This window comes from Acinetobacter sp. YH12040, from assembly GCF_013420005.1.
GTDB classification, from domain to species: domain Bacteria; phylum Pseudomonadota; class Gammaproteobacteria; order Pseudomonadales; family Moraxellaceae; genus Acinetobacter; species Acinetobacter amyesii.
Genome location: NZ_VOZB01000013.1, coordinates 57,672 through 104,987 on the forward strand (window position 1 = coordinate 57,672; position 47,316 = coordinate 104,987).

A 47,316-nucleotide genomic window follows, 5' to 3' on the forward strand; every position below is an offset into this window, starting at 1 on the left:
TTTATATGCCTGCAGGGGAAACTCAGCATTGTCGAACCTTTGCTCAGCCTGGAGATGAGGCTTGGCTGATTAAGTTTACCTCGAAAAATCTCGCGCTCGGGCATGAAGAAGGGTTGTGTGAAGCGGTTTATTTGCAAATGGCCGAGCTTGCCAAGTGCCAACCACCAGTCTGGCAACTCATTGAAGCACCAACTACAAGCGGTGCGTCTGCCTGGTTGGCGCTTAAGCGTTTTGATTATGTCACGGAGCAGGCCCGTTTAAGCGGTAATCGCAGTTCAGGTCGCTTGCATATGCACAGCGCTTGCGGGCTGCTGGATGCAGACTTTCGAACGCCAAGTTTAGATTATATTGACTTGATCAAAGCCAGCCGTCAGTTGTGTAAATCTCCTGCTGCTGGGCAGCTGCAATTTCGCCGTGCCGTTTTTAACCTGCTGTCGTCTAACCAAGACGACCACAGTAAAAACTGGGCGTTTTTGCAAGCGGATGACGGTCAATGGAACCCTGCACCTTTTTACGATGTTACCTACAGCCCACATCCATTCAACGAACACGCCACTGCTTTCGGCGGTTATGGCAAAGCGCCATCGCTTAAGGTGATGCAAAAACTTGCTACTAGTGCTGGCTTTGCGAATTGGAATGATGCAAAGCAAGTTATTGAAGAAGTCGCAGAAGCCATCAGCCAATTTACGTATCTTGCCAAGCAACAAGGGATCAGTAAAACAACAATGTCCGTGATTGCTAAGACATTGGAGCAGCGTAAACAAGAAAATGCAGCGCTTTTTCTATAACAATAAGAAGGGACAGTAATGAAGCTCGGCCGAAACGATCCTTGCCATTGTGGCAGTGGTAAAAAATTTAAACGTTGTTGTATGAGCAGCGTTTCCAAGCAACATGCCCAAGTCTTCGATGATGTTGAAACCATGCTGGCAATGAACCCAAATTTGAGTCTTGATGAACTCAATGCCGCTTTGCAGCACAAAGTGCAAGAACGCAATCATCAACCTCATCCCGATTTTTGTGGCGTAACGCCAACGCAAATGGCCAATTGGCTTTATGCGCCTTTTGATGAATTAAAGTGGGTGACAATTTGCACTCCCGACTCTCTTTCTGCCAGCCCAATAATGCGTTATCTAGCCCTCATTCTTGATGAGGCCATGGCGCAAGAAGGCTCCTTCAAAGCCACGAGTAAAGGCAACTTACCGGCTAAGTTGGTTAAACAGGCCAGTGAGTTATTGCCTGAGTTTGCCGTTGCTCAATTAGAACGTAGTATAAGCATCAGCGAGTTTTCGGGCAGCAATGAAGACAAATTTAATGCCTTGCACTACACCCGAGTGCTTGCCGAAATTAGCGGTATTATTTATCGGCGCAGTGGCCGCTACCATGTAAAAAAATCAGCGCAAAAGCAGTATCAAGCGCTAGGCATACAGGCCTTTTTCAAACCTATGTTAGAGGCCGCTATCAGCAAATATAACTGGGGTTATTTGGACAGTTTCGAATACGATGTCGACTTGCGCACTTTTTGGTTGTTTATGCTGTGGCGTATTCAAAGCCACAACAGTGTGGAGCAGCTTGTGAAAGAGGTGATGACAGCTTTCCCTAATCTATTGCTGGTATTCCCTACGGATGATTACTTCTCGCCAGAAAGAAACTTAAGTATGCTCATCGAATCACGATTTATTGAGCGATTTTTGCAGTTTTGGGGATTTGTAACGATTGACCCAAGACGTTATATAAACGCTGAACAAGTCGCCAGAGTGATTCAGGTACAGCCTTTGTTAAAACAAACTTTTCAATTCACAATAAATAAATAGCAAGGTCACCGTGAGCGAATTTCAATACTATAAATTTGAGCGTCTGGATGGGTATTTAGATGCTAAAGCACGTCAAGCACTCAGAGCCATTTCAAGCCGTGCCGAGATCAGCGCTACGGCCTTTCAGGTGTATTACACCTACAGTGATCTAAAGGCCGAGCCTTTTGAGCTGATGTTAAAATACTTTGATATCGGTTTTTACTATGCCGATTGGGGCTCAATCGATGTATACATCAAGCTACCAGCAGGAACGCTTCCAGATGCGTTACTTGGCTTTTCAAGTGATGGACTTCATGTTCACGAAAACGATGAGTGGCAGTTGCTGATTTTTTCCCTTGAGGAGTGTGATGAGTATTTTGACGATGAGCATGCTGACGACTTTTTCCAGCATTTAGCCGCTTTACGCGGCGGGTTAATGCAAGGGGATTGGCGCCTTGTGTACTTAATGTGGCTCAAAGCGTTTGATTTTAATGATGGCGTTGAGCGAGTGCCGTTAATTCAATTCGATTTTGAGCACCTCAGGGAAGAGGAGCAGGCGTTTGCTGCGCTGTATGATATTCCCTTAGCATTGGTTAAGGCGCTCGCCATGGTGCTGAGCGAACAACCCAGTCACCAAGCCAAACAAACTCAGCTTACGCTTGATGCGTGGATCCATAATCTCTCGCAAGCAGAGAAAGACACGCTATTACGCACGTTGTTTGAGCAAGGCCAGCTAACCCGTCACCAAGCCTTAGCGCTGACGCGAAAAGAACCTGTCAACACAGACGAGATCTATCAATACTGGTTAACTTCCGCCGTCATTTCTCCTTTCATTGAGCAAGCGCAAAGTCAATTACAGCAAGAGCAAGCCGCAGCACTCGCAAAAAAATTAGCTATCGAAAAAGCGGAAAAAGAAAAAGCGTTGACGTATATCTACAATCAACGTGAGCACTACTGGCAGCAATCACAAGAGCAAGCGGATCGAACTTGCGCCAGTGGTTACGATGCGGCATCACGCTATCTGCATCAGCTGTTTGAGGCCTATCAGTTCAAAGCTGATGAAGCGGCGTTTGAACAACGTTTTAAGCGCTTTGTTGTGGCGAATAATAGCCGTAAAGCACTGTTAAATCGCTTGAGTGATTTGCTTTAAACGATGAGGCGATAGGCTGGCCAAATGACGTTAGCAAAAAACCGATTGAGGGTTGGTTGAAAGGTTGTAAGCCCACCAAAGGTCTACAAATTGTTACCTATGAAGTCACTTTGTGTAGACCTCGGGGTCTAAGTAACGCGCTTTTACCATCTCTGTGGTAAATACTGCGTGAAATACAAAGGCATCACGATATTGGTTTGCTCTAATGCGGATGAGCCTTGTGTACCCGTTAACTTAAAGGTTTTACTTGGAGTACATTTTTCAACGTAGGATGCCAACGATTTTGCTCTTGTACGTTTACCACTTTTGACCTCCACAGGGACGATATCGCCTTCATCGGTCGCCAAAATAAATTCGATTTCGGCACGGGCGTCATTCCATGAATAGCTTGGGTCAACGCCAATGGCAGTGAGCTCTTGTTGCACAAAGTTTTCAGCCACATAACCTTTGTATTCATAGTTTTGTTGCTTAATTTCTTTATAACTGCTGCCGAGCATATGATTAAGCAGACCCACATCAAACAAAAACAGTTTCACCATATTTTCTTTTTTATAGGCCGCTAACGGAGATTTCGGCAATCCTTCAATAGGGTAGTTTGGCAAAGCTAGGCGGCAGCAGTTAAGCCAATGGATCGCGGTTTCAAAATCGCTATAACGAGATTTACGCTCATGCACATGCTTAAATTTAAAGCGTTTAACCGACTCATCGCTGACAAGTGATAGCTGGGCTGGAATGCTATTAAATACCGATTCAATCAGTGTGGTGTCGACCTTGCCCGCGTACTTACCAAAATCGCGGCGATAACCTTCCACTAAATCGGCATGAATTTTTGTGACTTTTTCAACACGCTCTAGAATGCTTGAATCCTTATACTGATACCAAGCAGAAACGGCTTCCGGCATACCACCAGTAAAAAAGTAGTCAGTGAGTTTGTCCATCAATTTGGTGTGTACTGCCGGTGTGCTTGCTTGACTATCAAACGCTTTGATCAGCGCTTGCTCGTTGGATGCGTAAATAAATTCTTGGAAGGTCAGTGGTCGTAAATTGTATTGTTCTACCTTGCCCACAGGGAAGGTGTTGAGCAAACCAATATTCGAGCCGCTGGCAGCGACAAAATAGGACGGTGCTTTTTCAGCAAAGTACTTTAGTGAGGTAACGGCACGTTCACATTCGCCAATTTCATCTAATATCAGCAGATCGGTTTCTGGGTTGAACGCTTGGTTGGTTAACAACTCAATATTCATTACTAGCTCGTCAGGTGACAGAGAGCCATCGAACGCTTCTTTGTAGGCAGGGTTTTCAAGGAAGTCGATACGAAGGATGTTGGCAAAGGTATTCCCAAATAACTCTTGTAGCAGATAGGTTTTACCTGTTTGTCTTGCACCATCGATCAATAATGGCTTGCGCACCGGTTGATTTTTCCATGTTATTAGGGCGTTTAGTAAGTTGCGCTGCATTGTCATTTCCCGCCAATTAAGACTGTTAACTGCCTGTAGTATAACTCAGCCTACACTTTTACGCGCAGAAAAGTGCGGAATTTTACATTTTTATGCGCATAAAAGTGTAATTTGATGACCTTTGGCATTCAGGGATTCACATCATCGCCTTGGCCAACGCGCAAGCTAAACCTAAAAGTAGGATATAAATCCAATTATATTGAGTAAAGTGGGAATATAGTCCCTTTGGTTGGTGATATGGCTAAGCGTGACTTACACAATATATTGTTTCCAAAGCAGCGTAAAATCCTGACGCAGTTTGGTGAAGACTTGCTGTTGGCGATGAAAAGACGTGGTTTTACCAAAAAGCTACTGTGTGAACGTACTGGTTTTGATCATAAAACCGTGAATTAAGTCTTAGCCGGTGATCCGGGCGTTGCCATAGGCACTTACTTAAAGGTGATGGCCGTTCTTGGCATGGAAAGCAACTTTGCAGAAATGGCCGCCCATGATGAAGTGGGTATCAAGCTGCAAAACATAAAATTGCTGGAAGGTTCAAGATGAGCCGTGAAATCGTTGAAGTCTATGCCGACTGGCAGCCAATTGAAGCACCTTTGCTAATAGGGCTGCTTTCTTACAGCGATTCAAGCCGAGGTGGCGTGTTTAGTTTTGCCTACGATAAAGCATTTTTAACCTCAGCCTATCGCTTGCAAATTGATCCCATCCTGACCCTCCACTCCGGTGTACTCTAAAACGATGAAGTCGATAAAAGCTTCCGCGCATTTCTTGATTCATCGCCTGATAGATGGGGGCGTATTTTAATGCAGCGGCGTGCGGCGATTGAGGCGCGCAAAGGCATTCGAGCAACAAGTCGATTAAACGAATTGGATTACCTGCTGGGCGTAAATGACTCTTACCGGATGGGTGGTATTCGATTTAAGCGAACAGGCTCGAATGCTTTTTTGGACGACAATTCTGAATTTGCTGCGCCGCCAATGGCTTCTTTGCGAGAGCTAGAGCATGCAGCAATGCAGATTGAAAAAGACGATAACATCGACAGTGACGAGTATTACCGCTGGTTGAAAATGCTGATTTCTCCAGGCTCATCATTAGGTGGTGCAAGGCCCAAAGCTTGTGTCACAGATGAACAAGACCACTTGTGGATTGCTAAGTTTCCCAATTTAAACGATACCCATGATGTGGGCGCGTGGGAGATGGTCTGTTATGAATTGGCGTTAGCGGCAGGTGTTGACATGTTTCCAAGTGAGATGAGGCAATTTTCGTCACAGCACCATACCTTCTTAACAAAACGGTTTGACCGCGACGGTGACAAGCGGCTGCATTTTTCGTCGGCCATGACACAGCTTCAATACTATGATGGTGAACAATCTCAAGGTGCCAGCTACTTAGAGATTGCTGAATTTATTTCCAATTGTGGAGCACAAACCACAGCTGATTTAGCTCAGTTTTGGCGTATGGGGGTAAAGGCATGGGGAAGTGTTTAATGAAGTGCTGCTGTTTATTTTGGCTTGGTATTTGGTGAAGGGATGTTTTCTAATTTCAATGAAGGTTGCTTGTTACTGTTGTCATCAATGTACTCAAGGGCGTACCTCATAGCCTTGTAGCTTTTCTCGCGTTTTTTAAACATGCGTTGCAGCATAGGGAGAGTGCAGTCCACATAGTCGTGAATAGTGACTTGTGTTTTGCCTTCCGATTCACGATGAATACGACCGGCATATTGAGCCAATGTTCCTTTCCATGAGATGGGCATGGCCAAAAACAACGTATCCAGTCTTGGTAGGTCAAACCCTTCGCCTACATATTTTCCTGTTGCGACGACGACTTGAGCCGATTGCAGATGATTGTCAGCGTTCTTGCGTTCCGCAGCTTTCATGGCGCCTTTAAGTACGACAGTGCTTATACCCATTTCGGTAAGTCGTGAGTGTATGGATTCTGCGTGCTCTCTACGCTCTGTAAGGACTAACGGGTGTCCGCCATTTTGAACACACTCGTAGGCGTCTGAGACGATTTTTGAAGTGCGCTGCTCATTATTGACGAGCCAGCGGTAGGCATCGCTTATTTTGGGGCGCTCATCTGTTTTTATAAGCTCTGCTGCTGGTACATCGTAGAGCTGATGAATCATCACGGTTTGAGTAAATTGCTCATCAGGGCTTTGTTTCACTTTGTAGCGAATAGGCCCTGCCGCCATAAAAATGATCTTTTGATGACCATCTTGTCGCTCTGGTGTTGCTGTAAGGCCCAATACATATTTTGCTCTTACCTCGTTGAGTACCATTTCAAACCTTGGTGCAGATAGGTGGTGGCATTCGTCAACAATAATATGGCCGTAGTCTTGAATGAGAGGAGTGATGGAATTGTCTTTTTTATTAACCAAACTTTGGTAGGTGGCTATGTCGATAATGCCACTCGGCTTTCTTTTACCTCCGCCTATACTGCCAATGGTTACTTCGGGTAGGAACGTGCGTAAGCGCTCTTGCCATTGTTCGAGCAGTTGTCGGCTATGAACCAGTATGAGGGTATTTACTTTGCGTTTTACGATCATAGCAATGGCAGTAACCGTTTTTCCAAATGCAGTTGGCGCATGCAAAATACCGAAGTCATGTTTAGATATTGCGGCCACTGCGTCACGCTGGTTCTTTCGCAAAGTGAACTCAGGGGTAAGCTTTAATAATGGTTTACCAATTTCACGCTTATCGTCAAATAGTGGCGAAATGTTTTGCTCTTGTAGCAAAGCAATCGCATCATCGAGGCAGCCTCGCGGTAGTGCTAGATAACCGTTTTCAATACGAGCACAGGAAATAAACCTCGGAATGCCATGGGTTGAAAAGCGCAACGCTTGTGTTTTAAAAAACACAGGATTAGAAAAACTAGCTAATCGCTTTAGTCCGGCCAGTAATGGCCCAGGTAACTCGCTCATCAAAAAGTAGATATGGTTGGCCAAGGTAATGGTCACGTTTTTCGGCAAAGACTCTAATTTTATTGGTGCGGCTTTGGCTGTGATTTCCCAAGGAGGGCGGTTGTCTGTTAGCCCTTGCTCGGACAGTAATAGGGTGTTGGGTGAAATAGTTGTTATGAGTTGGTCAATACTCGACTGAGTGAGCGTTTTAAGCTCAGCAAGGTACCGCCATTGATCATCGATGGCATTCAGGTCACTGTCAACAAAGCAACTACGACCTGAAAGGCGAGCCTCCTTTTGAAGTGGTAACGCAATGAGATTGCCAAACCCGCCTTCAGGAAGTACATCTTGGTTAGGAAAGAGCCTGTCATAGGAGTCAAACGATAGATTTGGAAATATTTCCATGGCTTTATCAAGCAAAGCGAAACCCAGTGCCCGAGCATGGTTCGCTGGGATATTGGTTTCAAAAAATATCCATAAGTGAGCCCCGTTGCCAGAACGCGAGATTTCTATCGCGTGCGGAATATCAAACGCTTGGCACACTTTAGACATTGCTTTGACTTCTTCTTGCCAACAGCCTTTGTCAAAATCGGCTGCCAACAAATAGCACGAATTATCTTTAAGTAGTGGATACAGACCTACCACTTGATGACCGGCAAGGTGCCTGTAAATAATGTGCTCGTTTAATTCGCTAAACTTTCGGTGTGAACAGTCTTGGCATTTAATGCGGGGTTTGTTGCATAGCCCGCTTACCCACTCATTATCACAGGCTACGGAATAGCCACTGCGCCCCTGTTGATTTTGCCAACGATTGGCAAAGATATCCTCTCTTCCACGAAATCGTTGTCTGAATAAGGCGACCTTTTGTTCTGGCGTGAATGTCTGTACTGAACGCTCGATTTGAGCGCTACGCAAAGCCTCTCTTAATGCGAGAAGCTGCTGCTTTTCATTTTCAAGCTCAGCTAGCCTGTTATCAATAGCAGAAATGTTTGGGTAGCGAGCGTCATTCATAACAAACTAATTTTGATTCGCAGCACTATAAAGCGCGAACTTGCGGTGGCTTGATCAGCGACTCTGCTGGAATACCTAACCCTTCATGAAGTTTCCAAATCATTTTTAGCGTGAGTGATCGCTTATGGTTTAGGATTTCATAAACACGATTGCTTTTACCTATCATGGGTTCAAGATCTTTAACGGTTAAGCCTTTGCGCTCCATCTCAAACTTTATTGCCTCAACAGGGTCTGGCAAATCCATTGGAAAATGCTTTGCTTCGTAGGCCTCGACTAACGTAACCAAAATGTCCAGCTTTTCGCCTTCGACGGTATCAGGCTCCGCCATCATTAGGTTTTCGATGTCGTTTAATGCCGCGCGGTAGTCGGCATCTGTTTTAATAGGTCTGATGTCCATTATATTTACCTCTTGTTACTACCTTTTGGCTTCAAATCGTTTGTACATCAATTTTATCGTATTGCGCATGGCTGCCGATAAACCGTATGTAAACCACTTTGTACGCATAATTGATCCAAGCAACTAACCGGTATTTATTACCGGCAATGTTAAACACGACACGCCCATCTTTGAGGATGCTGGCATTTCTAAAGTCCTGTTTCACATCCGCCGGTGCTCCCCAATCAGCGTTTAATGCATGCCTATACCAAGCTAACGTTGGCTCTTTAGCGTCAATGTATTCTGAGCTGTCTTCCCAAAATGTTTTTAAGGTTGATAGTGCGATAATTCTCATAAATAGATATTAGTCCCAATTTGGGACTTTTGCAAGTTTGGTATTCTTGATGCGGTTAGGAGTTGTTACCGCATCCCCAATTGCCCCATTCCTTGGGGCGGTTCACATCCCTCTTATTCACCCTCTTAAGCTCGGCATATCAAGTGTTGCCCCATTGTCCCAACTGCCACGGTAAGTGATCAAATGGGGGGCTTGCTATTTTCGCCTGATGGGCCTTTTCGACATGCGGCTGCGTTTGCCATCGAAGAAGGCCAATACTCTGAACCAATAGAGTGATTCTTCATACCCCAAGCTGTGCGTTGGACGTGCAGGCGGGATGAGCCCCAGTTTGCGTCCTAAACTGACAATCACGTAGAAGCGAACGGAAAATACCTATACGAGCCTGAAACTGTGGCTGAAGTTGAGCATATTCTAGGTGCTGTTGTTGTTCTATTAAGACAGCCGATTTATTCACTCGGTTTAGGCTGTGTGATTAATGTGTTTAGAACAGCCCAAGCTTTAAATATTGGGCTTGAAATTGGGGCAGAGAAGGATAACTTGTATCTCAAACCTGATCTGACAGTTACCCATTTTTTATTGTTTCTATCAGGTTAAATTTTCTAGATGTGTATGAAGGCTAATTGCAGAAATTTGATTGATATTGGTACACAAACTGAGTCTTTGTTGCTGTCGAAGTTGGTGCATTATATTGGGTTAAACCTTTTAAAGCACTGAAGCTTAAAGCAGCACGATCAACTACTTTTCTTGTGAAATTCGCATTGGGATCTGAATATTTAAACGAAATTTCTGCTAAAACAGGTTTTAGACTACCGTAAGGCAATAGGGTATACCATAAACTTAACTCTAAATCTGCATCGAATTCACCTAAATCAATCGTTGCACCACTATATTTTCGTTCATAGATAGTTAGACCACCAACTTGATTCAGGGCTAGACTATTATTAAAATTATAGTCATTTTTGAAGCCAGTAAATAGAATATTGATATCCTCAAAATCGTTAATGGTTCGCGAGGTTGGTACGGTTGTTGACTTGCTTGCAACTACAAGGAAACTCAAGTTATCTTTACGAGTAATGTCATCTTCTAGCTTAGTTTTTGCGCCTGATACATTGCTAGTCAAATCTTTGAAGTCAGCAATATAATGGTCATATCCACGATACTTTAAAGTTACTTCTTTTGTACCATTTTCATTACGCTCTCTGAAGCTGTATCCCATATTTTTTAAAGTACAGCTTCCTTGAGTATCGTAAAAGCGGATTTCTCTTTGTGTATCAAAGATCATAGCACCAGTTACGTCACGACTGATTTTATTTTCAATCGCATTTTTCACCGCTGAAAAATAGCTATTTATGCTGCTTGCTTCATTTCCATAATTAAAATTTATGGGATCTAATAGTACTTTGTATTCGCGAGATGTGGCTTTGGGAGATGCATAGCTCAGCGATGGTAGCACTGTAATTGCCAAGAAAGTTATCAAAGCCGATTGAGTTATTCTCATTTTTCTCTCTAGACAAAAGTTGAATTTAAAAAGCCCAAAAGTTTTAGCTTTTGGGCTTCATTCATTGTTATGGGTTGAAAAGATTTAACTTATCGGCAATATATAAGGTAGGTGTATCGACACGCATGCCCACATTATCCAAATACTTTTGCTCTAAACCATTGGTTGTCCAAAGACCCATGTCATCATCATTCACAATGCCAAGAGTTTGTCGGTTAATCAACCATAGACCTTCCATTTTGTCATGCGCATAACTTACACGTTTACCCATATCCAATACCAATGTTTTACTTACTGGCTGAATATTTAGTGCTTGTAATGCTTCCCATTTTTTATCGTTATTGATGAAATATTGCTCGAGGGTTTTACCTGCAATCGTTAAACCAAGTTTAGGATCTTGCACTAGATCGCCCTGAGTTGCGATATCCTCCAAATTGGTAGCATCCTTCAGATCAATACGATAAACATGTTTCATGATATTCGGATCGTCTTTAAGGAATTTGCCATCACGTTCCAGTACTAAAAACTCATGATCATTAATCGCAATAATAGCTGAGTTTGAGTTAGCATCAATTTCTTGACGATAGAGATACTGAGCAACTTTTCCTGTTTCAAGATTGATCGTCACAATACGTGTTAAGGTTGATTTATTAACAGCTTTAGTCGGTAAGTCCATTGTCGATTGCATAATCCCAACCAATGTTTTTTGGTCAGGTGTAATAGTTAAACCTTCCATACCACGGTTGGCACGACGATAACTAAATTCTTGCGGTAAAGTGAAGGTATTGCGCACATCATTTACAAAAGGATTAATACGACCAATTTCTTTTCCATTGGCATCATAGTGCACAATGTGAGGACCATATTCATCACTCACCCAGAATGTACCATCATTCAATGCTGCCAAACCTTCAGAATCGAGACCGTAATCATCAAGTTTGATAGGGTTCGTTATTGGGTCATAAGGCTTTGATGGATCTTTAGCGATGACCTTGCCATGAATATCGTAAGGTGTTTCGCCTGTACCACCTAGTGCAGCAGTATTCGGTAATCCACTAATATTATTTCCATCACGATCTTTTAATAAAATCGTTTTGATGAGTTTGATTGAGCCATCATCTTGTACCTCAAACAACCCAATTTTAGGTATATAGTCTGGCATTGGAAAAATCTTACCAGCACCATTCACGCCATCATTATAGTCAGCATTTGGGCCACGATCTGTGATTGCGTAAAATTGTTTATTGTTCGTAGGATGGGCAGCAACATCAGAGCCAAAGCCACCCTGTCGAAGTGTAAATGCACTCGCAATAGTTGTTCCATTCGCCTTAAAGCTTGTTAAGTTTTGGTAAGGCAATGCAACCCCTTGGGCAAATAAGTTTGGACCACACTGGATGGAGCTTTGCTGGATTTCATTCGCATCCAACTCACCATTTTGATTTTTATCCAAACCACTTTCAATACGTGTTCCAGCACTCCAGCAATCATCATTTCCAAGTACTAAAGGCGTCTGTTGAATCAAACTATTCAATCCATTTTGACCATTGTCCCCATCATCAGTACATGCGGTTAATAAAATTGTCGAAGCTAATAAAGCTAAGGTTAGTGGTTTTTTTTTCATTTTTTTGAAGCATCATGTTTAAAAAGCTTCATCATAAGAAGCAAAAATGACAATTACATGAATGAAATATGATCAATGTAAAATTTTAGCAAATTAAAAATATCAGTAGTTTGTGGGGGTTATATCTAGGTTTTCTTCATTATTTATCAAATGTGGTTTGAGGTAAAATTAAAATAAAACTTTAAACTGCCACAGTATTCTAGATATAAGCAGCCTTATTATGAAGCTGTCTCATAGGGCAGGGTTATACCAATGCTAAGTTTGAAGTGATTGAATCATCCTACTTACTAACGACACAATGTGACGTGTCGAAATTTATGTTTATTGAAAATTCCCCCAAATAATTTAAATTACTGTAATATTTTCCAATAGTTAAAACATTGCTAGTAGCATCATCAACTTAAATGTACTGTGTTGCAGGTAATAGAATTAAGACATCAGAAATAGCTTCAGCACCATGACTAAACCACAGGCAATGGTGATGACAGTGGTTCAACAGATTATCAAAAGTTACTTCCAACTGTCGCTTTAGGCTGGGATATATTACCTGAGCTTTATACTTATGCTAGCTATGGCAAAGGCTTCGAAACACCAACCTTTACCGAGATGGCCTATCTTACAGTAGGGACTTCAGGCATTAACTTTAATTTAAAACCTGCGACCAGTGATACCGTAGAACTTGGCTTAAAATCGCAGAATACCTTAGGGTTATTTACTTTTGCTGTATTTCATACTGAAACTAAAAATGACATTGTGCCTGACGATGCCAATGGCGGGCGAAGCACATTTCGTAATGCAGAAAAAACCTTACGTGAAGGCTTAGAGTTATCGTGGCAAAAACAGCTCTGGCAAGCACTCAATATTCGAACCAGTTATAGTTATTTAGATGCGACTTTTGATGCTGATATTCCAGCGACCACAACCAAACCGCTGATACAAAAAGGAACATATATTCCAGGTATTGCCAAGAATCAAGCTTTTGTAGGCTTGGCATGGCAACCTGAGCAGGGATTTCAGGCAGGCTTAGAAGCACGTTATATGGACAAGATTTATGTCGATGATATCAACTCTGATACTGCACCAAGTTATACGGTCGTTGCGGCAAATGTTGGCTATTTGTGGGTCAATAAAGACTGGAAAGTAAATACTTATGCACGACTAGATAATTTATTAGATCGAAACTATGTGGGTTCCGTGATTGTCAATGATAGTAATAATCGTTTCTTTGAGCCCGCAGATAGACGAAATTTTAATGTTGGACTATCGATAAAAAAATATTCTAACATAGGCTTTGTTGCATAAATACATAACCAACTGATTTTGTTCATTAATTTTTAGGTTGAAATTCATACAAACCTATTTAAATCAGAAGCTTACAAAATCTTTATGCAACAAAGCCGTGGAACAGCCACAAATAAACTCAGTAATAAATTTTTAAACATATTAATCCCCCGTTAAGTAACGGATTATAACAGCCGTAACTATCTAATCACATGCAAAAAGTAGCCGTTTCGCCTTTTCCTGTCCTCACATGATGCAAGCGGACCATACATCTTAATCAGATAGAAATCGAGTCGAGGTAAATCAATCCATCACAAATGGAGCAGAAATTATGCTTGATCACACTCTTGGTTAATGCTGAAAAGTCTTTGAGTTTTAATTAATAAATAAGTGTATCCATGTCTACCCTCAACTTTACTTATTTTCAGATAGCAACCAATCGAGAGCACTCATTTTTACAATACCATTATAATTCGCTTCAGTCCCTATCGTGTCTAAGGTAAGCAAATACTTGGGATACGAATCAGAAATTTTCTGTAATGGACGTAACTCTCGGCTGAGTGTCTCCTCATTGAGCGTTTCTAATGCCACCTGATAATAAGTTAAATTCTGTAAAGTATCGACAGCAACAAAATCAATTTCATATTCATCAACCCGCCCTACATAGACCGTATAACCTCGTCTGACAAGCTCAAGATAAATCACATTTTCTAAGATATGACCTTGATCAGCATTAGCATCAGGCAACATAATCCGGCGCAATCCGACATCAACTAAATAGTATTTTTCAGAGGATTGTAATAACTCACGCCCGCGTACTTTAAATTGTGCGGCACTATAAAATAACAAACTGTCCTGTAAGCCCTGAATATAGCGTTTTACTGTTTCAAATGAAATTTTAACCCCACTTGAAACAAAGGTATTTTTAATTTTATTGATGGAAATAGGTGAGCCTGTCACGCTTGCCAAATATCTTGCGACACGCTCGAGAGAGTTAATATCGGCAGTATTCAAACGGGGAATAACATCTTTAAACATTACACTGGCATAGACTGCTTGCAAGTAATCATAAGTTTCCTGCTGGCTAGTCATGGCAAGCGTATAAGGGAAACTACTGCGCGTATACATGGCATACAAATCACGATTTGATAATTGTTGGATGATCGGATTATTTTCAATATGCCACTGTTTAAATTCTTGGAATGACAGAGGTAGAACATGTTGCTCGATATAGCGTCCTGTAAGTAAAGTCGCAAGTTCTCCACTTAGAAAGAATGCATTTGAGCCTGTAATATATAAATCGATATAATCCCGAACATATAAAGAGTCGACTACTTTCTCAAAATTTGTAACATGTTGTATTTCATCTAAGAAAACATAGTTTTTTTTACTTTTATCAACTTTGGACAATACATAATCATGTAGTTTACGGTAATCGGTGAGTTCTTCAAATTCCATAAATTCGAAGTTGATGGCAATGATGTTTTCGGCTTGTACACCCTGTGCTTTTAGGATTTGTTGAAACATTGCCAATAAGGTGGATTTTCCAGAGCGACGCACACCTGAAAGTACTTTAATGACATCACGGTCTTGCCATGTATTCAGAAATTTTAAGTAGCCATCACGTCGAATATTAGCGCTTCTCATTATTTACACTTGGAATCTAAAGTTTTAATAAATTATATCAAATTTTAGAACGTATATGTAAATATATTTAATTTTAAAAAAAGTTTAAGGTTAAGTGAAACATTCAAAGCTGCTGTTGAAGTATACGGATAGTAAATGTAATAAAAATCCAGATTCTATCTTTTTTGACTCTGTACACGACAAAAAACCTAAATATGCCTAATATCGTATCTGGGTCTACTCCTTAGATGAGCAATGGTGATGCCTTGTTTTCGGATTTGTTGAGACTGTAAATAAAACTATGTAAACGCTTAAACTCCCCCAACGTTGTTGGGGTCAAACAAAAGGTGTTTACCATGAAAGATGAAGCAATGTTGGCACTCGCTAAAGAGTTAGCCAAGAACCTAAAAACCGAACTCGATCTCAATAATTTTAGTCGGGCTTTAAAGAAATTGACTGTTGAAACTGCCCTTAATGCGGAACTCACCGACCATTTAGGTTACGAAAAGAATAGTCCACGAACAGGTAAAAATGCTCGCAATGGTTACACAACGAAGCGTCTACTGACTGATGATGGTGAGTTTGAACTAGATACCCCTAGAGATCGTGAGGGTAAATTTGAGCCACAGCTTATCAAGAAAAATCAGACCCGTATCACAAAGCCAATTTCTGCTTTTGAGTGAGGTAAAGCAATTTGAACCGTTAACATATTAGTAGAAATAGGATCTAATGGTGCAGAGCAGGATAAGGCAATAAATGCAGGTTTATTCGGTGGTGGTGAGCGATCATTCTTTGGTTTACCATCAAATAAGCGAATCCATTTGGATACAAGATTTGCATTCAATCCATGTTGCAAAGCGACCGAAGCAATTGAAACGTCAGGTGCTTTACAAGCCTGAACGATCTGCTGTTTAAATTCAGCACTGTATGTTCTTCGTTTTTTCGCTAGAGATGCGATGGATGTCTGATTATTTGTCGTCATAAATTTAAGTCCCCACTTGTTTTTAAGTGGGGACTAAATTAAGGCTTATAGGATGAATTCATAAGGTGTGTTCAGCGGACGCTTACGAAAAAACAGCCAAGTGCTCATATGGTACAGTTATATCAAGAACAATGGTCAGATTGGCTATCAACGACACATGTGGCAAGTGAAGGTGTCCTGCAGAATGAAAGTTAAGTGTCTATTGAGGGGTACAATCTAATGGGAGAAATTGAAAAATAAAATACCATTGAATATTTGGTCATTATTTGTTAATTTCTGCGCAAAATTTAACATGCAATAAATTTATGTTCAAAAAAAATATAGTATTAAAAAGTATTTTGCTTACTTTGGGTGGTTTTGTTGTTACTCCTTTTGCATTTGCAGAAACATTTGATCCAGCGATAGATGGTTTGATTCGAAACCAGCAGCGCCAAGCAGAACTAGAAAAAATTATACAACCAGAACGTGATGTTAATTTAGATGTCATCCAAAAAAAAGAAGCTGTACAACTTACCGACCTTGAAGATCAGAATTGTTTTGAAATCAAGACAGTTGAACTTGATGGCGAAATGAGTAAGCATTTTGATCAATATGTGCAACAAGCGTTAAAAGATTTAAGTTTTACTCCAGGTTTATGCATGGGTGAGCAGCGAATTAATCTGTTGATGACGCAAACGCAGAACATCATCATTGGCCGAGGCTTTACTACGACACGAATATTGGCTGCACCTCAAAACTTAAGTACAGGCGTATTAAAACTCACCGTCATTCCGGGATTAGTTCGAGAAATCAAACTCGATTTAAGTGATGAGGAAAATACCCGAGCAGGCCGAATTCAATATGCCAAAAATATCTTTCCAATGAAGAGTGGCGATATTCTCAATTTACGTGACTTAGAGCAAGGCTTAGAAAACTTAAAAAGACTGCCTACAGCGGAAGCTGATATTCAAATTATTCCTGCAGATGCGCCCAATCAAAGTGATGTTATCGTCAAATGGAAACAGCGAAAAATTCCAATTCGCGTGACCTTAAGTGCTGATGATGCCGGTAGTCGTCAAACCGGTAAATACCAAGGTAACATCACCGTTTCAGTCGATAACCCTTTATTTAGAAGTGACTTATTTTACGTCACCATGGGCCGTAACTTAGCAGATCAGCAAGAGATTACGGATCAAAATGGAACCACTGTGAAGAGCGGAACCCATAACTATGCCCTTCATTATTCAGTCCCTTATAAAAACTGGCTGATCAGCGCCAATGCGAGTCGATACAATTATGACCAAGCTGTTGCAGGCACCAATAATGTCTATAACTATAATGGAGAAAGTCAGACTCAAGACTTAGGCTTGACCCGATTGCTTTATCGGGATGCCAAGCGTAAAACCTCAGCGACCTTGAAAGGCTGGCATCGAGAATCTAAAAGCTATATTGATGATGCCGAACTGACCATACAGCGCAGAGATGTTGCGGGTTGGCAGTTAAACCTTGATCATCGTGAATATATTCAATTTGCAGTGCTGGATTTGAGTCTAGGGTATAAGCGAGGCACAGGTGCATTCGATTCATTACCAGCAGTTGAGGAAGCGCTGAACGAAGGTACATCACGGATGAAGATCTGGACGCTAGATGCCAATCTGAATGTTCCGTTCCAATTTGAGAACCAGCAATATAGCTACTCAAGTGCCTTTAGAGCGCAATACAATGACACCCCGCTGACCATCCAAGACCGGCTTTCCATTGGTGGAAGGTATACAGTACGCGGTTTTGATGGTGACCTAACCCTAGCAGCAGACCGTGGCTTCTACTGGCGCAATGATTTAGCCATGTCTATTTTTCCCGCACATCAATTCTATATGGCCTTGGATGCTGGGCATGTTGATGGTCAATCTGCCCAATGGCTTTTAGGTAAAACCCTTGTGGGTGGTGCGATGGGGCTACGTGGTCAATTTAAGGTGGGTGGCACTTTTTACTACGATATATTTATCGGTAAACCAATCAAGAAGCCTGAATATTTCCAAAATTATGATTTGAATTATGGTTTTAGTGCCAGTTATTCATTCTGATCTAAAGAAAAGTACAAACTAAAAAATGAGCTCGTAGTATTAAAGCGAAAAAATCTCCCAAATAAAGACACATTGGTAATTGAAAAATGAATAAGAACTGCTATAAAACGATTTTTAGTCAAACCCGTGGTGAAATGATTGCTGTTGCAGAAAATGTCGCAGCTGCAGGACAAGCCTCAACACAGAATAATAAAGCGGTTGATCTTGAAACACCAGTCGTTGCTTCTGAAAAAAGTTTAGCTTTAAAAGTTCTTTCATTTTCATTGATGCTGATTACAGGCACTGCCCTGATCAATGCATCTATTGGTGTATCGCACAGCAATGTTGTTGCAGACTCGAATGCGGCAGGCAATCAGCGTCCAACGATATTGAACAGTGCCAATGGCACAACGCAGGTGAATATTCAAACCCCAAGCAAAGCTGGGGTATCGGTGAATCACTACCAGCAATTTGATGTGAATCAGAACGGTGTCATTTTAAATAACAGCCGCCAAAATACTCAAACGCAGCTTGGGGGTTATATCCAAGCCAATCCGTGGCTTGCAGGCGGTGAAGCCAAAGTCATTGTTAATCAGGTGAACGGCAGCAATCCAAGTCACTTAAATGGCTATGTAGAGGTCGGTGGACGTAAAGCAGATGTGATCATTGCCAACCAAGCTGGGATTAATGTCGATGGTGGCGGTTTTATCAATGCAGGTGGGGTGACTTTAAGTACCGCCAATCCGAATATTCAAAATGGACAAGTGACAGGTTATCAAGTCCGTGACGGGGTGATTAACATCACAGGTCAGGGCTTGGATGCCAGTAAAGCCGACTATACCCAGTTACTCAGCCGTGCTGCACAGATCAATGCGGGGATTTGGGCTAAAGAATTGACGGTGGTTGCTGGACAAAATGATATTGAAGTTAATCCGCAGGCTGGTGCGATACAGGCGGCTTCGGGGTTGGCAGGCACTGTGCCACAGTTTGCCATTGATACCAGTCACTTAGGCGGAATGTATGCGGGCAAAATCAGTTTAATCAGTACCGAACAAGGGGTTGGGATTAACAATGCAGGGCAAGTGTTTGCTTCAGCCGGGCATATTAAAATCAGTGCCAATGGCGAGCTGCAAAATAGCGGTGCAGTAGTTGCAGAAAATAAAGTCGATAGCACCCCAGCGAGTTTAAATCTTCAAGCAAAAGATTTAAACAATAATGGCAAGATATTAAGTCTAGGCGATCAACGCATTCAGGCTGAAAACGTCAACAATACCGGCCTCATTAATAGCCAAGGTTTAACTCGTATTGATGCCAGTCAAGGCATCCAAAACGTGGGTACAGGTCAAATCTATGGTGACCATATTGCCCTGCAAGCCGCGCATCTTCTCAATGCAGAACAGCAAACCAATGGCGATGTCAAAGCAGGCACGATTGCGGCACGTCAACGCTTAGATATTGCAGGCGGAAAAATTGAAAACCGAGAACAAGCCTTAATTGCCAGCGAAGGTGCGCTGACTGTTGGTGGACAACTCAATGCAAACCATATGGCAGAAGGCTCTGCCGCATTATTAGACAATGCCAGTGCACGTATTCAATCCGTGGGTGATATGTACTTAGGCGTGGATATTTTGACCAACCGAAATTTGCATTTCAGTTCAAGTGTCAAAGAAATACCAGAAACCCGCAAAGATGTGACCGCTTATCAAGGTGCTGGAAGCGCTGAAATTCTTGATTCATCGCATATTACAGGTCGTGGCAGTTATGACAGCATTTATCTGGATGGTCAAAAATATGAAGACTATACCCGATATATCTACAACCAGTACGAAACCCAACACTATGTGGATTCCAGTGCACCAGCGGAGATTATTTCAGGTGGCACACTGACGCTAAAAGGCCAAAGCCTGACCAATGACAAGAGCCAAATTCTAGCGACGAAAGGCATTAATATTGAACAAAATGAAGTGAATAATATTGATGCTGAGGGTGAGCATCGTGTGATTAAAACGGGGACATCACAGTATCACTATGTAGGTTGGAATACATTAGGTACAAGTAAACGAAGTAAGTGGAACAGTGTTAAACCCTATAATCCAGCTGATATCGTAACGCCAATAAAACTTGATGTGGTGAAATATGATGGTGCTCACCAAGGCACATTAAATGGTGATACCTCAGAACTCAGCTTACCGCTGCAATCCTTATACAGCGTTAATAAAGAAAATAATAACCGCCCTTTGATTGAAAGCAGCGATGCCTTTACCAATTATAAAAATTGGTTAGGCAGTGATTACATGCTGCAAATGTTCGCGACCAACCCACAAAATATGCAAAAACGTTTAGGGGATGGTTATTACGAGCAAAAACTGGTCAATGACCAAATTGCACAACTGACGGGTCAAGTTTATTTAGATGGTTATACGAACTTCGAGGATCAATTCAAAGCCTTGATGGATTCTGGGGTAAGTGCTGCCAAAGATCTTAATTTAAGTGTTGGAGTGAAGCTCTCAGAAGCACAGATTGCTCGATTGACCAGTGATATGGTGTGGCTGGTGACAGAAACCATTACCGTTGATGGCGAAAAAATCCAAGTCTTGGTACCGAAAGTGTATGTTGCGGTACAGTCGGGGGACTTAAACAACAAAGGTGCCTTGATTGCAGGCGAGACGGTCAATTTAAAACTGAGTGGGGATTTAAACAACCAAGGCAGTATTGCTGGACGCCAATTGGTGAGTCTTGAAGCCAATAACATTAATAACGTGGGTGGCTTAATACAAGGTCGAGATGTCTTTGCGACAGCACACACCGATATCAATAATATTGGTGGGACAATGACCGCCAATCAAATCCTTGCCCTTGATGCGGGCCGAGACATTAACAACATCACCACGACGATTAAAACTGAAAATAAGCACGGTTTAAGTGAATTTAGCGCTGAAAACATTGGCCGTGTTGCTGGGCTGTATGTACAAGATGCGGATGGTCAGCTGGTTGCCAATGCCAAGAATAATATCAATCTGACTGCATCAGATCTACAAAGCCAAGGTAGCATTGCGATCCAAGCGGGACAAGACCTGAATCTTTCTACGGTGAATGTCAGTCGCAGTGATTTAAGCTCAGCAGGTGACAAGGATCAGATTCTGAATGCTTCGAGTCGAGATGTAGGGACGCAGATTCAGGCGAAAGGAAATATTTCCCTGCAAAGTGGTGCCAATACTCAGATTAAAGCCAGCACCTTGAACAGTACGTCGGGCAATGTAGTGATTGATGCTGGACAAAATGTCTTGATCGAAAATGGACGAGATGAACGCAGTTCTCAGCTTGCAGCCCAAGAAAAAGGTGGCTTCTCTACAACAGATAAAAAAATCCAATCTTCGACCAGTCAATCGATTGCAACCGACATCCAATCGGGTGGCAATATCCTGATCAATAGCCAAACAGGAGATATTCAAGCCACGCACCTGCAAGCTGGTGCGAAAGACAGCATTCAAATTACGGCAAACCAAGGCAATGTAAAACTTTTGTCAGATATTGATACTGATATAAAGAGCACGGAAACAGCCAAGAAAAATACAATTCAATTTAAAAACCGTCAATCAGGATATATCGACGAAGATGTTGCACAAACACAGCTCAAAGCTGGCAAAAATGTTGATATCAATGCCGGTAAAAATATCGAGCTGCAAGCCAATGATATACAAGCTCAAGACAATATTTATATTGGCAATAAACAATTCGAACGCCAAGCGGATGGCAGTTTAAAATCCAAAGATGGTAATGCCCTGCCCGAAAATGTCAGTCTGACGACATTAGAAACCAATGATCAGCAATGGGATGAAACCCAAAAAGGTTATCGTGGCATTGCCAAAGACTTAATGAAAGTGACTGCTGTTGGCTTAGCGGGTATTGAGGCTTTAGCTCCGGGATTAAAAGCACCGAAGATCACGATCGGAGAATCATCGAGCACACGGACTGAGCAAAGAACACAAACAGGGACCGATCTTGGTGCCAATAATGTCTATGTGGGTTCAGCAGGTCAAACGACACTGACCAGTAGCAACATTGATGCACAGAACACGGTCTTAGCGGGCAAAAAAGTCACGCTCGATGCAGCAGAAGAACAACACAAAACTGTTACGTCAAACAGCAAAGAAACGGTACAAGGTCTTGGGGTTAAGCTGAATAAAGACAGCATTCGAGTGGGCGGCTTTGTACTTGAAGACGCAGAGAATACCGTTAAAACTACAGCCACAACGCATAAGTCAGGCAATATCAATACTGAAAATTTAACAATTCAAGGTGCAGAAGGTGTAGATATCCTCGGCCAAAATATCACAGCGACAGGTGATACGATCATTGATCATGGTCGAGGAAATCTTAACATAGGCGGTTATGAAAATAAAACCACCACAGAAGAAAAGACTCATACTGAAACCATCAGTACAGAAGTCGGCATTCGCAATGCCTATTTAGATGCAATCTTAGCGGTAGAAGCTGTTGCAGATGCAACTAAAGCCTTATCTAAAGCTAAAGATGATTATAGCCAAGCACAACGTGACTATGCAGCGGGTCGAATTACCAAAGGAGCCTTAGATGACAGCAAAGCCAATGTCGCAATGGCAACGGCCAATGTGGCAAGTGCACAGATTGCTGTAGGGGCAGCAGCCGCATCTGCGGCTGCAAGCAGTGCAACCTATGGCTTTACTATTGGTGCCAATGGTGAAAGGATTGAAACTACGACGACCACGAATACAGAACAAAGCCAATGGCAAGGTAGCAACTTAGATTTAAATAACCTTCAGCTTAAATCAGAAGGCCAAGACATCAATATCCAAGGCAGCCGAGTGAATGCAACAGGCACCACGACCTTTGATGGCAGCAAAGACCTCAATGTGACTGCAGGCGTCGAGCATAGTAAACAGGACAGCAATAGTAAAACCAATAGCCAAAGTGTGAGCTATACCTATGGCGGTGGCGGCAGTGCTTCAATAGGCAAGCAAACCAGCCAATCACAAAACGAAAGCCTCACCCACGTAAATAGTGAAGTTGTGCTGAATCGTACTGAAGGTGCAATAGACAAACTGAATATTCAGGGCGGTGAGGTTTCTATCGCTGACCGAGGTAATCTACAAGTAAATCAGATCCATGTAGAAAGCTTGCAGGATACAGAGACTAGCAGTAATAGCAGCAAAGGCGGAAATATTGGCTTAGGTTTTGGTTCTAACGGTAAAGCCAGCAATATCAGCGCTGGCTATAACCAAAGTAAGGGCAGCATTGACAGTGCATGGGTAAATGACACTAGTAAGCTGCTGATTGGCAATGCGCAGAACGATGCTGATCTAGATGCGATGGGTGTTAAAAATATTACCAGTATTGGTGGTGTGATTGCCAATGCGACGAAGAATGAAGACGGCACATTAACGGATCACGGTAAGCTGAACTATTCAGGCGAACTTGCGCTGAAAGACATAGAAGATCATAACTACAACAGTAGCAGTGGTTTTAATGTATCAACGACGATAGGCAAAACCACGAACAACAAAGATGGAGAAAAATCCAAATATCCAAACGGTTCAACCACCATTGGCCTTAACAGCAGTGGACAAGAAACAGAACAATTGACTAAGGCAACGATGGGTCAAGGGACTGTTGCAAATGCCTCAGACAGCACCAATCGGGACATTAATAATACGCAAGAAATTACTCGTGACCAAGTGACGGGCATGCTGGATGGTTCTGTGACGGTTGATCAGCGTTTACTGAGTAAGAGTGGACGGGCGGAGATTATTCAAGAGCAGAAGGAATTACCTGAAAATTTCCGTCAAAGTGCTGAAAATATTGTGAAGCAAATGCCTGAGGGAGAATATAAAGAGAAGGCTTTACAAAGTTTAAATAATATACAAGCAAAACTTTATAGTTTACCAGCAGATTTTGAGGGTTTAGAGGAATATGGGCAGCAAGTTGCAGGGGAGCTATTGAAAAATGGTCTTGAAATTAAAGAGGTCGAAAAGATTATAGATACAGATAATTATTGGTATGCAATTCAAAAATTATCTGCTGTCCAAGAACAATTAGATATTTTGAGTCAGAATGGTAGTGGCATTGAACAGATTCTTAATTCTGAGCTCTCTAAAGAGCAACCAATAGTCAACTCAAACTCCTTAATTAGTATATTAGCTGAAAATACAGATAGTTCTCTTGCTGTAAAAGAAACGGATTTACTAGGTTTTAAATTTTTACATGCGGCAGCAGAAATTAGTAAAAATATAGAAAAAATTTCTGTAGATAGTGGTGTTGACATTGAAAAAATACAACTTGCTGCTAGCGTGTTGTTAGGAGGGCCTGTAAAAGCAACAGCAGGATATATAGTTAATCAATTTAGTGGAGAATATATTGATTATGCTACAAATGCGGTATCAGATCATTTAGTAAAATCACTCTACGGACTTTCAGATGGTCTATATGATGATTGGAGTCGGTCTGAAAAAATTAGTGAGTTGAAACAGCTTGGACTAAGCGATGATGATTTTCAACGAAGTCTTAATTATGCGGAATCACTGCAAAATGCAAAGCTAGGTGCTACTTTTATTGTTGGTATAGCTGCTGAGACACTAATTTCAGGGAAAGGAAAAGCTAAAAATAGTGATGAAATATCAGTAAAACCTACTGTTCCTGATTATGTTACTCGTAATGATCATGATTTTTCTGCTACAGAAAATTATAAAGGTAAACCAAAAGCTTACATAAATGACAAAGGTGATTTGGTTGCTGCAAACCCTGAAGGAACAGGATCTGTTCAATCTCATATTAGAGGTGGTAATTCTGAGAATACACCATACATTTCAACAAGTGATCCAGCAATAGCTATTGATTCTAAAAATTATGGTGGTGAGCAAATTAAGATTGATACGAAGCGATTGCAGGAAGATATTGATGCAGGTAAGATTTCTGGTAGTCAGATTGTGACACATACCGAAGTTAGAAAGGAATTACAATCTAAAGTCGATGCAGCTCAGGCGAAATATGATCGTAATCCTAGTAAAAAAAATCGAGATAAATTAAGAGATGCAAATAAAGATTTGAATCATGCTATTAGAGATGGGGAATGCTTAATCAAAGGTTGTGTTCCATCAGAATACATAAAGAAATAGTTTGTAAGGAGTATAGAGTTGGAACAGAAGATTATAGACTTATTAAATGAGATTCCTGATAGTGTCAATTATACAGATATAGCAGAGGACTTAGATGCTGAAGATATTTCAGTTAGCCGTATAGAACAGTTAAGAGAATTATTAACAAATTCGGATGACTATATTGTATTCCAAGCTGCTAAATTGTTGACATTTTGGGGAGATGATTATGGTTTTAATGCTTTAACTGCATTATTTGAAAACAATAAATTAAATGGTTTTATTGATCATAGGCTAAATGGTTATGATGATACATTGCAACATGTTCTTAGAGCATTTATTCGTTATTGGGCTGATAAATCTGACCATGGTCTAGGTACCTTAACAAGAAAAAAATTGTTTCCATATATTGTCAAAATAATAGAGCTTGCTAATACTCAACCTTTTGGAATAGATTCTTTATTTGGTTTAATAATCGATGAGGACTTCAAAGAATATATTCCATTTTTAAAAGAACATTTAATTTCAATCATTGATCATCCAGAAATACATGGTTGGAAAATTCATGATGTTATTGAGTTATTTTTAAAAATTGAACCTGATTTTGTATATAAATTATTGGATGAAAAAGGAAAGACGTTAAAGGATTTTAATTTTTGAAATTAATGTATCGACCAGTATTGGTATTCCACAAAAGGGAACTAAAGAAGCTTCTACAGCTCCAAAAGGTTCAACGACCATTGGTATCAATAGCAGCGGGCAAGAAACAGAACAACTGACCAAGGCAACCTTAGGTCAAGGTACTGTGACGAATGTGAAAGATACGGTAATCCCCCCTAAAAATAATAGGATCTAAAAGTAGAATTTTCTCTTAAGATACGAGCAGGAGATTCTGCATGAAAACATCTAAATTTACTGATAGTCAGATCATGTCCATCTTGAAACAGGCAGAATCTGGCACACCTGTAGCGACCCTTTGCCGTGTACACGGCATGAGTAATGCTACCTTTTATAAATGGCGTGCCAAATATGGTGGTATGGATACATCATTAATGGCTCGACTGAAAGAGCTAGAAGCCGAAAATACCAGACTTAAAAAGATGTATGCGGAAGAGCGATTAAAGGCCGAAATCATCCAGGAAGCGATGGCAAAAAAGTGGTAAAGCCATCTTGCCAGCGTAAGATGGCACAACAGGCAGTTGCCCAGCATGCCATTAGTATTCGTTTGGCTTGTAAAGCATTTGGCATTAGTGAAACCTGCTACCGCTATCAAGCCAAACTCAGCGATGACAATGCACTCATTGCTGAACAGCTCATTGAACTCACTGAGGAAAATTCCGATTGGGGCTTTGGTTTGTGCTTCTCGTATTTACGGCATGTTGAGAGTTGCTGCTGGAATCACAAGCGGGTTTACCGCATTTACTGTGAGTTGGCACTGAATCTGCGTATTAAACCGAGAAGAAGACTAAAACGGCATGCGCCTGAACCATTGAAAGAACCAATCCGAGAAAATCAGGTTTGGTCATTAGATTTTATGCATGATCAGCTTTCCGATGGTCGCAAGTTTCGATTATTGAATGTGATTGATGATTACCGCCGCGAAGGCCTAGCCATTGAAGCAGGGTTCTCATTGCCCACAATCAGGGTTATTCGTACGTTGAATCAATTGCTGGAGTGGAGAGAAAAACCGTTAGTGATCCGATGCGATAATGGTCCCGAATTTATCAGTCACGAATTTGTGCGCTGGGCTACTGAGCATGGTATTCGTATTGAATATATTCAACCGGGTAAGCCACAGCAGAATGCGTATATTGAACGCTATAATCGGACCATACGTTATAGTTGGCTGAGCAAGCATTTATTTGATACTTTGGATGAAGTACAAGATTATGCAACAAACTGGTTGTGGCATTACAACCATGAAAGACCACATCAAGCTAACAAAGGAAAGCCACCTCTAATGGCTGCTTAACCTCTGCTTTTAACTTCGGTTATTTATGGGAGGATTACCATACCACCAACCGTGATATCAACAATACCCAAGAAATTACTCGTGATCAGACCACAGGTATGCTGGATGGTTCAGTAACGATTGATCATCGATTACTGACAGAAGCTGGACGACAGGAGATTATTCAAGAACAGAAGGATTTGCCAGAGAATTTCCGTCAAAGTGCAGAAAATTTAGCACAAGCCTTACCAGCGGGTGAGTATAAAGATAAGGCTTTACAAACACTAAATAATATTCAGGCAAGGCTTTACAATTTACCAAGTGAATATAAAGAAACGGGTGTAGTTGGTGACAAAGTTGCAAGTGAATTGCTCAAACGAGGGATAGAGCCAAAAGAAGTTGAAGCTTTATTTTCTAAATTAGATTTTTTCTATGCAGCAAAAGAGTTTAGTGAAATTCAGAGTCAACTAGATACATTAGCTCAATCTGGTGTTGATTTAGAAACGATTTTTAAACAACCTAAAATAGGCGTAAATGAACAAGAAGTAATTTATGCGAAAGGAACTGACATTGAGACAAAAGTTACGACCCAAACCACAGTTGGTATGACGATATTAAGCAATATTGCTGATTTAGGAAATAATATAAAGCAGATTAGTGAAGATACTGGAGTTGATTTAGGTACTGTTCAACTTGCGGTAGGACTAATGATTTCAGGCCCAGTCCGTTTAGCAATTGAGACAGGAAAATCTTTAGCTTTAGATAGTGCGGTAGGAGCTGAAATAGCTCAAGGATTTGATGCGCTGGCGACATCATTAACTGCCGCCGCTCATGTTACCAATTCAAATACGATTAATAATTGGACTAATTCAGAGAAAGTTAAAGAAATTGAAGCCTCAACATCTGAAAATAAATTAGATGAATTGAAATTTGCAAATGAAATTGAAAAAAATAAACAAGGTGCAGAATATTTAATTAATGCTGTGGCTGGAGTTGTAGGTGCTGGAGTAGGTAAAGGTGTCACTAAGGGGAAAGATGCTGATATTGAAATAAATCAAAAGCAATCTCTTGATGTGGGATGGGTTGATAATTATGGAAATCAAAAGAAAGTCACTGGAGATGGAACCGTGGCTAGAGATCATCAGCCGTCTAAAGCTGCATTATTAAAGAGAGCTGAAGACTTAAAGGAAGCGCCCTTAACTCAAGCAGAGAAAAATCGTATTATTAATGAAGGAATGAGTGTAACTGTACCAAATGAGGTGCATGCCGCAGGTCCAACCTATGCAGGAAAAAATAATAAAGGACTCATTGAAAATGATGCAAATGATTTACAAGCAGCACAAATTAGGGATTCTGAGGCAATGATAGATAATGCAAAAAAATTAACGCCTGAGTACGTTACAAAGTTGCAAGAAGCATGTACTACATTGAGCTGTAAAAATAATGCTGATTATGATAAATTTTTGAAAAATATTATGGATGAGGAGGCGAGAAAGAATGACAAATAAGTTTATTGATCATTTAATATCACTGTTGGGTAAGTCAAATATTGATGAAAAATTAGTTGATTTTTTTGTTAAAAATCAATTTGTGAAAAGTCAAGAGGAAATTAAATTACCAATTTATGATGAAGATGGTGATTTATTGGATGAGTATAATTTTTATATTAGTAAATATGATGAGGGATTGGGTTTTATATTTACTGATGAGTCTTTTTATTTAAATCAGGAGGACAAACCCATAACTGGTGAAAAAATATACTTAACGACTATATTTTTTTATAATGATGGTGTGGAAGGCTTTTCTCAATATAAACAAGAACTGCCATTTAATTTAAAATTTTCAATGAATAAAGCTGAAATTGAAAATATGTTAGGAGTGCCATTATTTATTAAGAATGATGATGGCGTGGTTAGAAGCCAAAAATGGAAAATTGAAGATATTCCATTTACAATATATATTTCATATAACAATATAGGTGAGATTAGATATATTTCATTAAGTATTCCTTACTGATTTAGTTAAAGTCGTTCCTACCCTATTTTGAATAAAAAAGCGGTTCTTTATTTAAAATGGAGCTACATTAATAGTTTTTAAGGTAATCCTTCAATAAATAACCGAAGTTAAAAGTAGAGGTTAAGCAGCCATTAGAGGTGGCTTTCCTTTGTTAGCTTGATGTGGTCTTTCATGGTTGTAATGCCACAACCAGTTTGTTGCATAATCTTGTACTTCATCCAAAGTATCAAATAAATGCTTGCTCAGCCAACTATAACGTATGGTCCGATTATAGTGTTCAATATACGCATTCTGCTGTGGCTTACCCGGTTGAATATATTCAATACGAATACCGTGCTCAGTAGCCCAGCGCACAAATTCGTGACTGATAAATTCGGGACCTGAGATACCGTCTTGGTAGTCAATCAGGTTTTGAGATTATTCGACCACTAAATAATCTCTTCGATAGGCAGTCTGATGTTTTAAAACGCCATAACACAGATGTATAAGCTTGCGCATTGCAGCACCTAAAGCACACATTTTATTTTTACCCTGGCTTAATAATCGTTGATATAAAGCTTCAATGTGTGGATTATATTTAATCGCTGTTAATGCCGACATATACAATACTGAGCGTATTTTACTGTCACCTGCTTTTGATAAGTGACTTTGCTTGTTGACTGAACTGCCAGACAACTGATGTACTGGAACCAAACCTACATATGCAGCAGCTTGACTTGCTTTTTCAAACTTGTGCGAATGAAATAACCCCAACAGTAATAAGCCTGATCGTTCACCGATTGAAGGAATAGTTTGCAGTAATTTCAAATCCTGTTTCAATGTTGGATCTTGATCTATGTGATTATTTATTAACTTATCAATATGTTCAAGTTGCCGATTTAAATAGGCTTTGTTGCATAAACATTTTGCAAGGCACTGATTTTTAAAGGTTTGTGAAAATTTCAACCTAAGAATAAATTTAATAAAATCATATTCTTAGGTATTTGTGCAACAAAGCCGATCCGAATCGGAAGCCAAAAAGCTTTTGGGGCAGATTATTAGGACGGAAGTGAATTCATAGTAACTGTCCAAATGAAAGAAGAATCAGTGTCCTTTACGATAAGAATATGCAATTTATCTAAGAATTATATTGCTGAATAAGCTTTTAAGAATATAGGTTTGGGCAATAAAGCCTTTAAATTCTATTACTGAATAAACCCTAAGTGGCCGATTTGGAATAGGAATGAGTGGTAGGGTGCGAATAGGAATAGGTGGTAGGTTTATGCTGGAATATGCATTGAGTCCAATCCTTGATCGTGGAGACTATTGTATTAGAAACAATAGCAGACCTAAAAGGCTTTACTGGTATCCATTGATTATTCAATAACATTAAATAGAGCCGTGAGACGTTGAAAGGCTCACAGAGTGGGAGGTAAAGTATATCCTCATCTCTCGTAAAACAGCTGACGAAGTCCGAGATAGAATCATTGCGTCAAAAAAAACGTGATATTTGAGAACTAAAAAAGAAGTGGTACTCCTACTGGTTACTAAAATTAAAGTATATTGAATAATAAATTTATAAAACAATACTTTACAAATCTATATGATGCGTAGTGTACGCATCATACATAAAGCGTTCTATTTTGATATAATTGATCCAATCAACCCATTGTTAGGTTTCATTTAAATTCCATGAGTCTTACTGAAATTAAAGTTCGCCAAGCTCATTGTAAGGAAAAAACCAGTTTTTTATCCGATGAAGATGGGCTTAGCCTGAAGATTGAGCCGAGTGGAAGAAAATCTTGGTGCTATCGCTATACAGATCCACAAACTAAAAAACGTCGACGCATTCAGTTAGGTCGTTATCCTGATTTATCGCTGAAAAAGGCACGACAAGTCAGAGATGACTTTAAAGACAATGATTTCTGTTTTGAACAAGATACTGCCTCTAATGTCATCACCTTTGGTAAGGTCGGGGAGGAGTGGTTACAGTTCAAACTGAAAAATGCCTTCAACGATCTACCCCGCTGTGGTGTACTACAGTTAGCAGAAAGATGCTTACAGCAAGATATTTATCCAGACCTTCAGGATCTACCTTTTCAAAACATCAAGCGTTATGACCTGGTTTCAGTAATCAAAAAAATAGAGGGACGCCAAGTAAAAGAACCTGTCAAGAAAGCTTGTAGTTATTTGAACCAAATTTATGACTACGCTGTAGCGATGGGTTATTGTGAATTCAACATCGCGCATGGTTTAAATAAAATCGCCATTAACAGTAAAATCAAGAAAAATTATCCGTATTTGAAAGCGGAGGATATATCTGATTTTAAGTATAAATTACAAAAATTGGATGCCCATCCGATTATTAAAAAAGCACTGCTGTTCAAATTACATACTGGCGTGCGAGGGGCTGAATTGTTATTGGCTGAGCCTCATCATTTTGATTTAAATGAAAAAGTCTGGAAAATACCTGCCTTGCATATTAAACAGTTTCGACGAAAAGTCATATTAGGCCATGAGATTCCCGACTTCTTAGTTCCACTTTCAGATCAGGCTTTAGATATTTTAAAAGACGTCATGCAATGGTCATACGGTGAAAAGTACATTTTTGCTAGCCCACGGAAACATAATCAACCGATTCATTTTAATACATTAAATATGGCTATACGTAAGATGGGCTATGGAAAACATCAATTATCCTCTCATGGACTACGTTCCACTTTTAGTACCATTTTGAATGACTCAGGTTTGTTCCAGGATAACTGGATTGAGGCACAACTTTCACATATTGATAAGAACCGTACCCGTGCCAGCTATAATCACGCTGACTATTTAGCCCAGCGGACTGAAATGATGCAGTGGTGGGGTGATTATTTAAGTACTGCTAAGTGAAAATCGTACTTTTATACATAGACTTAAAACATTATGGGGTTTCAAATGGATAGTAAACAATATACTTGCCGTGTTACATGGTCAGCAGAATATAATGAGTATGTTGGGTTGTTCGAACCACAAGCACTAGCCATTTGTTGTAATTCAGCTTTAAGCGCCCTTAATTCTTTCATGCGTTTATTCACTAGTGCAAGTTGCTGATCAATTAATGCATTAACGCTAGAGCAGCTTTCTTCTGGCTTATTTTTTAATTCGATAAGACGTTTAATATCATTGAGTGATATATCTAGGCTGCGACAATGCTTTACGAATTCCAATTGTTTAAGTGCTTTGCTATCATACAGCCTGAAATTACCTTCTGAACGATTTGGATTTAACAGAAATCCTTCTCTTTCATAATATCTAATCGTTTGTATTGAACAGCCCGATTTTTTTGACAATTCGCCTATTTTCATCAATTTCCCCCAGACATTTGACTCTATAGTTACTATAGAGTCTATAGTATAAGTATGCAACGAAAAGGATATATAAAAAATGACTGAGAAATATTTAAACAATACGAATATCGTTAATTTTGAACACAAAGATATCCAATCCTTGATCGATCAACGTAGGTGGAAAAACTTGGATAACTTCAACAAAATTGGTGCCGCTTATCAGTTTGTAAAAGATGAGATTTTCTTTGGTTATAATGAAAGCGATGATATTGCAGCAAGCGATGTGCTAGCAGATGGTTATGGACAATGTAATACTAAGGGTAATCTGTTAATGGCACTATTGCGTGGACTAGGCATTCAATGCCGATTTCATGGGTTTACCATAGACCAGCAACTACAAAAAGGTGCTATCCCAAGCTATGTATTTTGGTTAGCACCTAAATACATCATTCATAGTTGGGTAGAAGTTTACTTTGAAGGGCGTTGGATAAACTTAGAGGGCTTTATATTGGATGAGCAATACTTAAGCTCTCTACAGGAGAAATTTGACCAAGTAAAAGATGATTTTTGTGGTTATGGTGTTGCAACAAAGTGCTTTTCATCACCAGATACAGATTGGCGTGGAGAAAATACCTATATTCAAAAAGAAGGTATTCATGATGACTTTGGGCTTTATGATTCCCCTGATGAGTTCTATCTCGAAAAAGGGACTAACTTGTCGGGGTTCAAACGCTGGATATATCAACGCTTGATACGTCACTTGATTAATATGAATGTATCAAAACTAAGAAATAGAAAAGTACTAGAGGTACAAAATGCACAACCATAATCATAGTCATCAACATGGTAAAGATGACCGTATTGGTTGGGCATTTTTCCTTAATGTGACATTCACTATTATCGAATTTATAGGTGGTTGGCTCACTAACAGTACGGCGATAATGGCAGATGCAGTTCACGATCTTGGTGATAGTCTTTCAATAGGTTTTGCGTGGATTTTAAGTCGTTTTTCAGATAAAGAAGCATCAGATAAGTTTAGTTATGGTTATCGTAGACTTACTCTCTTTGGCGCATTGATAAACAGTATTGTTTTAATCATTGGCTCAATTTGGATTTTATTTGAAGCAATTCCAAAGCTGTCCAATCCTGAAATGCCTGTAGTCGAGGGGATGTTAGGGCTAGCGATACTCGGCGTTGCCGTTAACGGATATGCTGTATTAAAATTAAAAGCGGGTGAAACATTAAATGAGAAAGTGCTGACATGGCACCTTCTTGAAGATGTACTTGGATGGGTTGCCGTTCTTATAGTCTCTATCGTACTGTTGTTCGCTGAACTGCCGATATTAGATCCCCTTTTATCAATAGGGTTCACGCTGTTCATCTTGTTTAATGTTTTCAAAAACCTGAAATCAACACTCGTTTTATTTCTTCAAGCTGCACCCGATAAAGAGACTCAAAAGCGTATTAAACTATCACTAATGGAATTTCCTGAAGTTAATGGTATCCACCACATGCACTTTTGGTCACTAGATGGTGAAAGTCACGTTTTAACAGCGCACCTTGAGCTGAGTGACAACTTTGACGTTAAAGAATTAATTAGGCTTAAACAAGAAGTTGCAGCTAAATTATCTTCCTATCATTTATCGCATACAACGATAGAGTTTGAGTTTTTAAATGAAAATTGTCGGGATGAAGCGCAGTAAGCTTTATCAATAAAATGTTGGGCATACAATATTAAAAGCAGCTTAATTAGGCATAACCTAGTAATTAAGCTGCTTTTTTTGATTTTAAATTTCGTCGGATTGCTGTTTGCTACTCTCAGAGCCATGCGCCCATTGATATAAAATAGGCAATACAAACAAAGTTAAAATTGTAGAAGATACAATACCGCCGATAACAACTGTTGCTAGTGGTCGTTGTACTTCTGCACCAATTCCAGTGTTTAACGCCATTGGAATAAAACCTAAACTTGCGACCAGTGCCGTCATTAAAATAGGTCTTAAACGAATGATGTGCTGAGTTTCCATCATTGTCTTGGCTTGATGCGGATCAGTCTAAAGCATTCTCAGGAATAGAGGAGCTCGTTGCTGATGTTGTCGCTGATATGATTAGCAATAATGAAAAAGTTCCTACACCACTCTCCGGGAAAATATAGTAGGCAGTTTGTTGTCCTTGTTCTCAGTGGTTCAACAAAAACTAGCCCTCGAAGCCGCAGAACGTGGCGTGGACATAAATTGTTTAGTATCAGTAAAAAGAGCGATGTAATTTTAGTACGAGTGAGTGATAGAGCAGGAACCTATGCTTCATATATTCAGTAAATGGTATGTTTTTGAATTAATAGGTATTTTTAAATAAAGCTTTCTTTGATTTAGTGCTTTTTATTTAATAAATTAATTTTAAAAACAACTTAGGCTAATTGATAAACACTATCTGGAAAGATTAAAAGAAAATATTTTTTAATTTCTGCTAATTCATTTAAGGCAGGTTCCCTTTCAAGCAGTTGAAATGTCCAAATAAGTACAGCCTGATGATTATCATAGCAAGTATTTACTCCAAGAAAATTAGCCATTCCATAACTTCTATTGATGTTCATTTCTTTAATTAATTGATTTCCTAAGTCACGAGCTTGCTGGCTGATCAATAACTCATTTGGTAACACGGCGGTCATCTCCACAAAATAATCTAATGCAGGTTCAATCCTTATATTTAAAAAGTTATAATTTAGTTGAAATGGATAAAATATACTTTCTATAAGTTGTAATAACCTGCTGTAGGTTAATTTTAGCAAAGTATTACTCAGTCAACAACTTCAAATAACCCACAGCAAGTTATTTTTTGTAAATTAATTTAAATATGATTACTTGTAAGTTATCTAGCCTCATGGGCGATAGAAAAATTTTAAAATTAAGTGAAGTGGTGCATGCAACAGGTATCAATCGCAACACGCTCACAAGTATGTATTATGACCGTGCTGTACGTATTGAATTACCAGTCGCCGATAAGTTGTGTAAGTACTTTAACTGTACGATGAATGATTTGTTTGAGTTTAAGGAAGAAGTTGAAGAAAAAGATTAACTTAATACTTCGTTTGATAAGTTTTTCGAAGAAAAAGACTAGCCAATACTTAGTTTGATAAGTTTTTCTCTGCAGATCTAATATTGAATTTTATAAAATATCATTACAAACAGAGGTGGTTCCACTTGTTTGAACAACTAAAAGCGTATTTATAAGTGATATTCCGCTCTAGTTAAGCCACCTTGTTTTGTTGGGGTAGCTGATCATAGTAAAACTCATTTGGTGTCATTTTGTCTAGACTCGAATGAGGTCGTTTCAGATTATAAAACTCAAAATATGCACTCAATTGCTTTTTCGCATCTGTGACACTGCTATAAGCTTTGAGATACACCTCTTCATATTTAACGCTCCGCCATAATCGTTCAACCATCACATTATCTACCCATCGACCTTTACCATCCATACTGATTTGAATGCCATTTGATTTCAATACATCAATAAATGCATCACTGGTGAACTGACTGCCTTGGTCTGTATTCAATATTTCAGGTGATCCATATTTTTCAATCGCTTCATTTAAAGCCGAAATACAAAAATCCACCTCCATACTAATCGATACCCTATGCGCAAGTACCTTGCGGCTATGCCAATCAATCACAGCACATAAATAAACAAAGCCTTTTGCCATAGGGATATACGTTATATCAGTAGACCACACTTGATTACTGCGCTGAATAGCCAATCCTTTGAGCAGATATGGATATTTACGGTGAGCTTGATTAGCCTGGCTTAAATTTGGTTTGCAATATAACGCCTGAATACCCATTTTCTTCATTAAAGTACGTGTATGACGTCGTCCTATATGATGCCCTTGACGATTCAACAAATCACGCATCATACGACTGCCTGCAAAAGGATATTGCATATGTAATTCATCAATACATCGCATCAGCTTCAGATCTGATGAGCTAACAGGTTTTGGGCGATAATAATAACAACCACGAGAGACTTTCAGTAACTTAGCTTGTTTAGATACTGAAATCTGAAGTGAGTGATCGATTAACTTTTGTGGTTGAAGCGGCCCAGTTTCTTCAACACACCTTCTAAAAAATCAATTTCTAATGCCTGCTCACCGATTTTTGCATGTAACTTTTTAAGATCAATGGGAGGTTCTGATGGAGCTTTTGATTGATCGAAAGCTTGTGAGGAAGCTGAGATCAATTGATTTTTCCAGTCAATAATTTGGTTTTGATGAACATCAAACTCAGAACTCAATTCAGCAAGTGTTTTTTCTGCTTTGATCGCAGCAAGTGCTACCTTAGCCTTAAAGTCGTTTGAATGATTTCTTCTTGGTCTACGTGCCATAAAATACTCCATATATTGATGTTTATAACATCATTTGAGGAGCAGAGTATCACTTATAGGAGTTGTTCAAATTTCCGGATCCATCTCTAAGTGAGGAGGAAATGACTCTTACTATTCAGATGTTGTTTCAAGCTTTTTTTGATTGATAGAGTTTTATGTATTAAACTCTATATTGAAAGTAAATATATTGTAAAAATAGTATGTTATTTACTAATTGATTAAATTATTTACACTTATTCTGTATAATGCTCTATGAATTCATTACTTATTTTTTTAAATTAAAAATCATATGCAAAGCTTAAATGATGAAGAGTGTCGCCAAGTTGAAAGTGTAAAACAGCTTTTACAAAAAAATTTTAAAGATAAGCTTTATGCTATTTATTTATATGGTTCGTATGTTGATGGTGGTTTAAAACATAAAAGTGATCTTGATATTTTAGTTATTATTGAACGTGAAATTACCGATCAGGAAAGAAAACAATTAGCGCAGAATTTTCTAAATATATCTGTTCCGATTGGTCATGCTACAGCGCGTGCCTTAGAAATTACGATATTAGAAAAAGGGAGTATTACCAATAAAAATCATCCATATACATATCAGCTACAATATGGCGAGTGGTTGAGAGAAGAATTACTCAAAGGTGAATTACTTTATAGTCAATCTGATCCAGATATTAGTATTTTACTTAAAACTGCCCAATTACATAACATTACTATCTTTGGACCTGATATTTGCGATTGGTTAAATCCAATTAGCTATGAACAATTAATATTTGCCATGCAAAAAACTTATCCACAAATTATTGCTCATTGGAAAGACGATCAGGATGAATGTAATCAAATTTTAGCGCTATGCCGTATAGCTTATACATTAGATCATAAAACAATAGTTGCCAAGGATGTTGCTGCGACATGGTTTTTAGAATTCTTAAGTCAGATAGATCAAGACATTTTGCAACTCATAATAGATGAATATATTGGGCAAGGTCATGAGCAATGTTGGTTAGTTTTACATGATCAGCTTGCTAAAATTGTTAAAGAATTACAGCATAAAATTGAACCACTACTTTTTAACTGATGTGGAAGTAATGGATATGCTTCTTAGATTATTACCTCACTATATCTCTAAATACCGAAGAGACTTGATATTGCAAAGGGGGGCGTGGTTGGAGTTGCATGAAGATTTTAAATAAAAGCGGAGGAACTAGGGTAAAAGTTGCCAAAAAGTTTCTTCTGAAATGACTTTTATATTATGACGTTTAAGCAAAGCGGAGGTAACTCCATTGCCATAGATCTTATTCCCATTAAATTGACCATCGTAAATCATTGAACTACCACATGAAGGGCTATTTTCTTTAAGCACTACCAGAGTAGCTTTTAATAATTGAACTTTTTTTAAAGTTCTATATGCCCCTTCAATATAGATTGAAGTCACATCCTTTCCTGATTTTTCAATTACACAGGCTTTTCCATCTAAGACATCATCGCCATTACCTCCCGAAATCTCGGCAGGTTCGCGTGGTGTTGATAAACCGCCAAGAATCTCTGGACATACCATAGTAGCTTTTCCATCTTTGACTAATTTTTCGATTTTTTCGTTTAAGCTATGCGTCCCGTTATAACGTACCTTTAAGCCAGCCAGACAAGAACTTACTAAAATCATATTTCCTCTATGAAAAAGATATGTATCGATTTGCTATTTAGCCAGTACCTATTATTTTTTAAAATTAATAGGTTAGTGCTATGGATAAAACAAGAATTTAAATATGATCAATGCAAAGTGAGTTATTTTTTTTCTAACCCACAAAGCTTATAGATTAGTTTGATCCTTTTTGTTTAGAAAATTTATCAACAGTGATGTGTGCTGAATTAGCAGGAGACTTTCACTTGGGAGATTCTAGGCAGCTAACCGATAAAAGTCTTCTGCCATTTGATTTGGTGTCTTAAAATCCAAGCCTTTTTGAATTCTTCGCTGATTATAAAATAACTCTATATATTTTGTAATATCCGCTTTGGCTTCTTCCCTTGTTTTGTAGTTGCGATGATGGACTAGTTCATTTTTGAGTATGCCCCAGAAACTCTCTATCGGTGCATTATCAAAGCAGTCGCCTTTTTTGCTCATTGAACCCTGAAAATCAAATTTCTCAAGTAAGTTTCGATATTCATTACTGCAATATTGGCTGCCTCTATCTGAATGTACAATGAGATCTTTAGCAGGTTTCTGATTGCGAATAGCCATATTCAATGCATCACAAACAAGCTTGGCTGTCATGCGCTCATTTAAGCTATAGCCAACAACCTGTTTCGTGTAAAGATCTTTGACAGCTGCCAAGTACAACCAGCCCTCAGCCGTCCAAATGTAGGTAATGTCACTCGACCACGCAAGATTAGGCTTCGTCATTGAAAACTGTTGCTTGAGTAAATTGTCATAAATAGAACGGTTGTGATCACTGTTCGTGGTTCTTTTGAAACGCTTATGGCGCTTACAATACAACTGATTTGATTTTTTTATTTGGCGCACAGCATACGTACTTATTTTGATACCTTGCGCTTGTAAATGCTTGGTTAATCGAACATAGCCATAGCTTTGTTTGGTTTCTTCATGGGCTATTTTGACCAAAATTGTCTGCTGATTTCGCTGAATTGATCTTTTACTCATGCCTCGCTTTAGCCAATCATAAAAGCGAGAAACGGATACACGAAGTAATCGAGCCATTAAAATAATCGGAAATAAGTGGCTTTGCGATTTCATATAGGCGTACCTCACTGACTTTCTTTGGCAAAGTACGCTGCTGCCTTTTTTAAAAATTCACGTTCCATTTCAGCTGTTTTGAGCTGTTGTTTAAGCTTCTTATTTTCTTCGAGTAAGGCGTTTAGATCGGGCGAATACTGTTTTGTGCCTGCTAAAGTTCCAGCCTTTGCTTTGTTATTCCAGTTCGAAAGGGTTTGCATTGAAATGCCAAGTTGTCTAGCGGATTCCGATACATTACCTTGGTTCTCTTCAATGGCTTTTATGGCTTCAGCTTTAAATTCTGCGGTGTAAGTCTTCTGTTTCTTGCTCATGGTAAACTCCTAATGAGTATGTATAGTTTACCAAGTTAAACCCTCCTGTTTTTTAAGCACACATCAATAGAGTGGGAGTGACGGGCACTGGCTGGCAATGTCTAGCAACGGCAGGCATTTCGGCTGAGGGTAAAAGAACTTTCCGCTAAGCGATAGACTGTATGTAAACACAGTATTGCAAGGACGCGGAACATGCCTCATGTGGCGGCCAGGACGGCCAGCCGGGATCGGGATACTGGTCGTTACCAGAGCCACCGACCCGAGCAAACCCTTCTCTATCAGATCGTTGACGAGTATTACCCGGCATTCGCTGCGCTTATGGCAGAGCAGGGAAAGGAATTGCCGGGCTATGTGCAACGGGAATTTGAAGAATTTCTCCAATGCGGGCGGCTGGAGCATGGCTTTCTACGGGTTCGCTGCGAGTCTTGCCACGCCGAGCACCTGGTCGCTTTCAGCTGTAAGCGTCGCGGTTTCTGCCCGAGCTGTGGGGCGCGGCGGATGGCCGAAAGTGCCGCCTTGCTGGTTGATGAAGTACTGCCTGAACGGCACTGTTGCAAATAGTCGGTGGTGATAAACTTATCATCCCCTTTTGCTGATGGAGCTGCACATGAACCCATTCAAAGGCCGGCATTTTCAGCGTGACATCATTCTGTGGGCCGTACGCTGGTACTGCAAATACGGCATCAGTTACCGTGAGCTGCAGGAGATGCTGGCTGAACGCGGAGTGAATGTCGATCACTCCACGATTTACCGCTGGGTTCAGCGTTATGCGCCTGAAATGGAAAAACGGCTGCGCTGGTACTGGCGTAACCCTTCCGATCTTCGCCCGTGGCACATGGATGAAACCTACGTGAAGGTCAATGGCCGCTGGGCGTATCTGTACCGGGCCGTCGACAGCCGGGGCCGCACTGTCGATTTTTATCTCTCCTCCCGTCGTAACAGCAAAGCTGCATACCGGTTTCTGGGTAAAATCCTCAACAACGTGAAGAAGTGGCAGATCCCGCGATTCATCAACACGGATAAAGCGCCCGCCTATGGTCGCGCGCTTGCTCTGCTCAAACGCGAAGGCCGGTGCCCGTCTGACGTTGAACACCGACAGATTAAGTACCGGAACAACGTGATTGAATGCGATCATGGCAAACTGAAACGGATAATCGGCGCCACGCTGGGATTTAAATCCATGAAGACGGCTTACGCCACCATCAAAGGTATTGAGGTGATGCGTGCACTACGCAAAGGCCAGGCCTCAGCATTTTATTATGGTGATCCCCTGGGCGAAATGCGCCTGGTAAGCAGAGTTTTTGAAATGTAAGGCCTTTGAATAAGACAAAAGGCTGCCTCATCGCTAACTTTGCAACAGTGCCATTTTAAGCGTTATGCTAAGCCCAGGAAGCCGCAGGATCTTTTGAACCACAACTGCATTAACGTCCGCTATTCTGATACGAGTGGATTGTACGCCTGGGAATTCGAGAAAGATGCTCAGAAATTCAGTCTGAAAGTCAAAGGGCAATATATTGCGAACAGCACGATTCATCAGCTCGATGCAGCATTAGACGGGCTGGGGATTGCCTATATTCCCGAGTATGTTGCAGATGGATATATCAAAAGCGGCAAGCTGATTGCTGTTCTGACCGAGTGGTGTCCATATTTTGACGGCTACCATATTTATTATCCTCACCGCCGACAGGATTCTCCTGCGTTTATGGCTTTTCTGCAAGTTTTGCGTGACAGGTACAATAATGGAATAAGATAAATTTATGAGTAAAGGATTATGTCCACGATAAGCACCTGGGTCGATTCCTGGGAGGCGGCCATGAGGGTAGGGAAGCGCCGTCCCGTCAAGTCAGCGTAATGCTCTGCCAGTGTTACAACCAATTAACCAATTCTGATTAGAAAAACTCATCGAGCATCAAATGAAACTGCAATTTATTCATATCAGGATTATCAATACCATATTTTTGAAAAAGCCGTTTCTGTAATGAAGGAGAAAACTCACCGAGGCAGTTCCATAGGATGGCAAGATCCTGGTATCGGTCTGCGATTCCGACTCGTCCAACATCAATACAACCTATTAATTTCCCCTCGTCAAAAATAAGGTTATCAAGTGAGAAATCACCATGAGTGACGACTGAATCCGGTGAGAATGGCAAAAGCTTATGCATTTCTTTCCAGACTTGTTCAACAGGCCAGCCATTACGCTCGTCATCAAAATCACTCGCATCAACCAAACCGTTATTCATTCGTGATTGCGCCTGAGCGAGACGAAATGCGCGATCGCTGTTAAAAGGACAATTACAAACAGGAATCGAATGCAACCGGCGCAGGAACGCTGCCAGCGCATCAACAATATTTTCACCTGAATCAGGATATTCTTCTAATACCTGGAATGCTGTTTTCCCGGGGATCGCAGTGGTGAGTAACCATGCATCATCAGGAGTACGGATAAAATGCTTGATGGTCGGAAGAGGCATAAATGCCGTCAGCCAGTTTAGTCTGACCATCTCATCTGTAACATCATTGGCAACGCTACCTTTGCCATGTTTCAGAAACAACTCTGGCGCATCGGGCTTCCCATACAATCGATAGATTGTCGCACCTGATTGCCCGACATTATCGCGAGCCCATCTATACCCATATAAATCAGCATCCAGGTTGGAATTTAATCGCGGCCTCGAGCAAGACGTTTCCCGTTGAATATGGCTCATAACACCCCTTGTATTACTGTTTATGTAAGCAGACAGTTTTATTGTTCATGATGATATATTTTTATCGGCACTGTTGCAAATAGTCGGTGGTGATAAACTTATCATCCCCTTTTGCTGATGGAGCTGCACATGAACCCATTCAAAGGCCGGCATTTTCAGCGTGACATCATTCTGTGGGCCGTACGCTGGTACTGCAAATACGGCATCAGTTACCGTGAGCTGCAGGAGATGCTGGCTGAACGCGGAGTGAATGTCGATCACTCCACGATTTACCGCTGGGTTCAGCGTTATGCGCCTGAAATGGAAAAACGGCTGCGCTGGTACTGGCGTAACCCTTCCGATCTTTGCCCGTGGCACATGGATGAAACCTACGTGAAGGTCAATGGCCGCTGGGCGTATCTGTACCGGGCCGTCGACAGCCGGGGCCGCACTGTCGATTTTTATCTCTCCTCCCGTCGTAACAGCAAAGCTGCATACCGGTTTCTGGGTAAAATCCTCAACAACGTGAAGAAGTGGCAGATCCCGCGATTCATCAACACGGATAAAGCGCCCGCCTATGGTCGCGCGCTTGCTCTGCTCAAACGCGAAGGCCGGTGCCCGTCTGACGTTGAACACCGACAGATTAAGTACCGGAACAACGTGATTGAATGCGATCATGGCAAACTGAAACGGATAATCGGCGCCACGCTGGGATTTAAATCCATGAAGACGGCTTACGCCACCATCAAAGGTATTGAGGTGATGCGTGCACTACGCAAAGGCCAGGCCTCAGCATTTTATTATGGTGATCCCCTGGGCGAAATGCGCCTGGTAAGCAGAGTTTTTGAAATGTAAGGCCTTTGAATAAGACAAAAGGCTGCCTCATCGCTAACTTTGCAACAGTGCCAGTTTTATTACGAACGTGTTTTGGGTGGACAACGGAAAACATATTTCATCGAAAGACCAAAAAAAGAAAAAACACTTCCTGTTGTGATGAGTGAAGAAGAAACCATTCGGGTACTACGCGCTATTGAAAACGTGAAACACAAGGCTATTCTGATGACTATTTATTCGGCAGGTTTGCGCATTTCTGAATGTATAAACCTGAAAATAAAAGACATTGACTCCAAGCGCATGCAAATTCGTATAGAACAGTCAAAAGGAAAAAGAGATCGTTATACCATTTTATCTGAGAAAACATTAATTATTTTAAGAACATACTTTATGGAATATAAACCAAAAGATTATTTATTTGAAGGTCAAAAAGGTGGCGCATACTCAAGCCGAAGTATTCAAAACATTTTTAAAGCAGCTGTTTTAAAAGCAAAGATTCAAAAGGAAGTTACTGTACATACCTTACGACATAGCTTTGCAACGCATTTGCTTGAGAATGGTACGAGTTTACGTTATATTCAATCGTTGTTAGGTCATTCAAGCAGTAAAACAACTGAGGTTTATACACATATTACCACCAAGGGAATGGAACAATTAAAAAGTCCGATGGATTTGTTAGATATATAGAAAGGATTTGTATATTTGAGCAAAACTTAACAAAAAGCACTATGAATATAAATCCTTTTGAGAGAGTAGAAACGAACGGTAAACGGTTGAAAACGGATTTGTCACTGATAATGAAAGGTTTAGCAAAATAAGATATAGTGGATATATACGCCATTTGGCGTATAGCCACTTGTTATGTGCCATTTTTGAATGACAATGCGAATAGATACGGACAAACAAATGAATTTACTTAGTGATAAGAACGTTGCAATAATTGGTGGTGGACCCGTTGGACTGACTATGGCAAAATTATTACAGCAAAACGGCATAGACGTTTCAGTTTACGAAAGAGACAACGACCGAGAGGCAAGAATTTTTGGTGGAACCCTTGACCTACACAAAGGTTCAGGTCAGGAAGCAATGAAAAAAGCGGGATTGTTACAAACTTATTATGACTTAGCCTTACCAATGGGTGTAAATATTGCTGATGAAAAAGGCAATATTTTATCCACAAAAAATGTAAAGCCCGAAAATCGATTTGACAATCCTGAAATAAACAGAAATGACTTAAGGGCTATCTTGTTGAATAGTTTAGAAAACGACACGGTTATTTGGGATAGAAAACTTGTTATGCTTGAACCTGGTAAGAAGAAGTGGACACTAACTTTTGAGAATAAACCGAGTGAAACAGCAGATTTGGTTATTCTTGCCAATGGTGGAATGTCGAAAATAAGGAGCTTTGTTACCGACACGCAAGTTGAAGAAACCGGTACTTTCAACATCCAAGCTGATATTCTTCAACCGGAAATAAACTGTCCCGGATTTTTTCAGCTATGCAACGGCAACCGATTAATGGCGGGACATCAGGGCATTTTATTGTTTGCCAATCCCAATAATAATGGTGCATTGTATTTAGGAATTAGTTTTAAAACGCCCGATGAATGGAAAAATAAAATTCCCTTAGATTTTCAGGACAGAAACAGCGTTGCCGATTTTTTATTGAAAAGATTTTCCAAATGGAGTGAAGTTTACAAACAATTAATACGTTCGGTATCAACATTTCAATGCTTGCCCACAAGGAAATTTCCTTTGAACAATGATTGGAAAAGTAACCGTCCATTACCCATAACAATGATTGGCGATGCTGCTCATTTGATGTCGCCTTTTGCAGGACAGGGTGTAAATACGGGATTATTGGATGCTTTGATATTGTCTGAAAACCTTACAAACGGAGAATTTACAAGTATTGAAAATGCCATCGAAAACTACGAACAACAAATGTTTGTTTATGCAAAAGATACGCAGGACGAATCGACAGAAAACGAAACCGAAATGTTTAGTCCCAATTTTTCGTTTCAAAAATTATTGAATCTATAAACAGTAAGAAAAAACGGCTACTAACAAGCAGTTTTGCAATAGTGGGGCAGAAGTGCAAAATTGAACTTGTGTGCTTCTATCAACTTTTGTACATTAGCTGCCAGTTTAAGATGGGTGCATTTGAGTATGCCCAAAGGAGCCCGCAAGTATGCGCAGGACGAAGCCAGTAGCCGCGCCGATGGTGGCGCGGGTCTATCTGCGCGTCAGCACCGACGCGCAGGACTTGGAACGCCAAGAGGCGATCACTACGGCCGCGAAGGCCGCCGGCTACTACGTCGCCGGCATCTACCGTGAGAAGGCATCCGGCGCACGCGCCGACCGGCCTGAGCTGCTGCGCATGATCGGCGACCTACAGCCCGGCGAGGTGGTCATTGCCGAGAAGATCGACCGCATCAGCCGCCTACCTTTGCCCGAGGCCGAGCGCCTGGTGGCCTCGATACAGGCCAAAGGCGCACGCCTGGCCGTCCCTGGCGTGGTCGATCTATCCGACCTGGCGGCCGAGGCCCAGGGCGTCGCCAAGATCGTGCTGGAAGCCGTGCAGATCATGCTTTTTCGCCTGGCCTTGCAGATGGCCCGCGACGACTACGAGGACAGGCGCGAACGCCAGCGCCAAGGCATTGAGTTGGCCCGCCAGGCCGGGCGGTACAAGGGCCGCCGTGCTGATCCGAAGCGCCGCGCCCAAGTTGTCGCGCTGCGCAAGTCCGGCTACAGCATCAACAAGACCGCCGAGCTGGCCGGGTACAGTGCGGCCCAGGTGAAACGGATATGGGCCGAGGTCAGCCAGGCCGAAGCGAAGCAGCACGGCGCGTTCGTGGAGGACGCATTGACGGAAGCCGATGCCCTGGCCGCTGTCGGCCAGGATGAGCGCCAGGAGGAAAGGGCATGAAGAAGCCGAACCAAGACGACGAGCCGTTTTTCATCACCGAGGAGATTGCGGCCGAAATGATCGCCGGCGGCTATGAGTTCGAGCTGCCGCCCATTCCTTGCACCATCCGCCTACGCGACGTGCTGGAGCGCATGACCGATGCTGAGCTAGCATTGCAGCCGGGCGAGATCGCCGACCAGGAGCGTGAACGCTGCCGGCGCAAGCCGTGTTCAACCTCATGATCTGGTCATGGTATTTTTCATGGCACTGAGCCTGATAGTTCTTGCAAATTGTTGTCACTAAAGGGTTTTGTGTGCTTGTTTACAATCGAGTGGGAGTGACGGGCACTGGCTGGCAATGTCTAGCAACGGCAGGCATTTCGGCTGAGGGTAAAAGAACTTTCCGCTAAGCGATAGACTGTATGTAAACACAGTATTGCAAGGACGCGGAACATGCCTCATGTGGCGGCCAGGACGGCCAGCCGGGATCGGGATACTGGTCGTTACCAGAGCCACCGACCCGAGCAAACCCTTCTCTATCAGATCGTTGACGAGTATTACCCGGCATTCGCTGCGCTTATGGCAGAGCAGGGAAAGGAATTGCCGGGCTATGTGCAACGGGAATTTGAAGAATTTCTCCAATGCGGGCGGCTGGAGCATGGCTTTCTACGGGTTCGCTGCGAGTCTTGCCACGCCGAGCACCTGGTCGCTTTCAGCTGTAAGCGTCGCGGTTTCTGCCCGAGCTGTGGGGCGCGGCGGATGGCCGAAAGTGCCGCCTTGCTGGTTGATGAAGTACTGCCTGAACAACCCATGCGTCAGTGGGTGTTGAGCTTCCCGTTTCAGCTGCGTTTCCTGTTTGCCAGCCGGCCCGAGATCATGGGGTGGGTGCTGGGCATCGTTTACCGCGTCATTGCCACGCACCTGGTCAAGAAAGCGGGCCATACCCACCAAGTGGCCA

General features: G+C 40.9%; 37 protein-coding genes and 11 pseudogenes (1 of these 48 cut by a window edge). 30 read left to right on the forward strand and 18 right to left on the reverse strand.

The window, feature by feature from the left end:
* The 3 genes in view from FTT99_RS13860 to FTT99_RS13870 are tightly spaced (at most 18 nt apart) and all read left to right on the forward strand, a layout consistent with a single transcriptional unit that may run on beyond the window.
* Positions 1 to 788 carry the 3' portion of a type II toxin-antitoxin system HipA family toxin gene (locus FTT99_RS13860; protein WP_154320132.1) on the forward strand. 562 nt of this gene lie to the left of the window's left edge, so only the last 788 of its 1,350 coding nucleotides appear in the window; the start codon falls outside the window, past its left edge; its stop codon occupies positions 786 to 788.
* 18 nt (positions 789 to 806) lie between these two features.
* Positions 807 to 1,811 carry a YecA family protein gene (locus tag FTT99_RS13865; RefSeq protein ID WP_070153169.1) on the forward strand — a complete coding sequence of 335 codons (1,005 nt, stop codon included), beginning with the start codon at positions 807 to 809 and terminating at the stop codon, positions 1,809 to 1,811.
* A 10-nt stretch (positions 1,812 to 1,821) separates the two neighbouring features.
* On the forward strand, positions 1,822 to 2,940 hold the full coding sequence (locus tag FTT99_RS13870) for a hypothetical protein (RefSeq protein WP_154320131.1): 1,119 nt from the start codon (positions 1,822 to 1,824) through the stop codon (positions 2,938 to 2,940).
* A gap of 143 nt (positions 2,941 to 3,083) precedes the next feature.
* Here FTT99_RS13870 and FTT99_RS13875 read toward each other — a convergent pair whose 3' ends face one another.
* Positions 3,084 to 4,397: an ATP-binding protein gene (locus FTT99_RS13875; protein WP_070153175.1), complete on the reverse strand. Its 1,314-nt coding sequence runs from the start codon at positions 4,395 to 4,397 to the stop codon at positions 3,084 to 3,086.
* A 237-nt stretch (positions 4,398 to 4,634) separates the two neighbouring features.
* Between FTT99_RS13875 and FTT99_RS16580 the strand changes: the two are divergent.
* Both FTT99_RS16580 and FTT99_RS13885 read left to right on the forward strand, forming a co-directional pair.
* Positions 4,635 to 4,940, forward strand: a pseudogene (locus FTT99_RS16580) (transcriptional regulator).
* Positions 4,937 to 5,851: pseudogene (locus FTT99_RS13885) on the forward strand (type II toxin-antitoxin system HipA family toxin); the annotation flags it as partial. The pseudogenes FTT99_RS16580 and FTT99_RS13885, both read left to right, overlap by 4 nt.
* Positions 5,852 to 5,895: 44 nt before the next feature.
* On the opposite strand, the gene FTT99_RS13890 reads toward FTT99_RS13885, so the two are convergent.
* Genes FTT99_RS13890 through FTT99_RS13900 form a run of 3 tightly spaced genes read right to left on the reverse strand, consistent with a single transcriptional unit; the run spans position 5,896 to position 9,035 of the window.
* Positions 5,896 to 8,304, reverse strand: coding sequence for a DEAD/DEAH box helicase family protein (locus tag FTT99_RS13890; RefSeq protein ID WP_094069352.1), 2,409 nt, complete (start codon positions 8,302 to 8,304; stop codon positions 5,896 to 5,898).
* A 25-nt stretch (positions 8,305 to 8,329) separates the two neighbouring features.
* Positions 8,330 to 8,701 carry a type II toxin-antitoxin system HigA family antitoxin gene (locus FTT99_RS13895; RefSeq protein WP_000354814.1) on the reverse strand — a complete coding sequence of 124 codons (372 nt, stop codon included), beginning with the start codon at positions 8,699 to 8,701 and terminating at the stop codon, positions 8,330 to 8,332.
* A gap of 31 nt (positions 8,702 to 8,732) precedes the next feature.
* Positions 8,733 to 9,035, reverse strand: coding sequence for a type II toxin-antitoxin system HigB family toxin (locus tag FTT99_RS13900; RefSeq protein WP_154320130.1), 303 nt, complete (start codon positions 9,033 to 9,035; stop codon positions 8,733 to 8,735).
* Between the two features lie 390 nt (positions 9,036 to 9,425).
* Between FTT99_RS13900 and FTT99_RS13905 the strand changes: the two genes are divergently transcribed.
* Positions 9,426 to 9,629 (forward strand): hypothetical protein, encoded by a 204-nt coding sequence (locus FTT99_RS13905; protein ID WP_094069354.1) that lies wholly within the window; start codon positions 9,426 to 9,428, stop codon positions 9,627 to 9,629.
* Positions 9,630 to 9,651: 22 nt separating this feature from the next.
* On the opposite strand, the gene FTT99_RS13910 is transcribed toward FTT99_RS13905, so the two are convergent.
* Positions 9,652 to 10,533: a hypothetical protein gene (locus tag FTT99_RS13910; RefSeq protein WP_179989051.1), complete on the reverse strand. Its 882-nt coding sequence runs from the start codon at positions 10,531 to 10,533 to the stop codon at positions 9,652 to 9,654.
* Between the two features lie 67 nt (positions 10,534 to 10,600).
* A complete protein-coding gene (locus FTT99_RS13915; protein WP_167846514.1) occupies positions 10,601 to 12,154 on the reverse strand; it encodes an esterase-like activity of phytase family protein in 1,554 nt (517 codons plus the stop codon).
* 474 nt (positions 12,155 to 12,628) lie between these two features.
* Between FTT99_RS13915 and FTT99_RS13920 the strand changes: the two are divergent.
* Positions 12,629 to 13,456 (forward strand): annotated as a pseudogene (locus FTT99_RS13920) (TonB-dependent receptor domain-containing protein); the annotation flags it as partial.
* 268 nt (positions 13,457 to 13,724) lie between these two features.
* Here FTT99_RS13920 and FTT99_RS16585 read toward each other — a convergent pair.
* Both FTT99_RS16585 and FTT99_RS13925 read right to left on the reverse strand, forming a co-directional pair.
* A pseudogene (locus tag FTT99_RS16585) lies at positions 13,725 to 13,811 on the reverse strand (HNH endonuclease); the annotation flags it as partial.
* Between the two features lie 38 nt (positions 13,812 to 13,849).
* Entirely contained in the window at positions 13,850 to 15,082 is a 1,233-nt protein-coding gene (locus FTT99_RS13925; protein WP_094069408.1) for an ATP-binding protein, read from the reverse strand.
* 335 nt (positions 15,083 to 15,417) lie between these two features.
* Here FTT99_RS13925 and FTT99_RS13930 point away from each other — a divergent pair.
* Positions 15,418 to 15,720, forward strand: a pseudogene (locus FTT99_RS13930) (transposase); the annotation flags it as partial.
* Here FTT99_RS13930 and FTT99_RS13935 read toward each other — a convergent pair.
* Positions 15,705 to 16,043, reverse strand: coding sequence for a transposase (locus FTT99_RS13935; protein WP_154320127.1), 339 nt, complete (start codon positions 16,041 to 16,043; stop codon positions 15,705 to 15,707). The pseudogene FTT99_RS13930 and the gene FTT99_RS13935 sit on opposite strands and share 16 nt — an antisense overlap.
* A gap of 305 nt (positions 16,044 to 16,348) precedes the next feature.
* Here FTT99_RS13935 and FTT99_RS13940 point away from each other — a divergent pair, with 305 nt between their 5' ends.
* The 6 genes from FTT99_RS13940 (at position 16,349) to FTT99_RS13965 (ending at position 29,182) form a co-directional block, all read left to right on the forward strand.
* Entirely contained in the window at positions 16,349 to 18,106 is a 1,758-nt protein-coding gene (locus FTT99_RS13940) for a ShlB/FhaC/HecB family hemolysin secretion/activation protein (RefSeq protein WP_154320126.1), read from the forward strand.
* A gap of 86 nt (positions 18,107 to 18,192) precedes the next feature.
* On the forward strand, positions 18,193 to 25,236 hold the full coding sequence (locus FTT99_RS13945; protein WP_179989050.1) for a hemagglutinin repeat-containing protein: 7,044 nt from the start codon (positions 18,193 to 18,195) through the stop codon (positions 25,234 to 25,236).
* Positions 25,237 to 25,254: 18 nt separating this feature from the next.
* The gene (locus FTT99_RS13950) at positions 25,255 to 25,875 is read left to right on the forward strand and encodes a hypothetical protein (protein ID WP_154320123.1); all 621 of its coding nucleotides are present in this window, start codon (positions 25,255 to 25,257) and stop codon (positions 25,873 to 25,875) included.
* A gap of 236 nt (positions 25,876 to 26,111) precedes the next feature.
* A protein-coding gene (locus FTT99_RS13955; RefSeq protein ID WP_179991387.1) for an IS3 family transposase occupies positions 26,112 to 27,187 on the forward strand; the annotation gives its coding sequence in 2 pieces (ribosomal slippage) (positions 26,112 to 26,364 and positions 26,364 to 27,187; 1,077 coding nt in all).
* 98 nt (positions 27,188 to 27,285) lie between these two features.
* Positions 27,286 to 28,674 (forward strand): hypothetical protein, encoded by a 1,389-nt coding sequence (locus tag FTT99_RS13960; RefSeq protein ID WP_179991388.1) that lies wholly within the window; start codon positions 27,286 to 27,288, stop codon positions 28,672 to 28,674.
* On the forward strand, positions 28,664 to 29,182 hold the full coding sequence (locus tag FTT99_RS13965; protein WP_179989170.1) for a hypothetical protein: 519 nt from the start codon (positions 28,664 to 28,666) through the stop codon (positions 29,180 to 29,182). The genes FTT99_RS13960 and FTT99_RS13965 overlap by 11 nt, the downstream gene beginning before the upstream one ends.
* Before the next feature lie 120 nt (positions 29,183 to 29,302).
* Here FTT99_RS13965 and FTT99_RS13970 read toward each other — a convergent pair.
* A pseudogene (locus FTT99_RS13970) lies at positions 29,303 to 29,566 on the reverse strand (integrase core domain-containing protein); the annotation flags it as partial.
* A 33-nt stretch (positions 29,567 to 29,599) separates the two neighbouring features.
* Positions 29,600 to 30,076: pseudogene (locus tag FTT99_RS13975) on the reverse strand (transposase); the annotation flags it as partial.
* Between the two features lie 490 nt (positions 30,077 to 30,566).
* Between FTT99_RS13975 and FTT99_RS16590 the strand changes: the two are divergent.
* A pseudogene (locus FTT99_RS16590) lies at positions 30,567 to 30,668 on the forward strand (recombinase); the annotation flags it as partial.
* A gap of 185 nt (positions 30,669 to 30,853) precedes the next feature.
* Positions 30,854 to 32,053 (forward strand): integrase arm-type DNA-binding domain-containing protein, encoded by a 1,200-nt coding sequence (locus FTT99_RS13980; protein ID WP_005245164.1) that lies wholly within the window; start codon positions 30,854 to 30,856, stop codon positions 32,051 to 32,053.
* 41 nt (positions 32,054 to 32,094) lie between these two features.
* On the opposite strand, the gene FTT99_RS13985 is transcribed toward FTT99_RS13980, so the two are convergent.
* Positions 32,095 to 32,508 carry a Cd(II)/Pb(II)-responsive transcriptional regulator gene (locus FTT99_RS13985; RefSeq protein WP_179989169.1) on the reverse strand — a complete coding sequence of 138 codons (414 nt, stop codon included), beginning with the start codon at positions 32,506 to 32,508 and terminating at the stop codon, positions 32,095 to 32,097.
* 79 nt (positions 32,509 to 32,587) lie between these two features.
* On the opposite strand from FTT99_RS13985, the gene FTT99_RS13990 reads away from it, so the two are divergent.
* Positions 32,588 to 33,319: a transglutaminase family protein gene (locus tag FTT99_RS13990; RefSeq protein ID WP_005245162.1), complete on the forward strand. Its 732-nt coding sequence runs from the start codon at positions 32,588 to 32,590 to the stop codon at positions 33,317 to 33,319.
* On the forward strand, positions 33,306 to 34,193 hold the full coding sequence (locus tag FTT99_RS13995; RefSeq protein ID WP_127800877.1) for a cation diffusion facilitator family transporter: 888 nt from the start codon (positions 33,306 to 33,308) through the stop codon (positions 34,191 to 34,193). The genes FTT99_RS13990 and FTT99_RS13995 overlap by 14 nt, the downstream gene beginning before the upstream one ends.
* Positions 34,194 to 34,277: 84 nt before the next feature.
* Here FTT99_RS13995 and FTT99_RS14000 read toward each other — a convergent pair.
* Positions 34,278 to 34,502: pseudogene (locus FTT99_RS14000) on the reverse strand (efflux RND transporter permease subunit); the annotation flags it as partial.
* Between FTT99_RS14000 and FTT99_RS14005 the strand changes: the two are divergent.
* Positions 34,502 to 34,645: pseudogene (locus tag FTT99_RS14005) on the forward strand (antitoxin HicB); the annotation flags it as partial. The pseudogenes FTT99_RS14000 and FTT99_RS14005 overlap by 1 nt on opposite strands.
* Positions 34,646 to 34,897: 252 nt before the next feature.
* On the opposite strand, the gene FTT99_RS14010 reads toward FTT99_RS14005, so the two are convergent.
* Positions 34,898 to 35,149 carry a hypothetical protein gene (locus FTT99_RS14010; protein WP_004658363.1) on the reverse strand — a complete coding sequence of 84 codons (252 nt, stop codon included), beginning with the start codon at positions 35,147 to 35,149 and terminating at the stop codon, positions 34,898 to 34,900.
* A 194-nt stretch (positions 35,150 to 35,343) separates the two neighbouring features.
* Between FTT99_RS14010 and FTT99_RS14015 the strand changes: the two genes are divergently transcribed.
* Positions 35,344 to 35,565, forward strand: coding sequence for a helix-turn-helix transcriptional regulator (locus FTT99_RS14015; RefSeq protein WP_004658364.1), 222 nt, complete (start codon positions 35,344 to 35,346; stop codon positions 35,563 to 35,565).
* Between the two features lie 172 nt (positions 35,566 to 35,737).
* On the opposite strand, the gene FTT99_RS14020 is transcribed toward FTT99_RS14015, so the two are convergent.
* Positions 35,738 to 36,882, reverse strand: a protein-coding gene (locus FTT99_RS14020) for an IS3-like element ISAba14 family transposase (protein WP_099046175.1) whose coding sequence is annotated in 2 segments (ribosomal slippage) — positions 35,738 to 36,618 and positions 36,618 to 36,882 — 1,146 coding nt in all. Because the reading frame shifts where the segments join, the coding sequence is not laid out codon by codon here.
* 277 nt (positions 36,883 to 37,159) lie between these two features.
* Here FTT99_RS14020 and FTT99_RS14025 point away from each other — a divergent pair.
* Entirely contained in the window at positions 37,160 to 37,948 is a 789-nt protein-coding gene (locus tag FTT99_RS14025) for an aminoglycoside adenylyltransferase domain-containing protein (RefSeq protein WP_038350081.1), read from the forward strand.
* A 126-nt stretch (positions 37,949 to 38,074) separates the two neighbouring features.
* Here the strand turns inward: FTT99_RS14025 and FTT99_RS14030 are convergent, their stop codons facing one another.
* Both FTT99_RS14030 and FTT99_RS14035 read right to left on the reverse strand, forming a co-directional pair.
* Positions 38,075 to 38,533, reverse strand: coding sequence for a DUF523 domain-containing protein (locus tag FTT99_RS14030; RefSeq protein WP_077170035.1), 459 nt, complete (start codon positions 38,531 to 38,533; stop codon positions 38,075 to 38,077).
* A 234-nt stretch (positions 38,534 to 38,767) separates the two neighbouring features.
* Positions 38,768 to 39,933 (reverse strand): IS3 family transposase gene (locus FTT99_RS14035; protein ID WP_119285041.1). Its coding sequence is split into 2 segments (ribosomal slippage): positions 38,768 to 39,675 and positions 39,675 to 39,933, totalling 1,167 coding nucleotides; the frame shifts between segments, so codons are not numbered across the junction.
* Between the two features lie 192 nt (positions 39,934 to 40,125).
* Between FTT99_RS14035 and FTT99_RS14040 the strand changes: the two are divergent.
* The 3 genes and pseudogenes from FTT99_RS14040 to FTT99_RS14050 all read left to right on the forward strand — a co-directional run.
* A pseudogene (locus tag FTT99_RS14040) lies at positions 40,126 to 40,479 on the forward strand (transposase zinc-binding domain-containing protein); the annotation flags it as partial.
* Positions 40,480 to 40,540: 61 nt separating this feature from the next.
* Positions 40,541 to 41,245: an IS6-like element IS26 family transposase gene (locus tag FTT99_RS14045; RefSeq protein WP_163451784.1), complete on the forward strand. Its 705-nt coding sequence runs from the start codon at positions 40,541 to 40,543 to the stop codon at positions 41,243 to 41,245.
* A gap of 39 nt (positions 41,246 to 41,284) precedes the next feature.
* Entirely contained in the window at positions 41,285 to 41,686 is a 402-nt protein-coding gene (locus FTT99_RS14050; RefSeq protein WP_001183556.1) for a LysR substrate-binding domain-containing protein, read from the forward strand.
* A gap of 136 nt (positions 41,687 to 41,822) precedes the next feature.
* Here the strand turns inward: FTT99_RS14050 and FTT99_RS14055 are convergent, their stop codons facing one another.
* Entirely contained in the window at positions 41,823 to 42,638 is an 816-nt protein-coding gene (locus FTT99_RS14055; protein WP_000018323.1) for an APH(3')-I family aminoglycoside O-phosphotransferase, read from the reverse strand.
* A 129-nt stretch (positions 42,639 to 42,767) separates the two neighbouring features.
* On the opposite strand from FTT99_RS14055, the gene FTT99_RS14060 reads away from it, so the two are divergent.
* The 6 genes from FTT99_RS14060 to FTT99_RS14085 form a co-directional block, all read left to right on the forward strand.
* Positions 42,768 to 43,472 (forward strand): IS6-like element IS26 family transposase, encoded by a 705-nt coding sequence (locus FTT99_RS14060; RefSeq protein WP_001067855.1) that lies wholly within the window; start codon positions 42,768 to 42,770, stop codon positions 43,470 to 43,472.
* A gap of 72 nt (positions 43,473 to 43,544) precedes the next feature.
* On the forward strand, positions 43,545 to 44,138 hold the full coding sequence (locus FTT99_RS14065; protein WP_205779272.1) for a tyrosine-type recombinase/integrase: 594 nt from the start codon (positions 43,545 to 43,547) through the stop codon (positions 44,136 to 44,138).
* Positions 44,139 to 44,327: 189 nt separating this feature from the next.
* Complete coding sequence (locus FTT99_RS14070; protein ID WP_024160783.1) at positions 44,328 to 45,494, forward strand: tetracycline-inactivating monooxygenase Tet(X3); 1,167 nt, start codon at positions 44,328 to 44,330, stop codon at positions 45,492 to 45,494.
* 148 nt (positions 45,495 to 45,642) lie between these two features.
* Positions 45,643 to 46,380, forward strand: coding sequence for a recombinase family protein (locus tag FTT99_RS14075; RefSeq protein ID WP_001366550.1), 738 nt, complete (start codon positions 45,643 to 45,645; stop codon positions 46,378 to 46,380).
* Positions 46,377 to 46,601, forward strand: a complete 225-nt coding sequence (locus tag FTT99_RS14080) for a hypothetical protein (RefSeq protein WP_000743213.1) — start codon at positions 46,377 to 46,379, stop codon at positions 46,599 to 46,601. Before FTT99_RS14075 ends, FTT99_RS14080 begins: the two co-directional genes overlap by 4 nt.
* Positions 46,602 to 46,811: 210 nt before the next feature.
* A partial coding sequence (locus tag FTT99_RS14085) for a transposase zinc-binding domain-containing protein (protein WP_175297324.1) occupies positions 46,812 to 47,316 on the forward strand: 505 nt, incomplete at its 3' end.

What these genes read in the sequence shown, in the direction of transcription:
- FTT99_RS13890 (WP_094069352.1), bottom strand. Translation starts at nt 8,304, where the DNA reads ATGAATGACGCTCGCTACCCAAACATTTCTGCTATTGATAACAGGCTA.
- FTT99_RS13895 (WP_000354814.1), bottom strand. Translation starts at nt 8,701, where the DNA reads ATGGACATCAGACCTATTAAAACAGATGCCGACTACCGCGCGGCATTA.
- FTT99_RS14030 (WP_077170035.1), bottom strand. Translation starts at nt 38,533, where the DNA reads ATGATTTTAGTAAGTTCTTGTCTGGCTGGCTTAAAGGTACGTTATAAC.
- FTT99_RS13940 (WP_154320126.1), top strand. Translation starts at nt 16,349, where the DNA reads ATGTTCAAAAAAAATATAGTATTAAAAAGTATTTTGCTTACTTTGGGT.
- FTT99_RS13990 (WP_005245162.1), top strand. Translation starts at nt 32,588, where the DNA reads ATGACTGAGAAATATTTAAACAATACGAATATCGTTAATTTTGAACAC.
- FTT99_RS13960 (WP_179991388.1), top strand. Translation starts at nt 27,286, where the DNA reads ATGCTGGATGGTTCAGTAACGATTGATCATCGATTACTGACAGAAGCT.
- FTT99_RS13945 (WP_179989050.1), top strand. Translation starts at nt 18,193, where the DNA reads ATGAATAAGAACTGCTATAAAACGATTTTTAGTCAAACCCGTGGTGAA.
- FTT99_RS13985 (WP_179989169.1), bottom strand. Translation starts at nt 32,508, where the DNA reads ATGAAAATAGGCGAATTGTCAAAAAAATCGGGCTGTTCAATACAAACG.
- FTT99_RS14060 (WP_001067855.1), top strand. Translation starts at nt 42,768, where the DNA reads ATGAACCCATTCAAAGGCCGGCATTTTCAGCGTGACATCATTCTGTGG.
- FTT99_RS13865 (WP_070153169.1), top strand. Translation starts at nt 807, where the DNA reads ATGAAGCTCGGCCGAAACGATCCTTGCCATTGTGGCAGTGGTAAAAAA.
- FTT99_RS13995 (WP_127800877.1), top strand. Translation starts at nt 33,306, where the DNA reads ATGCACAACCATAATCATAGTCATCAACATGGTAAAGATGACCGTATT.
- FTT99_RS14055 (WP_000018323.1), bottom strand. Translation starts at nt 42,638, where the DNA reads ATGAGCCATATTCAACGGGAAACGTCTTGCTCGAGGCCGCGATTAAAT.
- FTT99_RS14075 (WP_001366550.1), top strand. Translation starts at nt 45,643, where the DNA reads ATGCGCAGGACGAAGCCAGTAGCCGCGCCGATGGTGGCGCGGGTCTAT.
- FTT99_RS13875 (WP_070153175.1), bottom strand. Translation starts at nt 4,397, where the DNA reads ATGCAGCGCAACTTACTAAACGCCCTAATAACATGGAAAAATCAACCG.
- FTT99_RS13915 (WP_167846514.1), bottom strand. Translation starts at nt 12,154, where the DNA reads ATGAAAAAAAAACCACTAACCTTAGCTTTATTAGCTTCGACAATTTTA.
- FTT99_RS13900 (WP_154320130.1), bottom strand. Translation starts at nt 9,035, where the DNA reads ATGAGAATTATCGCACTATCAACCTTAAAAACATTTTGGGAAGACAGC.
- FTT99_RS13925 (WP_094069408.1), bottom strand. Translation starts at nt 15,082, where the DNA reads ATGAGAAGCGCTAATATTCGACGTGATGGCTACTTAAAATTTCTGAAT.
- FTT99_RS13965 (WP_179989170.1), top strand. Translation starts at nt 28,664, where the DNA reads ATGACAAATAAGTTTATTGATCATTTAATATCACTGTTGGGTAAGTCA.
- FTT99_RS14070 (WP_024160783.1), top strand. Translation starts at nt 44,328, where the DNA reads ATGACAATGCGAATAGATACGGACAAACAAATGAATTTACTTAGTGAT.
- FTT99_RS13935 (WP_154320127.1), bottom strand. Translation starts at nt 16,043, where the DNA reads ATGACGACAAATAATCAGACATCCATCGCATCTCTAGCGAAAAAACGA.
- FTT99_RS14080 (WP_000743213.1), top strand. Translation starts at nt 46,377, where the DNA reads ATGAAGAAGCCGAACCAAGACGACGAGCCGTTTTTCATCACCGAGGAG.
- FTT99_RS13910 (WP_179989051.1), bottom strand. Translation starts at nt 10,533, where the DNA reads ATGAGAATAACTCAATCGGCTTTGATAACTTTCTTGGCAATTACAGTG.
- FTT99_RS13980 (WP_005245164.1), top strand. Translation starts at nt 30,854, where the DNA reads ATGAGTCTTACTGAAATTAAAGTTCGCCAAGCTCATTGTAAGGAAAAA.
- FTT99_RS14045 (WP_163451784.1), top strand. Translation starts at nt 40,541, where the DNA reads ATGAACCCATTCAAAGGCCGGCATTTTCAGCGTGACATCATTCTGTGG.
- FTT99_RS14025 (WP_038350081.1), top strand. Translation starts at nt 37,160, where the DNA reads ATGCAAAGCTTAAATGATGAAGAGTGTCGCCAAGTTGAAAGTGTAAAA.
- FTT99_RS14015 (WP_004658364.1), top strand. Translation starts at nt 35,344, where the DNA reads ATGATTACTTGTAAGTTATCTAGCCTCATGGGCGATAGAAAAATTTTA.